The following is a 57,671-nucleotide window of genomic DNA, read 5'->3' on the forward strand; positions in this document are numbered from 1 at the left end:
AACTCGGACGTGAAACGCATCAGCGGCGAACCTACTGGCAGGGCGACCTGCTGGCAACCTAGCTCGGTGCCAGGCCCACCACCCTAACCCAATCAAGAGGAACCCAATCAATAGGGGGGTTGGCTTCCGTCAAGCCTCTCTACCTGAAAGCTGACACCATTGGGTGAAGGCAAGCTAGTGAGGTAACAGTTTTGTCGACCATTAGCTTGCCATGTTACCTGCTCTACACCAGTTGGCTCGTTCTGCAAGAGCGGTCTTCGTGTACGGCATGGGAGAGGGGGGGATGTAATCCAACTTCACGATCCCTATTCGTAGTTACTCTTGGCATCTATCGACATCTAGCAGCAGCAGTGAGCTTGCAGTCGGGGTTACGAGGGATCCTCAGCCCACAGGTGATCGACGAACCGAGGGGAGTGGGAGAATCCCTGGCGGACACGGAGGCTTTGATCCAGGTTTGGCATGGACGCGGGGAGGGGCAAATTTACATCTGGGTCAGGTTCCATGCTCCTTATTCTGGCCATCCTGAGAGTTTTGTCCAGGGATCCGCTCTAGCCCAAAGGTATGGAGTGGGGCTGCACACCCACTTGGCGGAAACTCGCCGGGGATCAGACCTTGGCCGCCCACTGTGTGCATGTGGGGGCTGAAGAAATCGAATCGAGGAGATGCGGTTGGCGGTGTTTCTGCAGCGGTTGGGATCGGGGGATGGAGCTGCTCTGCCGGCGCAACAGGCTTTGTGGATGGCTACACAAGGCAGTGCCGCCTGTCTGGGTCTGGAAGGGGAAATCGGCAGCTTGGAGGTGGGCAAAAAAGCGGATTTGATCTTGCTGGATTTGCGCGTGGGCACCGCTAACCGCTATGCCAAAAAGCTCGTCACCTGCTTGTGAGAACCTGTGGGCTGCATTTTGACCGTGACTCTATTGCACAGCTCAAAGCGGCCCTCGTCGGGCATATGCTCGAAGAATGTGTTAGGCGTCAGAGGAGCAGCGACAGCCTGGATCACAGATATAACCCCTGGTCATTCGTCAGTGGTGCGGAGCGCATTGGGGGCATCCTAACCCCGCCAGCGGGCTTTTGGAGCATCCTGTGAATAGCTCTCAGGGTGCTTGCACGGGCGGTGGGTTGTTGCGCAAAAACGGCTGTACGGCTACAAATCCCAACCCAAATGATCCAATGACTAAGACGACTGCAGCGGCCATCCAAAGTACGGCAGAGCCCTGGGATCCGTGATGTTGCTCCCGTACCCGCTGATAAATGCCGGTGGAATAGGCTGAGGAGTCTGCCTCGCCGAGATAGGGATCCGGGCCGCCCCTATCCTGCATCAACTCGTCCAGGGAAGAAACCTGGTAGCCAGTGCGGGGGTAGGGCTCGGCAGAGGTGTGGGTGGAAGGGTGGCGAAGGGAATCAAAGGAGGACGGGGCAAAGCCGTTGGATGAGAAGGAGGGGGTCTCGTTGCGGGCTTGTCGGCGCTTGAGGCGATTCAAAAAATCGTAGCTGGGAGGGGCTTCCGGTTGGCCGGGATTGGCAGTCGGGCTGTTCTGTTGGAAAGAGGCTTCAGGAGCTGCAGCAACTTGGGCAGCCTGGCCATTTGCGTCAGCAAGCCGTAGGCTGATTTGCTGCAGGCGCTTCAGGGTGTGGCCCAATTGCCCCTGGAACTCTCGGGTGATGGCAGCGAGCTCTCCAGACAACTGCTGATGCAGAGCGCGCAGGTGCTGGTTTTCCGAGGAAAGCAGGCTTACCTGCTGACGGGCAGACTCCAACTCTTCGGCCACTTGTTGATACACCTGAATCGGCACCACCCCTGGCCCCGTCTCCATTGCGGCAGGGGAGCGAAAGCCACTGGGGTTACTGTTGCTGTTGCGAGCGCCAGAGGGGCTAGAACCCCGAAAACCGTATTGCATAAATTGGGATCGACTCGGAAGGACAGGGGGCTGGGACAGCTTGACACAGAGGGATCCAAGATATCAGGGATCTCCAAGGATAGTGCTGAACACCGGCAATCTAAAGGCGTGCAGCTCTAGCGTTAGTGTAAGCCGCAATTACTACCCCAAGCATACCGCTAAGCCTTTGGAATGGGCGATCTCTTCACAGTAATTTTTCCGGCCCACAAGCGCCACTTCTCCGCTGCTCCCAGGTTGCGCTGTCGTTCCCACGTCATGAATACTCTCCCACCAAGTCTGGAGAACCAGGAGATTCGGAATTTGAGGCAGAGGAGTCCTGCAGCAGCCGCTCCAGATCCCGTCGCAGCGGTGGTTCCAACTGTTCCAGCTCATTGACAAAGTCTTTTATACCCTGAAACTGGCGATAAACGGAGGCAAAGCGCACGTAGGCCACCTCACTTAGGTGTTGCAGGCGCTCCAGCACCATCTCGCCGATGCGCAGGCTGGTTACCTCTTGGGCATCTTCCAATTGCAGTTTTTCTTCGATCTCATTGACCAGCTCTTCCATCTGTCTGACGGTGACGGGGGTTTTTTGGCAGGCACGCATCACCCCTTGCAGGATCTTGTTGCGGTTGAAACTTTCGCGGGATCCATCCCGTTTAATGACCATGATGGGCATGAACTCGATGCGCTCATAGGTGGTGAAGCGGTAGCCACAGGACATGCATTCTCGCCGCCGCCGCACACTCTGGCCACCTTCTGCCGAACGAGATTCCAAAACTCGGATTTCTTGTTTGCTGCAGCGGGGACATTTCATGGCTTGCAGTCCTTACAAAGCGACAGGTGGGTAGGAGGGTGCCTCAATTTTACCGGATGCTTAATCTTCTGGTGCTTAGACAGATTGCAAATGAGATGGACTCTGTTCGTCGAGTGCAGATTGCAAGGGATCCCACCAAGCAGCGGCTTGCGCCTGGATCTGGGCCTTCAGCTCCGGTTCCATGCGATCCAAATGGATCAATACCCATTTCATTCTGCCCAAGGGGGCTAAGAGGGATCGCTGACGCAACAGGAAGTCCCAATACAACGTATTGATGGGGCAGGCTTGTTTGCCAACCTTTTCGCTGGGATTGTAGCGGCAATGGCGGCAGTAGTCACTCATTTTGCGGATGTACTGAGCAGAGGCGGCATAGGGTTTGGTGGAGAGCATGCCCCCATCGGCAAAAAGGCCCATGCCGATGACGTTGGGCTGCATCACCCAGTCGTAGCTGTCGATAAACACATCCTGAAACCACGCTTCCACTGCCTGGGGCTGAATGCCACTGATGAGGGCGAAATTGCTGAGCACCATCAGCCGCTGGATATGGTGGGCATAACCATGACGGCGAATTTGATCCAGGGTGTGCTGCAGACAGGCCATGTCGGTTTTGCCCGTCCAAAAAAACTCTGGCAGGGGTCGCTGGTGGCCAAAAAAGTTGTTCTGGGCATAGCCGTTGGGCATTTGGTATTCGTAGAAGCCGCGCATGTACTCTCGCCAGCCCAGGATCTGGCGGATGAAGCCTTCGGCGGAGGGCAGGGGGATCCCACCCTGATAGTAAGCCCGTTCGGCGGCGGCAATGACTTCGTGGGGGGTGAGCAGGCCCAGATTAAGGTAAGGGGAAAGCAGGGAGTGGTAGAGAAAGTCTTCCCCAGTTTGCATGGCGTCTTGCCAAGGGCCGAAGTGGGGCAGGCGCTCGTGGATGAAGTGATCAAGCACTTGCAGGGCTTGGGCGCGGGTGACGGCCCAGCCAAATCCTTCTAGGGATCCGAAGTGATGGCCGTAGTGTTGCCTAACTTTTGTGATCACGGCCTGGGTGATGGCGTCGGGGGGGAAGGTGAGGGGCTGGGGGTAGCGCATTCCGGGTTTGGGGGGATGGCGGTTTTCCCGGTCGTAGTTCCAGCGCCCCCCCAGGGGCTTGGGGCCATCCATGAGAATGCGAAAGCGTTTGCGCCCTTCGCGGTAAAAGTCTTCCAGGAGCAGGCGCTTGCGACCTGAGGCCCAGTCGATAAATTGACGAGTACTCCAGAGGAAGTGGTTGTTTTCCACAACCAAGAGGGGGCAGGGGAGGGTGGATCTCAGATTTTCCACCTCCTCCCGGATGGGAATATCAGCTGGCTGCATGAGGCGGATCTGCTGCAGTTGATGTTGCTTGGCCCAGGTTTGCAGGGGCTCGGCATAGCTGTCGGCTTCCACGTAGGTGACCGGGTAGCCCCGCTGTTGCAGTTCTTGGGCAAAGTGGCGCATGGCCGACCAGACCAGCACCAATTTCTGCTGATGGTGGTTGCGGGAGCTGGCCCACCGGTGAGATTCGATGAGAATGACGGGAACTCGGTCTGGGGATAGGGTCGAGAGGGAAGCGAGGGCGGATTGCTGTGGGTGGAGTTGATCCGCAAGGATCCAAACCCCTTCTGGGCCGGCAGATGGAGCGATCATGGGATGCTGAAGCTCTCGGTCTATGGGAGGAGCGCTGAGAATGACACAGGTTGAGTTTAGCTCTGGGGGGCAAGGCCAGGTGGCAGTTGCAAGGGATCCCAATGTCTGCTGAATCTCTGCGGATTGTTTTCAAAGCATGAACGGTACAGACGAGGAGAGAGAGACATTGCCGGAGAGACCCCACAGGCCGGGGATCCCTTTCCTACGGTGGTGGGCCGGGCTGGGGATGGTGGCCCTGCTGCTGCTGGTGATCTGGAATTGGACGGATCCCTTGCCGCCAGCCTGGGATGAGGCGCAGCATTTGTTGCAGGCGCAGGCGTTTGGGCTTCACCTGGGACGGTTTCGCTGGGATGGGCTGTGGGGGCAGCAGTTTTTGCATTTGAACCAGCGCTACCCCCCTTTGGCCTATTGGCTGGGGATCCCCTTGGCAGTTCTACATCCGTTCAGCCGGGCGGACGGGCAGTTGCTCAACTTGGTGTTGCTGGGGGTTCTGGTTCTGGCAACCCAGCGGCTGGGACAGCGGGTCTATCGCTCTGGGGAAGTGGGCTGGCTGGCGGCGGCGTTGGTGCTCCTCTATCCGGGGATCACGGCTTTGGCCCACGTGTACATGTTGGAGTTGCCGCTGGTGGTGGCGGTGACGCTGGCGTTTTGGGCGCTGTGGGCCTATGGGGAGAAGCCTTCCTGGTGGGGGGCGGTGGGGGTGGGGGCGGGGGTGGCGGCGGTGCTGCTCACCAAGTGGACAGGGGTGCTGTTTTTGCTGTTGCCTTTGCTGGGGATCCCGCTGTTGCCGGGCAAGAGGATCCCTTGGTTGGTGCGGCTGGCCCATCTGACCTTGGGCATGGGCGTGGCGCTGCTTTTGTGCTGGCCTTGGTACAGGGCCAATTGGCTGTTTGTGCTCAGCAATGGCTGGGCTTACGCCGAGACTGCCCACTACTACATCACTTGCCCAGCGGGATCCCTGTGCTGGTGGACTGCCTACTTGCGCCTTTTGCCCCTGCAGATGAGCCCTTTTTTGTGTGGGTTGCCGCTGCTGAGCGGGTGGGGATCCCTGGACAGGCGAGAGGCAGTTTTGTGGGCCACCTACGGTTCGGGCTACCTTCTCTACACCCTGGTGGACATCAAAGATGTGCGCTTCACCCTACCCCTGCTGCCTCTCTTGGCCGTGTTATCAGCAGGCGGGATCCAAAAGGCTTGCCGGTGGTTGGGGAAGCGGAGGGATCCTTGGGGCTGGAGAGGGGGAGGCTGGGTAGGCGTAGGTCTGGGATCCCTGGCCTTACTCAGCCTAGGCCAGCCCCTTACCCCAGGCGTGGCTCCTCTGTGGAAGGGGATCCAAATGCATTGGCAGGGGCAGCACCCCACACAGGAGCTGACGCAGTGGATCCAATCCTTGATCCAGCCAGGCTTGACCACCACGTTGGGAGTTCTCCCCAATACAGAGCTGATCTCTTCCGAAACCCTCACCTACTTAGCAGCTCTCCAGCGCTGGCCGGTTACATTCCGCGCTGCCGGGCAAACCCCCTGGCCGGAGTTGGAGCTCTCCTTGCTGGATGGGTTTGTGGATGCGGAAGGGGAACAGGGGATTATCGGCCCCTATGGCCCGACTAAGGAGCAGATCCGGCAGCACCTGCGCAGCAGCCCAGACTGGCGACAAGATCCGGCGGTGGAGTTGCCTACCTTGGGTCGGCTGCACACCTACTTCCCTCGCATGCCAAGAGTGACGGTGCAGAAGTGGCCTCTGGAAGCTGGGGAGGTGGAGCTGGTGGAGGTTGAGACGCTGTCGGAGCTGGGGATCCCGGCCTGGAAGTTGCGCTGGCAAGGCCCAGCTCAGAACTTGGCCCAGACGCTGGTTTGGGCGCGGCTGGAAGATGGGCAAGGACGGGTTTTGGAGAAGCGGGCCTGGGTGCTGGGGCAGAATCGCCTGCAGCTCAACTTAACGGGCGGCTGGCTGGTGGAAGAGATCTTGACGCTGCCCACAACCGACTTCCCAAGAGGTGGCCTTCTCCACCTGGAATGGCAGTCGCCCAAAGGGATCCGCCATTCCCTACACCAATCCTGGAGAGGATCCCTGTCGAGCTTCCCGAAGGAGGGATCCCCCCTTGTAACGGATCCCTTGTTTCCTCTCCGCGAGGCGGCCAGAGCTGCTGCCGCTGGGGATCTGCAGGCCCTCTCCCTTTACCTCAATGCCTGGACAACCCTGCAATACCCGACTTTTTTGACGGATCCAGATCGCATCCTGGTACGGCAACTGCTGGAGGGGGAACGGCAACAGGCTGCTGCCCAAGGCCAACCGAGCCAGCAAATCCAAAGCCACTACCAACTGGGCTTGCTGTTGGCGGTGCTGCTGCAACCGGAAGCAGCTCAGTTGCACTTTCAACAAATCGTCGAGCTGGATCCAGAGGACGCGTGGGCGCGGGCTTACCTGGGGTTTTTGCGAGTATTGTTCACTCACGACTTTGAGGGGATCCGGGGGTTGCGACAAGAGCTCTCGGCTGTGCTTCAGCCTCTTTGCCGGAAAGCGGATTTGGATTGGGATTTGAATTGGATTTGTGCTGCTCTTTAGCCACAAAGTCCAGCTCCATTTGAGAAACCTGGGAAAGAAGAAAGTCGGCAAAAGCTTTGGCCACCACCGAAAGACGTTTAGAGCGCAAATAGACCAAATGCCAGAACCCCCGAATGGGAAACTCTTCCACATCCAAAATAGCCAGATGATGCTGCCACCCCCCCAAGGCCAACACATGCTGAGACAAAACCGAAATGCCCAATCCACCCACAATGCCCTGGCGAATGGCTTCGCTGCTGCCTATCTCCATGCGGATGTTGAGTTTCAGGTTATGCTTGTCGAAGAGCCGCTCTACAGCCATGCGGGTGCCGGAGCCGGGTTCACGGGCTAAAAAAGGTTCTTGGGCAATGCGCGCCAGAGGGATCCCCTTTTGGCCCACCAGCGGATGATGAATAGAGGCCATCACCACCAAAGGATTTTCCAGAAAAGGTTGTGCCACCACGTCCAGATCTTCTGGCGGCATCCCCATCACGTAGAGATCGTCCATGTTGTTGCTCATCCGCTCCAAAACCTGCTGGCGGTTGAGCACCTTAAGAGCTACGTCAATGCCGGGATACTGCTGACAAAATGGCCCCAGAAGACGGGGAATAAAGTATTTGGCAGTGGTGACCACTCCAATGCTCAGCCGTCCCTGCTTTAACCCCTTCAGGTCGGCAAGGGTCATCTCAAATTGATTCAATTGTTCAAAAATCTTCTCGCAGGTTTGGTGTAAAGCTCGCCCCGCTTCGGTGAGATACAGCCGCTTGCCCACCTGTTCAAACAGCGGTAACCCCACGGCTTTGCTCAATTGCTTGATCTGCATGGAAATCGTGGGCTGGGTCAGGTAGAGCTCTTCGGCAGCGCGGGTAAAGCTCAAGTGACGAGCGGCAACCTCGAAGATTTGCAGTTGATGCAGGGTAATGGCCTTCATGGACAATCAAGAAAAGCTAAAGGTTTACTACTAAATCATAAGCGCTAATCTATGCCTTTTGGCGAGATCCCTAGGAGAACCTGGCTAACGGTCACAGTGGCGAAAGGGGCAAAACCGAAGAGCAAACCCCTGCCACTGGGATCGGAGGTCTAGTCATTCTAAACAGGAATGAAACATTTCTGTTGCACTACTCCCCAACTCCCCTCTCCCCGATGGAGAGGGATTAGAGGTGGCTGTAGAAGCGGCGCAGAGCGCTGAGAAGGTGTCTCAATCTAGATTGAAATAACTATAGAGATTGGCCAAGGGATTGCGCCGGTGTGGGCACGGGCGGCTGTTTTTTTCAATAGCCGCTCTCTGGGCAGGAGAAGAGTACGATCGCAGACATTCTCGTGGAGCATGCCTCTAACCCCCAAAACCCTGAACTTTGCTGAATTTACTGAGCTTTAGGCGGTTTGGCAAAAGTCATTGAGAGGGATATAGTAGACCAAGTTTCCCCCTGATCCTTGAGTCCACCGCAACGGTTGCCGGGAAGTGAAGGGGGAAAGCGCTCGGGGGGTATTCCTCAGGGCTTTGCGGGATACCGCCTTCCTGCTCAGAGATAGGCAGGATGCGATCGCTTCTTTCCTGAACCATGTTCAGGAGAGTTCAGCGTGAATGTATCAGTGCTAAGACTGCCAAAAAACAAAGGGAGCCGCTGGCTTGCGGGTGTGCTGGGCGCGCTGATGTTGCTGGGATCCGGAATCACGGCCCAGGCTCAGTTCTTGTGGCCCGGCCATTCCCTTTTCCCCAGCTCTGGTTCCGTAGACAGTGCGGAACAGAGGGGATCCCACTTGGCTGCTCGGCTCGACGCCTACTGCCGACAGCCGCCCGAGGAGGTAGCGCGCAAGGCTCAACTGCGCCAGCAGGCTGCCCAGTCGAATGCTGCTTGGGCCGAGTACACCCAAGTTTTGGCCGAACATGGCGCTGCCTTGATCGCCTGCCGCAGCCAACGCTGGCCCCAGATCCAGGCCATCTGGGTACGTCTGCATCCCTGTGATGCCAATCCGGGCGTGTTGGATCAGGTGTTCGACCAAGTGGTAAACCTGGGCTACAACCGCGTTTTTATCGAGACCTTTTACGATGGCCGCTCTATTTTGCCGGATGGCGCAGGAGGGATCTGGCCCAGCCTACAGCCCAACGCCGACTTGTTGGATCTGGCTCTGAAGGCGGCGCGACGCCGCGGTTTGTCTGCTTATGCTTGGGTGTTTTCCCTCAATTTCGGCTACAGCTACGGACAACGGCCCGATCGACAGGTGGCCCTGGCCCGCAACGGTCGCGGCATCACCACCGTCTTGGATCCCGCTACAGCCCTTTCGGAAGACCTGGGCAGTCCTGGCGAGGTATTTGTGGATCCCTTTCATCCCCTGGCACGGCGGGATTTTGCCGAGTTGGTCCGCCGCATTCTACAGCGACAGCCAGATGGGATCCTTTTCGACTACATTCGCTATCCGCGTGGCTCAGGGGGATCCAGCGTGGCAGCCACCGTCCGAGACTTGTGGATTCATGGAGAGGCCGCCCGGAAAGCCTACCTCAATTTGGCAGAAAACCCGGCGGGTCGGGCATTGCTGGAGCGCTACCTAAGCCAGGGCTACATTGCAGTGGCAGATGTTCTCCATCTGGATGCCACCTATGCCGAAGAGCCCAGGTGGCGGCAGCCAGGGGATCCCTGGCCCAGCCCGACCGAGAAATGGGCGCTTTCCCCAGAGTTACTGGACTGGGCTGCCCAAGACATGGCCAGCAGGAATTGGCAGGGGGATCAGCTTTCCTCTGCAAAAGATTTACCAGAGAGTCTGGAGAAACCGGCGGATTCCAGTTCTGAGGCATCAGCACCAACTCCTGCCCCTTCCCCCACCCCCAGCGCCGCCGTTCGCCAAGAACGTTGGCAGCAGCAGCTTTGGCAGCTGAGCGTCGAGTTTGCCCGCTACGGCGTTCTCGATTATCTACAGCAGGCCGCCCAACCCGCCCAGAGGCTGGGGATCCCGGTGGGGGCTGTCTTCTTCCCAGAAGGCAACCAAGCAGTAGGAGAAGGGTTTGACGCTCGTCTGCAACCCTGGGACCGCTTTGATCCGGGTATGGAATGGCACCCAATGGCCTATGCCAAGTGCGAGGATAGCTCCTGTGTGGCGCAGCAGGTGGAGCAGGTCCTGGCTGTGGCCTCTCCCCAAACCTTTGTCTGCCCGGCCATTGCCGGTCTATGGGGACAAGCCCAGCGGCAACGCCCCAGCCTGGAAACCCAAACAGCAGAGCTGGCCCGCCGCTTCCCGCAGTTGCCCTGTGTGAGTCACTTCGCCCTCTCCTGGATCGAGCCGGAGCTGGAGCGCAGCCGTCGCACCTGTCAACTCTAACGCCCATCCCAATCTGAAAGTTAGGAATTCTGAACTTATGAGCCCTGAGCAATTTGATCTGATTAACCGCCTGTTTCAACTGACCTTTCAGATCGGGGATCGCTTGGGCTGTGAATCCTCAGATCCTGCTCAATTGTTGCTGACCAACCGGCCCAGCCTGGAATCCAGTTGCACATTCTTTCCTTCCGATTTCACCTACGAAGCCTTGGATCCCCAAGTGTGGGCCGACTACATGGCGGAAGTTCCGGCCTTAGCGCAGATGGCGAATATTTTGCAACCTTATCCTTTCACCTGTGGCATTTATCGCCAAGACGAGGTTTCGTGGTGGATTTGCGCCTTTTGGGCAGCCCAAGAGGACTTGGGAACCAACTTGCTCTTGCGCGCCCACAGAGTCGAAACTTAGGCGCTTGAGCCCTATCTCCTCTCCCTCATCGAGACGGGGATCGGCGTTACCGGAATCAAAGGGGCTGATAGCAGTCGTGGTTTTTATTACCATCTATTTCAACTGATCGCGCTAGCGGGCCAGAGGCCTTAGCAGGAAGCAACCGGTCGTTTGTTTCACCTTGACGGTGAGATAAATGACTATGCGTTGTGGAACGGTTTATTGCAATTGACCTACTCGCGACCGCTATAGCTGGCTTCCGCCCAGAGCGTGAGCTGGGGGCCTTACGGCACTCCTTCGTAAATCACATAGACTCCGGCGCGCTCAGGCCGAGAATGCCGGTGAGGACGTTAAACAAAACCTGCTGCGTGGCCTGCACCAATTGGATGCGGGCTTGGGCCAAAAGGGGATCCTCTTTCAAGAGCGGCAAAATACGGCAGGTGTCGTAAAACTTGTTAAAATCGGCAGCAATGGCTTCCGTGTAGCGGATGATCTTGTGGGGGGCGCGCTCTTCTGCGGCGGCGATCAGCTCATCCGGCAGGGCCAAAAGGCGCAGCAACAGGGTGCGTTCTTCCGGCTCTTTGTAGGGCAGTCTGTTTTGTTCATTCAAAGAGACTTTGCTGGTCAGTTGAACCTTTTCTTCTTCCTGTAGCCGCCGCAGCAGAGTACAACAGCGGGCATGGCTGTAGTGAACATACACCACCGGGTTGTCGAAGGTTTGTTTGACGGCCAGATCCAGATCGAAGTTGATGGGGCTGTCCATGCTGTTGCTAAGCAAAAACCAGCGGGTCGCATCGGCTCCCACTCCAATTTCCGGATCTTCGATCAAGTCATTTAATGAGACAAAATTGCCGGTGCGTTTGGACATGCGCACTTCGGTTTTTTCGCCGGTTTCTGGGTCAGTTTTAAACAGTTTGACGAATTGGCCAATTAAAATTTCCAGCTTGACATCCGGGCTAAAAGCTCCTACCGCTGCGTTCAAACGACCGATATAGCCGTGGTGATCCGAGCCGAGAATGTTGATCAGCCGGTGATATCCTCGCTGCACTTTATCCCGATGGTAGGCAATATCGGCGGCCAGGTAGGTAAAAGACCCATCGGCTTTTTGCACCACCCGATCCTTGTCGTCACCGAACTCTTGGGTTTTGAAATAAACGGCTTCTTCTGCCCCTGGCTTGGGATCCTCACCCCGGGGAGCCTTGGCCCTGTAGAGAAAGCCGCGTTCTTCCAGCTCCTGTAAAGTCTGTTGGATGGCGCTCAGGCCCGTCTCGGGATCCGGGGTGTGCAGGCGGCGTTCGCTGAACCAGTGATCGAACTCGGTGCGCAATTGCTGGAGAGTTTGCTTCTGCCAGGCCAGCATTTCCCCGTAGGCCAAATCAATATATTCCTCCAAGGTGGTGGGCAGAGGGCGGATCCCGGCTTTCACCTGCTCCAAGAGACGTTGGGCCATCTCGATCAAGTAGGTGCCGTGATAGGCATCTTCCGGCAAAGCGATGTCTTCCCCCTGCAGTTGCCGCACCCGCACCTCGAGGGACTGGCCCAGGAGCCGCATTTGGTTGCCGGCATCGTTGATGTAAAACTCCCGCTCCACCTGGTGCCCCGTCCAGCGCAGCAGGTTGGCCACTGTGGAGCCGACGGCAGCCCAACGCCCATGGCCCACATGCAAAGGCCCCGTCGGGTTGGCGGAGACAAACTCCAGCAGAATGCGCTCGGGATGGGGGGTGGCTGTTTTGCCGAAGTGTTCTCCCAGATGCAGCAGCTCCTGCAGGCGCTCGGCCAAAAAGGGATCCCCCAGCCGGAAGTTGATAAACCCGGCCCCCGCCACCTGGGTTTCGATGTCCGGCAGATCCAGATGGCTCTGCAGGGTTTGGGCAATCTGTGTCGGTGCCATGCGACAGGCTTTGGCCATGCCCAGGGGGGTGGGACAGGCGTAGTCCCCGTAGCGAGGGTCATTGGGGATCTGGATCACGGGGGCAATGGCTGCGGCTTGTGGGGGAGCCAGGGATCCCAGTTGGCCTGCTTCTGCTGCCTGTCGAATGGCCTCAGATACAGCACCGGCGAGAAAGCGAACCAGGGAGGTGGAAGGGGATTGGATGGCCATGGTTGAAGAGGGATACACGTGAGTTAAGAGCAATGGCGATCGGGATCCCTGCGGCAGCAGGAGCACTATCATACCGGCAACGAACCGGCCATGACCAAGGCAGAGTTCTCACCTTGGCTAAAAGGGGATCCCCCAGCAGGTAAAGGTATCCTCAAATACAGAAGTTTGACTCCGCCTTGCTAAGTTGGTTGCTTATAGTCTTCACTCCATTGTTTGCCGCATTCCCGTTTGCGGATCCCTACTGAGCCAGGTGCTGTGGAGCATATAGATATGTCCATCCCGAAATCGTCGCGTCGTCAATTCCTTCAATCTGCTGCTGCGGCTGCCTCTTGGGTTGCCGTTGGAGGGCTAAAGGCGAGGGCTCAGAGCCGCGGGCCGCTTCTGGTTTCCCAGGGACTGACGCCCCTGAAGTTTACCCTCTCTTGGTTGCCCTCTTCGATGGATACCCCCCTTGTAACGGCGATCTTGAAGGGCTACTTCGCCGAAGAGGGGCTGGAGGTCACCTACGAGCGCGGCTATGGCTCCGCCGATTCCATCACCAAGATTGCCGCTGGCCAGTACGACCTGGGGGAAGGGGATCCCTACTCCATGATCGAGTTCAATGCCAAAAATCCGGACGTGCCCTTGGTAGCGATCTATGTCCACTTCAATCGCTCTCCCTTTGGCATCTACACCTTGAAAGATAAGGGCATTGGGGAGCCGGCCCAACTGGCGGGCAAGAAGCTAGGAGCACCGGCAGGGGATGCGCCGCGTCGGCTCTGGCCGGTCTTTGCCAAGCAAGTCGGCATCGATCCGGGCTCGGTGGAGTGGGTAACTATGGAGCCACAGTTGCGCGAACCTTTCCTCATCCAAGGTCGGGTGGATGCCATCAGCGGCTTTATGACCTCAGCCATGCCCAATCTGGTGCGGGGCGGCGTCAGCTTGGAGGACATCACGGCTTTCCTTTACAACGACTACGGCCTTGAGCTGTATGGCAATGCTGTCATCACCCGTGTGCAATTGCTGCGTGAGAAGCCTGAGCAATTCAAAGCTTTCTTGCGGGCCTATGTCAAGGGTTGGCAAGACACTATTCGTGATACCGATGGCAATATGTTGGCCCTTCTGGACAAAGCCAAGGCCGACGGACAAGTGCTGGATACGGCAATTGAGAAATTGCGCCTTACCCTGGCAATGCCGCGCCTGTTTGTTACCGATGAGGTGCGACAAATTGGTTTGGGGGATGTAGTGCCTGCTCGTATGGAAACCTCGATTGCTCAGGTGGTGGATGGCTTTGGCTTGCCCACTAAGCCCTCTCTAGAGCAAGTGTTTGATGGAAGTCTGCTCCCACCCAAGTCTGAGCGGATGATTGGATAATCTGGGTTAGGCCAGCAACGATTTTGAAGCCTCTGTCTATTGGCTTGCCGGTGCAGGCCAACTTATCCTGCTTGCTGGGAGGCTATTTCTGGCTGCAGGTGCGGTCTGCGTCCTTATTGGATCCCTCATCCGCGAAGTATCCCCAAAGCTTTTCGTGGCAGGGATCCCAGGCTGCTCCTGAAAGAGGCCGACGGGAGACCTGTTCGCGTTGGTGGATGGGAGACCGGAAGCGGCATGGAGCAGTAGGGGAGTGTCTCGAACTTTGTTTAGGGTTACCCAAGAACGCCGTAAGGCCCCTGCCTTTGGGCATGGGGAGCATGTCAATGAAATCAAACCTGAGAAACAGATGTATTGGGAAGAGTAGCTTAGGGGTGCTTGAAGTCGAGATAGCTTTTCCGATCCCGAAAAAAAGCTAAATAAGTTTGTGGTGCTCAGGGATCCCTTTTAACCTGGAGGGGATCACTAGGGAGTTTAGGCCCTTGGAAACTTTTGTTCTGATTAAGCAAGTTCCCGATCAAAACGCCAAGGCCGGCATCAACAGTGACGGCACGATCGATCGCGCCAAGGCCAAGCGGATGTTAAACCCTTTTGATCGCTATGCACTGGAAGCAGCTCTGCAAACCAAACGGCAACACGGGGCGAGAGTAACGGCAATTACAATGGGGCCACCCCCGGCCATTGAGGTGCTCTACGAGGCCATTGCCCACGGGGTGGATCGGGGTATTTTGATGACCGACCGCCGCTTGGCCGCTTCCGATACCCTAGCCACTGCCTATACTCTGGCCCAGACGGTTCGCTATGCTGGCCGGCCCGATGTGATCTTCTGCGGGCTCCAGACCACCGACGGCGATACGGCCCAGGTGGGGCCGCAGTTGGCGGAGCGGTTGGGGATCCCTCAGGTCACCTATTGCGAAGCCTTCGAGATTCGGGATGGGATCCTGGTGGCGCGGCGGGCCATCGAAGGGGGATCCCAAATCGTAATGGTGCCCCTGCCGGTTTTGATTACGGTGGCCAATTCCGCTCGGCGTTTGGCCTACCCCACCCTACGGGGTGTGCAGCGGGTGCAGCGGCTAATGCGGGATGAAATGGCACGGGCCGAGGCAATCCAGATCCTCAACTTGGACGATGTGGGGGCAGACCCGGAGCGCTGCGGTCTCAAGGGATCCCCGACCATCGTGGCTGCCACCGAAAAAGTGGGGGAAATTGGCGGCAACTGTCAGGTCTTTCAGGGACAATCCGTCCCCCAACTGGTCAACCAACTGACCCAGGCCGTTGACCTCTTCCGCTACGCGGCAACTTCCTAGATCTTCTGCCTTGCATCCCTCTGGCCAATTCTTATCTCCATCACCTTTCAATCCTCATCGTCTCATCTATCGATCCCAGGGTAGCTAGCCGGCGAAAGCTCCCGGTTTTGGGCAGTGAAAAGTTAACTCAGAAAGACTCTGCTGACCTCGTCGCAATTGCAACACTCAAGATTGCCCTCGACCCGATTCAATCCCGATCTCAACTTAGGAGTCACGGTTCTATGGATCGCAAGCGGATAGTGGTCTTCGCCGAGCAGGTGAACGGGGAACTGCAGCCCATTGGCTTAGAGTTGTTGGGGGCCGGGCGGCGGCTGGCCGATAAGCTGGGAGCCACCTTGAGCGCTCTTGTGCTTGGATACAACATTGCCCACTTGCCCCCAATTCTGATCGGCCACGGGGCAGATCAAGTCTTCATCGCCGATCACCCCGAGTTGGCCGAATACCGCACCTTGCCCTACCGCCGGGTGATCACAGACTTGATCAAAAGCTGGCCCCAACCACCCCACACCATCCTGCTGGGATCCACCACCACCGGGCGAGATCTGGCCCCTCGCTTGGCCGCCCACCTGGAGACCGGCCTGACGGCAGACTGCACCGAATTGGACATCGGCCCCTTCGAGTACACCAATAGCAAAGATCCGAGCAAGTCCGGCCTCTTCCCCGACTGCCTCTACGCCATCCGGCCCAGCTTCGGCGAATCTCTCAAGGCCCGCATCCTCGGCCCGTGGAAAAACCCCCAAATGGCCACGGTGCGCCCAGGGGTGATGGTGCCTCTGCCCTGGGATGGATCCCGCCAGGGGGAAGTGATCCCGGTGCCGGTCAACTTGGATCCCGGCGATCTGCGCCTGCAGATTGTGGAAACGGTGCGCAACCTGTCCCAGGCGGTAGATCTCACCCGCGCCAAGGTAATTGTTTCCGGCGGCTACGGGCTGGGATCCCCAGAGGGATTTGAGCTGTTGAGGGAGTTGGCCGCTTGTTTCCCCAACAGCGCTGTCGGCTCCTCCCGCAAGGCCGTGGATTCTGGGTGGATCCCCTATGCCCACCAGGTGGGCCAAACCGGCAAGACCGTCCGCCCCCAGCTCTACATCGCCTGCGGCATTTCTGGGGCCATTCAACATCGCGTGGGCATGGACAAATCCCAGACGATCATTGCCATCAACAAAGACAGCGCCGCTCCTATCTTCAAATTTGCCCACTACGGCATTGTCGGGGATCTCTACCAGGTGGTGCCGGAGCTGATCCGGCAACTGCGACAGAGACAGGAGGAGCTCCGAGAAGGCGCCGAGGGCCAGCCTTTCCAGAGCCTCGGCGAGCGGATCCCAATTTTGCAGAGTCGATGAGAGATGGTTGGCAAAAACGCTCTCAGTGCAGGGCCATTGTCAGCAGCCCCTGCTGCCCCAGCAACACCTCCCGCAACAGGGTAACCAGGCCCACCCAAACCACAGGGGCCATGTCCACACCTCCCAGAGGCGGGATCAGGCGACGGGTCGGGCGCAACAGAAACTCCGTCAGGCCGACCACCAACGAGTAGGGCAACCGAGAAGTATCCAGTTGCGGATACCACGACAGAAAGATGCGCAGCACAAACAGGAGGGTGTAGAGCGCCAACAGTGGGCCAAGCACCCAAGAGGTGAGAATTGGCAGCATAGGTTACTCAAAGAACAGGTTTACTGGTGGCAGTTCTCTCCATTGTGCTCTAATTGGGAGGGTCTGCTGGAGTCCAGAGATACCTCGGGGAATGCAGGCGCTCGGCCCAAGTCAAACCCCAACTTTTTTAAACTTTAATTTAACCCTCTTCCCGAAAATGGCCTTACCGGCGGGGCAGCAACAGTTAAAGACTAGCGTCATAATAGACGTATCTTGCTGGACTGCAGGCAGGGATCCCATGCAAGGAAAACTACAAGAGATCGATATCCGCAGCATCCTTCAGCTCATCGAGCTGGGCCAGCGCACCGGTGAGCTTTTTGTAGAGGCCAGCCCCTCTGTCTACTGGTTTGTCTTCTTCCTGAATGGGCGGATTATCTACGCCTCTGAAACGGAAGGGAACATTGCCCGCCTCAGAGACTATCTGCACCGCTTCAAGCTGGAAGCCGCCCTGGAGGAAATTCAAATTCCCCACAAAGCCGCGGTCAACGCCCCCGAATACAACCGCCTCTGGTCTTTGCTGGAAAGCCACAAGCTCAACCCCAACCAGGGCAAGCAAATCCTGCTGGGCATGGTGCGGGAAGTCCTCTTCGACTTGCTCAGCCTCCACCAGGGTTCCTTCATTTTTGAGGCCGGATCCCCCCTGGCCCCCCAATTGACCACCTTCCCCGTTACCCCCCTGCTCACCGAGATCGTAGCCCAAGTGCAGGAGTGGAAAAAGCTGCACCCCTACATCCAAGCTCCCAACCAAGCTCCCACCATCGTCAACCCCCTGCCGCTCCAGCAAAACCTGCCCGCCCCCGTCTTCAAAGCCCTGAGCGAGTGGTCAGACGGCAAAACCAGCATTCGCCAGATGGGTCGCTACCTGGGTCGAGACACCCTGGCGGTGGCCAAGGCCATCTATCCCTACGTCCGCCAAGGGGCCATTCAACTGTCCGAGCCCGTCTTGATCGCGGAGCCCAAGCCCAGCCGTCCCCTCAAACCCAGCGATAAGCCCAGCCACATCCTTTGCATCGACGACTCCATGGCCATCCAAAAAACCGTAGAGTTCATCCTGCAAAACGAGGGCTACCAGGTTACCACCATCGGCAATCCTCTCAAAGCGCTGGGACAGGTGTTTCTTCTCAACCCCGACATGATTCTCTGCGATGTGGCCATGCCCAAGTTGGATGGGTATGAGCTGTGCGCCATGTTGCGCAAATCCAGCCAGTTCCGCGAAACCCCCATGATTATGCTGACCGGCAAGGATGGTTTTACCGACCGGATTAAGGCCCGCATGGCCGGAGCGAACGAATTTTTGAGCAAACCCTTTGCGGAAAAGGAGTTGTTGACCATTGTCGAATCCTACGTGGGCCCTCCCCCCAAACGGGGCGGTGGCGAATAGGCGTTGGGGTAGCCAAAATGTTGGCACAGAAGACTATAGGCGAAGTACTGGACAGAAGAGTGGCCTCACCGAAACAATAGGGGTAGCATGGCCGGCCCGGAGCCAGGGAGCCAGGTGAGGTTACAAGAGCAAACCTCAGTCAAAGCAGCCCGACGGTTGCGCGGGAGTGCAAAAGGAGCAAGACGGCGATGAGCAAAGTGCTGGTGGTGGATGACAACCGTACCTACCTGGAGACCATTTCCAGCTTGCTTTCCGAGAACGGTTTGGAAGTCTCCACAGCAACAGACGGCGTAGAGGCAATGGAGTGCATTCGCCAGCAGAAGCCTGATGTGGTGGTGCTGGATATTGTCATGCCGCGCATGAACGGCTACGAGGTATGCCGGGAAGTGAAGGGGGATGAAAGTACCAAACACATTCGCATCGTCATGTGTTCCACCAAAGACCAGACCTTTGATATCGAGTGGGCCAGGCGCAACCAGGCGGATGCCTATGTAACCAAGCCCTTTAAGCCCCAAGAGCTCCTGGCGACCATCAAACATCAATTGCGGGAGATGAATCGGAAATGAGTCGCGTTTTGGTGGTGGAAGATAGCCAATCCCAGCGGGAGATGATCAGCAAGCTGCTGCAGGAAAACGGCTTCGAGGTGATGACTGTGGAAGACGGGGTGGAGGCCGTAGAGGCGGTGAAGCAAAACAAACCCGACCTGATCGTGCTGGACATCGTCATGCCGCGCATGAACGGCTATGAGGTGTGCCGTCTTCTCAAGGCCGACCCTCTCACCCAAAAAACGCCCATCGTCATGTGTTCTTCCAAGGGCGAAGAATTTGACCGCTACTGGGGGATCCGCCAGGGAGCGGATGCCTACATTGCCAAGCCTTTCCAGCCCCAGGAACTGGTGGGTACGATCAAGCAATTACTGAGAGGCTGAGAGCTGCCCCTTCTGCTTCCACGCCTTTCGGCAGGTCCTGAGAACGACTCTGCGTTTTAAGCAGGGAGGGGGGCGGGATCAACAGTCCACAAGACTATCCATGCGGGGGAGCATCATGCTGGGGGATCTGGATTTATTGATGGGGGATGAGACCCAAGAGTTGCGGGAGATGGAGGCTCCCGAAGGTGAGCTATTCCTAAAGTTCAAGATTGCCACCGGGGAGGAATTTGCGCTGCCAGCGGTATCGGTTGTGGAGGTGGTGAGCATTGGCCCAGAGAAAATCACCCCCATGCCCAATGTGGCCCCAGTTTTGCTGGGCACGCTGAATTTGCGGGGCGAGATCATCTGGGTTGCAGACCTGGGGCAATTTTTGGGGATCAGCCCGCCCCTGAACATCGACCGAGCCGAGATTCCTGTGGTGGCCGTGATGGATCAACAGGATTTGCTCATGGGCTTGGCTGTGGATTTAATTGTAGGCATGGAGTGGCTGAAGACTGAATTGGTGCGGCCTGCCCTCACGGCTCCTGAGTCCATGGCTCCTTTTTTGCGAGGGGAATGGGTGGTGCCCGGAACGGGATCGCGCTTGCCATTGCTGGATCAGTCGGCCATCCTGCGATCCAATCGTTGGGGTTGACAGACGACCCCCTGGGAGCTCAGCGGGAGGAAAGTGTATAGTTCCTATCAAAGATCCAAGCTAACTCCAGCCACAATGGGGAAAGTTGGACCAAATCTATCCCCTACCGATGCGTGTCGAGGCTGTTGAGGGTAAGCCCTGAGACGGCGGCAGAAAGGCCCACTCTTGCTTGACTGAATGTGGAAAAGGGGGGATAGCCTGCATCCATGGGGTTTTGAGGTGTTGGGGGCGTTCCGTTTGCATCTGTGTTGACGCGTGAACAGAGGTAGGCAAGCAGTGAAGGGAGGATCCATGGTTCCGAGCGCGAACAGTCAGAGAGACTACACCGATGCGATGGCCGCCTTTTGGCAGGGAGACTACGTCCGGGCGGTGCGGTTGTTCAACCAAGTGGCCGCTGCTGAACCGCAAGATACTGCTGTCAAGCTGCTGCTGGCTTTGGCACAAAAACAAGCTGGGCAGTTGTTGGAAGCTCGCCAAACCTACAACACCATTTTACAAACAGCCAGTGATCCCGATGAGCTGGAGTCGGCCCGGAAGGGTCTAGAAGAGCTGTTGCAAATGGCACCGGAGCTGGCGGATCTTCCCGATTCCCCAGAAGCGGACGAGTTTCGCTCTCCAGATGAGTTTGCCCGTGGGTCGGATGCCTTTTCGGAAGAGGCTTTCTCTGCTCCCGATCCCTTCTTGCAGTTCGAGGAGATGGGGGAAGAGGAGGCGGATCCCTTTGCTCAGAATCCCTTTCCACTGGAGGCAGACAGCCTTGGCAGCGATTTCATGGGGGAAGAGAGATTCAGGGATCCCTTGGAGACCGGCCTGCAAATGCCGGGAGCTGATCCATTGGGTTCATCTTACCAGATGCCAACCCATTCTCGGGTAACACCACCGGCCACCTCGCGACGGGTAGGCTCGGAAGAGGGCGGGCCTCAAACCGATCCGGTGGTCGAAGATGACTTTGCCTTCCTCAACGAGTTCGATCGAGAGCATCTGGAAGCCCTAGAAGGCGACTCCGACTCCATTACGCAGTTGGCCGGCGATGCCGATTTTCCCGATGAGATGGGCTTCTCCCTGCCCGGTCTTGAGGAAGAGGAAGGGGGATCCCTGGAAGAAAGCCTGCCGACCGAATTGGCTGCCCCCATGAGTGAGCCGATCCCTGCTCCCGACGAAGATACTGCCAGTCCCAGCCCTGGTCTTTTCGATCTTGACGAGCTAGACAGCTTGGATGGTGAACTTGCCGGCATGGATGGCGGCGAGCCGGTGGGGGCCTTCCACCCAAACGAGGGGGCGATTGGGGGGATGAGCCCAATGGCGGAGACCGGCAGCGGAGCGGCCCAAGTTCTGCTGCCCACGGCCTCCCTCCCTATTCCCAGTGTAGGTGAACAAGGGGAAAGAACCTCTGCTGGGATCGCCAACCGACCGATTGGGGATCGGCAATTGGCCATAGCGCTTATCCAAGGAGCTGTGAGTTTGGCTGCCGGCTTGGCGATTGGCCTTGGGATCCCGGCCAATGGGGGAGCTCGCTTGATTGCCGGGGTGATTGGAGGCGGGCTGATCGGCACAGGAGCAGGGGTTATCCTCGGGGCCAGCAGTGCCAAACAAATTCGCTCCACCGCCCAAGAGCTGGCCGGCCACTTTGCCGCCTTGGCCCAGGGGAATTATTCAGTACGAGCCACAGCCAACACCCACGATGAGCTGGGGCGCTTGGCCGACAGCTTTAACCAGATGGCGGCTGCCCTTGAAGCCAACTTCGCCGAACTGAGCCAGCGGGCTGCCGAGCAAGGGCAAGCTAAGGAAGACCTACAGCGCCAGGTGATTCGCCTGCTGGACGACGTGGAAGGGGCTGCCCGTGGAGACCTGACGGTGCGGGCAGAGGTGACTGCCGACGTGCTGGGGGCTGTGGCCGACTCCTTTAACCTGACCATTCGCAGTCTGCGAGACATTGTCAGCCAGGTGAAGCGGGCCGCCGCCGCCGTGAACGATGCCGCCTTGCAGAACGAGGACTTTGCCCGCAGCCTCTCTGCCGACGCCTTGCGCCAGGCGGAGGAGATTTCCAACTCCCTCAACTCCATTCAGGAGATGACGGACTCCATTCAAGAGGTGGCCAGCAACGCCCGCGAAGCGGCCAACGTGACTGCCCAAGCCACAGAAGCAGCCGCTCGGGGTGGAGAAGCTGTGGATCGCACGGTAAGTGGCATCCTGGAAATTCGCGAAACCGTGGCAGAAACCACCCGCAAAGTGAAGCGATTGGCGGAATCCTCGCAGGAAATTTCCAAAATTGTGGCTTTGATCTCTCAAATTGCCTCGCGCACCAACCTGCTTGCCCTCAACGCCAGCATCGAGGCGGCCCGAGCCGGGGAATCGGGACGGGGCTTTGCCATCGTGGCCGATGAGGTGCGACAACTGGCCGACCGAGCTGCCAAAGCCTCGAAGGAGATCGAGCAGATCGTGTTGCAGATTCAATCGGAAACCGGCAACGTGATGACGGCTATGGAAGAAGGCACCCAACTGGTGATCGAGGGGACGCGGCGGGCCGAGCAGGCCAAGAACAGCCTGGACGAGATTATCGAGGTCAGTCGCCGGATCGACGAGTTGGTGCGGGCGATCTCTCAGGCCACCGTGCAACAAACGGAAACCTCTCGCTCTGTGGCGCAGGTGATGCAATCGGTGGAGTTGACCGCCAACGAGACCTCTAAGGAGGCGCAGAAGGTGGCAGCTTCGCTCCAACAGTTGGTGAGCATCGCCCGCGAGTTGCAAACTTCTGTCGGTCGCTTCCGGGTTGGGGATGAATGAGCAAATCTGCTGTTTTGAGGGCATTCTAGGGACAAGGATCCCCATGCAGGAGACGTTATCGATCCTTAGCAAATGGCACCGGGATCCCCCTGTTCCGACTTTTGGCCGGACTCTTCGCTCAGGCGAGCCTCAATCTGTCCGGTCTGCTATTACTGATGCATACCTGTGGGCTGTAGGAAGGGCCTCCTGCCATGAATGAAGAAGCACAAAAGCGGATCCTCAGTTATTTCATCGAAGAAGCCCGCGACCACTTGGCAACGATTGAACAAGTGCTCCTCAGCTTGCGGGACAGCATGAGCGATCCCGAGCTGATCAACGAGCTGTTTCGAGCTGCTCACTCCATCAAGGGGGGAGCTGCCATGCTGGGCCTCACCAGCATCCAACGGACGGCCCACCGCATGGAAGATTTTTTCAACATCTTTCGCTCCCGTCCAGGCGGAGTGCCTGTCGACCAGCACCTGGAAACCCTGCTGCTGCGGGCTTTTGATGGGCTTTCGATGTTGTTGGAGGAGCTGCAGAGCCCCCGCGGCCTCACCCAAGAAGTCAGCAACACCACCCTGGCGGAATTGGAGCCGGTTTTTCAAGAGACCGAAAGGCACATTCAAAATCTTCTTGGCGAGGGCCCTGTCTCAGCTCCCGTCTCGCCGCCGGCGGTTCGCACCCTGCAGCAGGACATGGCGGAGGTGGTGCCGCAGCAGTTGCACCAGATGCTGGAGCTGTTTAAACAACGGGATCAGCCAGATGTCCGAGAGCGCTTGGCAGCGGCGAATGCCGTTCTCAAGGAGATCGGACAAGTTCATCATCTGGCGGGCTGGCAACAGTTGACGGAAACCTTCGAGCAAGCCCTGGGCAACCCCGATGCCGACCTGCGAACTTTGGCTTTGGTTGCCTTGCGGGATTTGAAGCAGGGACAGCAGCTCATCCTAGACGGCAAGGCCGAACAGGTTGCCCCTTCTTCAGAACTGCAACAATTGGCTCGCCCTGCCGCTCCCCCTGCCCCACCGGATCCTCTTGAGGTGGTGGTGCATCAGCAGATCCCGGCCCTGCTGCGCCAGATGCTGGAGCTGTTCAAACGTCCTGACGACCCGGCCACTCGACCGGCTCTGCAAGCTCTGGCCCAATCTTTGCAGGATTTGGGGCAATCTTCGGCTCTGGAACTGGGAGGCTGGACAGACTTGACCCGCTTGGTGGGCGAGATTTTGGCGGATCCCGGCCAGGATTTGCGGCAGTTGGCCCTGCCGGTGCTGCGAGATCTGAAGCAAGCCCACCAGGCTCTGGCCAATGGAGCGGCAAACACCATTCAGCCCTCGGCTGAGCTGCTGGCTTTCCGCCCTGTTCCGGCAGCCCCTGAAGAGCCAGAAGTCCCTGAGCCCTTCGACCTTGGCCTTGCTTGGGGGTCTGAGGCAGAGCCGTCATTCCCAGAACCTGGGGGTGCCCCAGAGGATTGGGCTGCGGCTGCTGGGATCCCTGCGGAGGAAGGCGCTACCCCCGATCTGAGCTGGGAAGCGGTAACCCTCGCTGAGACATCCTTTCAAGAGGATGAGCCCGGAGCTGCCCTGTCGCCGGAGCAGGAGAGCGCAGAGGCAAGCGGAGATCTGGCGGCGGAACAGCTCTCATCCCTATGGGAAGTGGGCACTGCTGAGGACTCCGTCCCGCTGGCGGGAACAGATTCAGAGCACCGATCTGCTCCCGCGGAAGAGGGGGATCTGGATCTGAGTTGGCCAGGGATCCGAGCCGAAGCGGCTTGGGAGGAAGACTGGAGGACAGCTGCCGTGCCGGCAGAAAGCCCAGAAGAGGACGGGCAGGGAGCTGACTTGGCCTCTGTTGCGGACGACTTCGGTCGCGTTAGCGGAGCGGAGCTCTATGCCACTCCCTTGGATCTGGAGGAAGAAGCCACCTCGGCCTTTGACGAGCTGTTCGCCAACGCAGAAGCGCTATCCGATATTGAAGAATTCCCAACGGAGCTGATCCCTCCTTCTCCTGAGCCCCTCTCCCAGACCTTTGAGGATCTGAGCCCAAGGTTGGACGAGGAGAGAGCCGAGGCAGATCTAGCGGAGCTGTTTGCCGAAGTGGTGAGTGAAGAGACAGAGGGGTTTGTCTCTGCTGAGCTCGCCTGGGATGCTGGACAGGAGCCGACTGACCGGAGCGCTGCTGCGGACATGAGCGAGGGATCCGGCTTTGTCCCAGACGCAGCCGCAAGTGCTGGGGTAGAGGCGCTATTCGAGATTGAGGAACTTCCCGTAGAGAGCGCCTCCCGGCAAGAAGGGTCTCAGCTTCCGGACTTGGAGGCCGTTCCCGCTGGTGAGCCGGAGGCCGATCCTTGGGCGGCTGAGCCGTCTCCACCCCTTCAAGAGACCCTTGAGGACAGGGAAATCGCAGCAGATCTCTGGGCTGAATTTCCCGCAGACATCCAGCCGGAGGATTTTTCCATCCCAGCAGATTATCTGGCAGAGTCGGGATCCGACGAGGTGGGATCCTCAGAGTTCGCCGACTCTGCTGCCTTTGATACTGCCGAAGACAGCCTGGAGAGCTTTTTTTCCACCCCTGCGGCAGAAGCCGATCCGGCTTGGTCGATGCCGGAAGCAAGTGAACCTTCCGTATTTTTGGATCCCTCTTTTGGCCCATCCCTGGACATCGCTGAGGCTGATGCTGCCGAAGCTGAGCAACTGGGGGATCTCTTTATCGGCGAACCCTTCCCCACGTCGCCCGACATGGCCAACGAGCCGAGGGAATCGCCAATTCCAGACTTCGGAGCCGAGCTGAGCCTAGGGGATCTCTTCGCCGGCGAGACCCTCGAGGAGGCGTCCGATGGGGACTCCATCCCCCTGACCCAATCAGCAGCTGGGGACACAGCAGAAGCCCAGGAGTGGGCGCTTCTGGAGGAGCTGTTCCCGGTCCAGGAGGAGTCTTTCGCAGACCTGCAACCCACGGCTGAGGAGGCAGTCGCCCCTTCCCCCGAGCTCTCCTTCGACCGTCTCGATGCCCTATTCACCCAGGAATCCGACCCAGAAGAACTGAGCCTGGGGGCCAGGGGATCCCTCTCGGCCATGGATAGCGACAGCCAGGTGGATCTGGATGAGTTGAGCCAGTTCTTTGCAGAAGGGGAAGCGCTCCAGGAAGAGACCCCCTTGGATTTTGCCACCTTCCTGGAGGACACAGAAGCTTTGCAAGCGAGCAGCCTGGCGGAAGTGCCCGTGTCTGAGCCAGAGCCGCCGGTTGCCGCACTGGAGGAAGAAAATGCCCTCCAGCCTGCGGAGGACGATCTGGAAAGCCAGTTGGCCAGCCTGTTTGCAGAGGATGAATCCTTAGCCGTTCCTGTTGGCGAGGCCGAGACCCCAGAGGAAGAGGCGCTGGAAGCTGCTCCGGCTCCCCGTTTGGACGATTTGGCCGCCCTCTTCGACGCTGCCGAGCCGGCGGTAACCCCTGAGCTAGAAAAGGCTATCGCCCCCCTTGTGGGATCCCCTGCAGCCGCGAGCGGCGAGGCTGCTGACGACTTTGCAGCCCAGCTGGAATCGCTCCTGGGCGATCTCGAGGTTCCTGCCCAAGCACCTGCTGCGGCGCCAGCACCTTCGCCGCCAATTGCCGCTGCTGCTCCAGCAACCCCCACCCCAGCAGCAGCTGCCCCGGCGGCAACTGGGCCGACTTCACGGCGAACTGCTGCCCTCAGCAACCCTGTGATGCGGGTGGAGGTGCGCCACCTCGACTCCATCAACAACCTGGTGGGAGAGTTGGTGGTCATCCGCAACAGCATGGAGCAAAACCAAACCCGTCTGCGCCAGTTTCTGGATGGCCTGTTGGGCCGTGTGCAACAGCTAGGGGATCTGGGCCAGCGCATGCGGGATCAGTATGACCGCTCCTTGCTGGAATCGGCTTTGTTCTCCAGCCGCAGCAGCTCAGCCTATGGCGGCACGGTGACGGTGGGCTTCGGTCGAAATGGGGAGGGATCCACCCGAGGCAGGCGCGGCCATTCCTCCGGCCAAGAGTTCGACAAGCTGGAGATGGACCAGTTTACGGCCTTCCACGCTCTGGCCCAGGAGATCATTGAGCTCATCGTGCGGGTGCGCGAGTCCTCCTCCGACATCGAGTTTGCCGTGGATGAGGCAGAGCAGATTACCCGCCAATTCCGGCAGGTAACCACCCAACTGCAAGAGGGCCTGAACCGGGCGCGCATGGTGCCCTTCTCGCAAGTTGCCGATCGGTTGCCCCGCGCCATTCGGGATCTCTCCATCAAAACGGGCAAGCAGGCCAGCCTGGTGGTGGAAGGCCGTGACACGCTCATCGACAAGGCCATCCTGGAGGAGCTCTATGACCCCATGACCCACCTGGTGAACAACGCCCTGGTACATGGGATCGAGACCCCTGAGGAGCGGCGGCGGGCGGGCAAGCCCCCTGAGGGCAAGATCACCGTCAAGGCCTTCTATCAGGGCAACCAAACCATCATCATCGTCTCGGACGATGGCGCCGGGATCCCGGTGGAGAAGGTCAAGGCCAAGGCCCAAAGGCTGGGGCTGCTGTCGGAGCAAGCCGACGAAGACGAAGTGTTCAACGTTCTCTTCCACCCTGGCTTCAGCGTTCGCGAGGCCAGCGAGGTGGACGATCTGGCCGGGCGGGGGGTTGGCTTGGATGTGGTGCGCCGCAACATCACCGATCTGCGCGGCAGCATTCAAGTGGATTCTGCGCGGGGCAAAGGAACCACCTTTACCATCCGCCTCCCCCTCACCCTGAGCATTTCCAAGGCCATGGTGTGTGTCAGCGACAAAGCCCTGATCGCCTTCCCCCTGGATGGCGTGGAGGAGATGCTGGATGTTCCTGCCGACGAAGTTCAGCCGGATGAGCAGGGGCGGCCCTCGATTCTCTGGCGGGATCAGCGTCTTCACTTCCAGCCCCTCTCAAATCTGCTGGCCTACAGCCGCAGCCACAGCCGCAGCCGTTCCGAGGTGTACAGCATCACCCAGGATGAGGGCATTATTCCCATTGTCATCCTGCAAAGTGCCGGCCAGTATGTTGCCCTGCAGGTGGACAGCTTCGTGGAAGAGCAGGAAATCGTGATCAAGCAACTGCGCGGGCCTGTGCCCAAGCCACTGGGCATTTCTGGGGCAACGGTGTTGGGGAACGGGCGGGTCCTGCCGATTGCCGACATCATCGAGCTGGTGGACATAGCCCACGGTCGCCGTCGGGATCTCAACCGCTTCTGGCTGGATCACCGGGATGAGGAGCCAACCCCAGAAGAGGTGCGCCAGACCACCGTGTTGATCGTGGACGACTCGATCACCGTTCGGGAGCTGCTCTCGATGTCTTTCCAGAAGGTGGGCTACCGGGTGGAACAGGCGCGGGATGGCCAGGATGCCTGGGAAAAGCTGCGCGGCGGCCTGCCCTGCGACCTCATCTTCTGCGACATCGAGATGCCGCGGATGGACGGCCTAGAACTGCTCACCCGCCTGCGGGAAGACAGCAACTTCAAGCATCTCCCGGTTGCCATGCTCACCTCGCGGGGGGCAGAACGGCACCGGCAAACAGCACGGGAGCTGGGAGCAACTGCCTACTTCACCAAGCCCTATCTGGAAGAGGAGCTGCTCAGCGCTGCTGCCCGCATGTTGAGGGGGGAACAGTTGTTGGCGCCCAACCCAACTTCCTAATCGCGACAGCGGTGCGGTTCCCGTTCAGTGTGGCGCAGCAACATAGGGTGCTGTAGGCATGGCACTGATACATTTACGCTGAACACTGCTGAACATCACTGTTCAACTATGCAGCGATAGCATTCTGTTTGTTTCCAAACAGAATGGCGGTATCCCGCAAAGCTTTGAGTAGAATACCCAAAGCGCAGTTTCCGTGTCGTCTTACTACCAATTTTCTGCTTTGCTTTGGCTACCATGTTGGCAGACTCGAAAGTAAACAGAAAGATCAACTGGTAGTAATCCGTACTGAACATATTATACATTATTTTCAGTATAGTTGAGCTTATCATTGACTAGAGTCATGCTCTCCCATCAGCGGGTGCCGAACAGGCGATCCCCTGCATCTCCTAGGCCGGGGAGGATGTAGCCGTGCTCGTCTAGGCCATCGTCTACAGCAGCGGTATAGATTGGCACATCTGGGTTCTGTTCGTGGAAATACCGGATCCCTTCTGGGGCGGCCACCAGGCAGATGAAGCGGATCGACTGGGGTCGGGTTTGGCGTAGGCGCGCTACAGCCGCTGCTGCCGAATGGCCGGTGGCCAACATTGGATCCACCACCAGCACCTCACGATCTTCGATATCGGTGGGCACCTTGAAGTAGTACTCGATGGGGATCAGGGTATGGGGATCCCGATATAGGCCGATATGCCCCACCCGTGCTGATGGGATCAGCTCCAGCATGCCGTCGAGGAGCCCTTGGCCGGCCCGCAGGATGGAGACAAGCACCAACTTTTTCTCTGCCGCCAACATCGGCGCCAACATTGGGGCCATCGGGGTTTGAATGGGCTGTAGCTTGAGGGGCAGATCGCGGGTCACCTCGTAGGCCATCAAGAGGCTGATCTCCCGCATCAGCGCTCGGAAGTCGGCGGTTGTAGTTTCAACACGGCGCATGAGGCTGAGCTTGTGCTGCACCAGAGGGTGATCGATGGTAATCACCTGGGCCACCATGCTGTGCTCCTGAGATAATCGGGATCCCGTGATGGATGCCAGAATAGCAGAAGCGCTTGTCCCCCCGGTGGGCCGAAGGCTCTATCTGCTTGCTGTTGTCAAGGGGAGTAATCCGTGCAGATCCGCTTTGCTGTGGTGAGCGATCCCCACGTCGCCCTCCCTTCCACCCTTTGGGATCACCCCAGCCGATTTCACCTGGTAGAGGTGAGCATCCCGGCTCTGGAACAGGTTTTGCAGCATCTGGTGCAGTTGCCTCTGGATTTTCTGCTGTTGCCGGGGGATCTGACCCAGCATGGGGAGCCGGAAAACCATGCATGGCTGGCAGAGCGGCTGGCTCGACTGCCCTTTCCGGCTTTTGTGGTGCCCGGCAACCACGATGTGCCCCAGCCCGAGGCCAGCGGGCGCTCCATTGGTTTGGCGGATTTTCCCCGCTACTACCGAGCTTTTGGCTACGAGGATGGGCAGTCTTTGGATTACAGCCGGGTTCTGCGGCCAGGGATCCGTTTGATCGGCCTCAATTCCAACCATTTTGATGCTCAGGGTCAATTGGTGGGGTGTCTAACCCCAGAACAACTGACCTGGCTGGAGAAAGAATTGGCGGCAGCCGAGGAAGAGCTGGTGCTGCTGATGGTGCACCATAATGTGGTCGAGCATCTGCGCGGCCAGTCTCTCCATCCCTGGGGGCGTCGCTACATGCTGGAGAATGCCTCTCAGTTGCGGCGGCTGCTGCAAGCTTATGGGGTGCAACTGGTGTTCACCGGACATCTGCACATCCAGCACATCGCCCGACGAGGGGGGGTTTACGACATTACCACCGGCTCTTTGGTCAGCTTTCCTCACCCCTACCGCCTTGTCGAGATCCGGTCGGATCGAGAGACCGGAATCCAAGTCCATATCCAGAGCTACCGGGTGGGATCCCTGCCCGATTGGCCCGATTTGCAAGCGTTCTCCCGGGAGTGGATGGCCCAGCGCAGCGAACCAGCGGTGGTTAAGTTTTTAACCTCCGCACCGCTGAATTTGCCTTTGGAACAGGCACAAGCCTTGGCCCCACAATTGCGCTACTTTTGGGCAGCGGTGGCTGCCGGGGATCCAGACCTCACTTTCCCAGACTTTCCCCAGCCAGCAGGCCGATTTCTGGAGCGTTTCAGCCGTTGCTTTCGCTGCCCGCCTGATAACCAGGCCCAGCTTCAGTTCGCTTCCAATTTCTTTTCCAATTTCTTTTCCAATTTCTAGGGATCCCCCCGAAGAGGGAACTGAACGGCGTCCTGCGCCGGGGAGGCACGTACAAGAAGTTTCCAATTTCTAGGGATCCCCCCGAAGGGGGAACCTGGCCACAGCGCTTCTCCGGGCTGTCTGGGATCCCGTGGGGTTTCCAATTTCTAGGGATCCCCCCGAAGGGGGAACGCGGATCCGTGTATACAGCTCGGTGCTTTTGGGTTACCACACAGTTTCCAATTTCTAGGGATCCCCCCGAAGGGGGAACCCCCAGAACATCGAGATCGAGGCAGAAAGCCCCTTCACGTTTCCAATTTCTAGGGATCCCCCCGAAGGGGGAACACTACATAGTGACCGTCGGTTCCGCAGAGTTTGATGGGGTTTCCAATTTCTAGGGATCCCCCCGAAGGGGGAACCTCGAAGAACCTCAGTGACTTAGACGCCAAGTATACGTTTCCAATTTCTAGGGATCCCCCCGAAGGGGGAACGAGAAGATCTTGGGCTGCAATAGTCGCCACTAATCTCGTTTCCAATTTCTAGGGATCCCCCCGAAGGGGGAACTTCTACGGGCCACCTCGCTTGGTGGTCAAAGAAATTGGGTTTCCAATTTCTAGGGATCCCCCCGAAGGGGGAACTGCATGACTTCCTAGTCATCCGTTTGTACCAAGATCAAGTTTCCAATTTCTAGGGATCCCCCCGAAGGGGGAACACTCGCCACTGCAACTACAGTGTTGTCCAATATACCCAGGTTTCCAATTTCTAGGGATCCCCCCGAAGGGGGAACCAGAGACGGGCTAGCCATATAGGTATAGCCTAGATGTTTCCAATTTCTAGGGATCCCCCCGAAGGGGGAACTCCAGGGTTTAAGGCGAAGATTCAGGTCTATTACCACGGTGTTTCCAATTTCTAGGGATCCCCCCGAAGGGGGAACACATCCCTTCATGGGCAGTAGCAGGTAGCACCATCTAGTCCGTTTCCAATTTCTAGGGATCCCCCCGAAGGGGGAACTTCAAGTTATCGTGACGGAAGATCTCAAGGTCGACGTTTCCAATTTCTAGGGATCCCCCCGAAGGGGGAACCTCTTTGGTATATTTCGCCATGTGTACCTCCCTTTACGGTTTCCAATTTCTAGGGATCCCCCCGAAGGGGGAACTTACATTACTCTTCTGTATAGAAGAGATCGTCTTCCACGTTTCCAATTTCTAGGGATCCCCCCGAAGGGGGAACGGTCTTGCCTTCCAGCTCAAAGCTATCGGGAATGGTAGAGTTTCCAATTTCTAGGGATCCCCCCGAAGGGGGAACCCGGAGCACCGACTCCCGAATGGCCGCTTTCACGACCTCTGTTTCCAATTTCTAGGGATCCCCCCGAAGGGGGAACACATCCCCTGAATCTCTCTATAAACCGGAAGACGATACTGTTTCCAATTTCTAGGGATCCCCCCGAAGGGGGAACGCCATTTATGGGCTCGTGACAGCTCGGAAAAAGACTGTTTCCAATTTCTAGGGATCCCCCCGAAGGGGGAACCCCGTGCTCGTCGCGATGGTGGCGTACAACTTTCCTGTTTCCAATTTCTAGGGATCCCCCCGAAGGGGGAACCGTGGAACGATACAGTACTGTTATCTACCACACTACAAAGTTTCCAATTTCTAGGGATCCCCCCGAAGGGGGAACGGGCTAAGTCCTGTGCAATAAACTAACCTGATTCCAACAGTTTCCAATTTCTAGGGATCCCCCCGAAGGGGGAACTTTGAAAATGTCCCATGCCCATCCTGGGCAGTGGCCTGCGTTGTTTCCAATTTCTAGGGATCCCCCCGAAGGGGGAACTGCAAGACGTACAATCGAACGGTGCCAATAAGGCACGTTTCCAATTTCTAGGGATCCCCCCGAAGGGGGAACGCCAAAGTATGGCACTTGGATCGTTGAGGAAAAGCTGGTTTCCAATTTCTAGGGATCCCCCCGAAGGGGGAACTTTACTCACATCCAAAGGAACTCTCAAGACGTGGGAGCACCAAGTTTCCAATTTCTAGGGATCCCCCCGAAGGGGGAACTATAAGAGGGCGCGGTTCCACCTTATATTCACAACCGTTTCCAATTTCTAGGGATCCCCCCGAAGGGGGAACCACGTACCCTACCAACAAGAGTTGTTGGTAGCAGAGGGGTACTGTTTCCAATTTCTAGGGATCCCCCCGAAGGGGGAACATTTCTATTTTCACTGACTAACGAAAAGCCGGACTGGTTTCCAATTTCTAGGGATCCCCCCGAAGGGGGAACACCAGTAATCAGCTTTACCTAGGTCAACGCTAAATCGACAGTTTCCAATTTCTAGGGATCCCCCCGAAGGGGGAACAAGACTTCACAGCCGCTGGTTGGACCGAGAAGGAGATCAAGTGTTTCCAATTTCTAGGGATCCCCCCGAAGGGGGAACCCCCCTTTTGGACATACGTGTCCCTTGTTTGCGTTCTTGTTTCCAATTTCTAGGGATCCCCCCGAAGGGGGAACTCCACCCCTATTAAAGCCAAGCAGGGCAAGGGATGCAAGACCCGTTTGCGAGGGATCCGGAAAAAAGGGGGCAAAAAGAGTTTCGGCGAGGGGGTTTTGGGGCCGGAAAGCCTTGTGGCACAAGGCGTCGAGGGATCCGACGAAAGAATGGGCTTTTCCGAGATTTTGAGGGACGCTCGCAGAGGCGTTGATACCGTTTTGGTGTTCTTTTGGAAACATCAGGATCCCTAAGGTTTGGCTAGGCTATCTGTTGGCAGGTGGCGAGCTCCTGCTAGGGTTGCTCGATATGGGAGCGAGGCTCCAGGTGGATGAGGATCCGCGCCGGCCCGTAGCGCCCTTGCAGGAGGTGTTCGACTTCCTCAGTGAGGCGGTGGGCGGACTCAATGTCCTGTGGCTCCACCACCAGGTGCATCTCGATAAAGACCATTTCCCCTGGGATCCCGCGGGAAGTGATGTCATGGCAGTCGAGCACGCCTGGCACGCTCAGGATCAGATCCCGCAGGGCCTCAGAGGGGATCGCCACCCGGTCGGTGAGGTAGGGAAGATACTCCTGCAGCACTTCCCAGCCGCTTCGGAGCACCAGCAGCGCCACCGGCAAAGCCAGGGCTTGATCCAACCAAGGGATCCCCCAATAATGCATGCCGGCCAACCCCAGCAACACTGTCAGCGTCACCCCAACGTCGCTGAGGGTATGGCGCGCATCGGCCAACAGCAGCGAGCTGGACAGAGCTTTGCCCCAGCGGTGCTCGTAGAGGGTGACAAAGACGTTAATGCCCAACACCCCCACCATCACCCCCAAGGTTAGCTCGTCAATCTGCAGGTGGGGCTGGGGCTCCCAAAACCGCTCCACGGCTGTGCGCAAGATTTCCAGGCTGGCCATCCCCAAAAAGGCAGCGATCCCCAGCGCTCCAATGGCTTCAAACTTGCGATGGCCGTAGGGATGGTCGTCATCGGGCTCTGGCGAAGAAAAGCGCACGGCCACCAAGCCCAAAATGTTGCTGGCGCTGTCGGTGGAGCTGTGCAGGGCATCGGCAATTAGGCTTAGGGATCCCGTCGTCAGCCCCAGGACTAACTTGATCAGAAACACCAGGACATTTAGCCCTAGCGTGACGTACAGCACCCTCTGCACTTGGCGCTGACGGCGGCTGGCTATGGCAGCAGAATCCAGAAAGCTCACTGCAGCTCGGGCGGGGATCCGCAGATGTCCTGCTTTATTCTGCCACCGACCTCAATGGGGGTAAGGGAGGGTACCCTAAAAGCAAGCTGCTAAGGCTTAGTCAAGTGGCCGCCGATTGGGGAGCGAACTCTGAGTATGCACGTTGCTGTGGTAGGCGCTGGCTATGTGGGCCTGGTAACAGGGGCTTGCCTGGCTCACCTAGGAAATAGCGTTATCTGTGTGGACAACAACTCCGCCAAGATTGAAGGGCTGCAGCGGGGTCGCCTGCCCATCTACGAGCCCGGCCTGGAAGAGCTGGTGCGGGAGGGAACTGCGGCGGGTCGGCTGCACTTTAGCACCGATCTGGGCCTTGGGATCCAGGCCAGCGAGGTGGTGTTTATTGCCGTGGGCACCCCGGCCCTGCCCAGCGGGGATCCCGATCTGCGCTACGTGGAAGCAGTGGCGCGGGAAATTGGCCAGCATCTGGACGAGCACTATCGAGTCATTGTCAACAAATCCACTGTGCCCATTGGCTCTGGGGACTGGGTGCGCATGCTCATTTTGGACGGGGCCGCCGAAGCCGCCAAGCAGCGGCTGAGCAGCCGGGAAGTGGGGAGGGATCCTGAGGCCAGATCTCTCACCTTAGAGCTCTCCCCTTGGACGCCGCAGTTTGACGTGGTGAGCAACCCCGAGTTCCTACGGGAGGGCAGTGCCATCCAAGATACCTTCTACCCGGATCGCATTGTGATTGGCTCCAACAGCCCCCGCGCCATTGAAATCATGCGGCAGCTTTACAAACCCATCCTCAACCGCCAGCAGGGCCTGCAAGGGGATCCCGTGCCTTTGCTGGTGACCGACCTGGCTTCTGCCGAAATGATCAAGTATGCCGCCAACGCCTTCCTGGCCACCAAGATTAGCTTTATCAACGAAATGGCCAACATCTGCGAGCGCACCGGTGCCGACATCACCCAGGTGGCGGAAGGGATCGGCCTAGATAGGCGCATTGGCCGCGCCTTTCTCAACGCCGGCATAGGGTGGGGCGGAAGCTGCTTCCCCAAAGATCTGGCGGCTCTTATCCAAACCGCTGCTGACTACGGCTATGAGGCCAAGCTGTTGCAGGCCACGGTGGAGGTTAACCGAGAACAGCGGCAGCGCCTGGTGGAAAAGCTGCAGCAGGCCCTCAAGGTGCTCAAGGGTAAAACCGTTGGCCTTTTGGGCCTCACGTTTAAACCCCACACCGACGACCTGCGGGATGCCCCTTCCCTGACTTTGATCGAACAACTCCACCGTCTGGGGGCCAAGGTCAAGGCATATGATCCAATTGTATCCGCTTCGGGGATGCGGGAGGGGCTAGCCCATGTGGTGGTGGAAACGGATGTGTTTCGCCTGGCCCAAGATTGCGATGCCCTGGTGTTGGTGACGGAGTGGCCGGAGTTTTTGTCGCTGGATTACCGACGGATTGCAGAGCTGATGCGGCGGCCCTTGCTCATCGATGGCCGTAACTGTCTGGATCGGGAGGCGGTGCGGCAGGCGGGCATAACCCTCATTGGAGTGGGCTGGTAGGTGCTGGGGAAATCAGGGGAAATCATGAAGATCCTGGTTACGGGTGGCCTGGGATTTATCGGATCCCACTTGGTAACCCGCCTTCTGCAAGAAGGCCACTGGGTCATTTGCCTGGACAATGGCTCCACAGGCCGGCAGCTCAATGTCCAGGCCCATCTGGACAACCCCGCCTTTCAGCTCATCTGGCACGACGTGGCGGATCCCTTGCCGCCCGCTTTGGAAGAGGCCGGGATCCAGCAGATCTACCACCTGGCCTGCCCCGCTTCTCCCCCCCACTACCAAGCGGATCCCATCCGCACCATCCGCACCAGCCTCTGGGGCACCTACCACCTGCTGCAACTGGCCCAGAAAACGGGAGCGAGGTTCCTGCTGGCCTCGACTTCAGAAGTGTACGGGGATCCCCAAGTGCATCCCCAACCGGAAGACTACTGGGGCCACGTCAACCCCATCGGCCCGCGGGCCTGCTACGACGAATCCAAGCGCTTGGCGGAAACCCTCACCTTCGACTGGCAGCGGCAATACCAAACGGAGATCCGGGTGGCCCGCATCTTCAACACCTACGGCCCCGCCATGCGGGAGGACGATGGCCGCGTGGTGAGCAACTTTATCGTCCAGGCCCTGCGCGGGGATCCCCTGACGGTCTATGGGGATGGATCCCAGACCCGCAGCTTTTGCTACATCTCCGACCTGGTGGAAGGCTTGATCCGGCTGATGAACAGCCCCTACCCCGGACCCTTTAACTTGGGCAACCCAGAGGAGTTCACGATCCTGGAGCTGGCCCAGCAGGTGCTCGCCCTCACCGGCAGCCCTTCTCCCATCGTTTACCGGCCTCTGCCGACGGACGATCCCAAGCAGCGGCGGCCCGACATTCGCAAAGCCCGTGCCCTCTTGGGTTGGGAGCCTCGGATCCCGCTGCAAGTTGGGCTGCAACAGACCATCCCTTACTTTCGTCGGCGGCTGGGGCTGGACTAATCATCGGGTGCTCCCGACAACCCCAACCCGTTTGAGAACCCTTTCCGCCTCAGCTCGGTTGACCTGGGTGAATGGCTGCCAGCGGCTCCAGTTGGCGGGCTTGCTGTTGTAGCCGACTCACCAACTGCCGACATACCATTTCAAACAGCTCAAAGCACATGGGATCCGCAATTTGGTAATAAACACTCACCCCCTTGGGCTGACGGCTGACGATCCCTGCCTGGGTCAGGATCTTGAGGTGCTTGGAAACATTGGCCTGGCCCATACCCGTAGCTTCCAAGACTTGGGTGACGTTCTTGGGCCCCGAGCGCAACTGACACAGGATCTGCAGGCGGTTGGGTTCCGCCAAAACCTTGAAGTACTCTGCCACGCTGTCGAGAACCTGCGGCGTCAGGATTGTGCGACACTCATTCACATCCGCTCTGCTCACCGGCTTTCTCCCATCAACAAACCTGCTTGCGCCGTTCGTCAACTTGATTTTAACACTAGATAGTTATATAGTGTTCCTAGAAAGTCCAAGTTCACGTCGGACTTTCGATACCAGACAGGAGGGCACTATGCTATTTCGCCAACTGTTCGACGCAGAAACAAGCACCTACACCTATTTAATCGCGGATCCGGCAACTCGCGAGGCCGCCCTGGTGGATCCGGTACTGGAGCAGGTGGAGCGGGATTTGAAGTTGATTCGGGAATTGGGTCTAACCTTGAAGTACTGCCTGGAAACCCACGTTCACGCGGATCACATCACGGGAACCGGGAAGCTGCGGGAACTGACCGGTTGCCAAGGGGTGGTGCCAGTACAGGCCAAGGCTCAATGTGCAGATCGTTTCATCGGTCATGGGGAAACGCTGCAAGTGGGATCCGTCGTCATTGAAGCCATCGCTACCCTGGGCCACACCGACAGCCACATGACCTACCGCGTGAATGGGGATCGCGTCCTTACCGGAGATGCCCTGCTGATCCGCGGCTGTGGGCGCACGGATTTCCAAAGCGGGGATCCCGGCCTGATGTACGACCATGTTACCCAGCACTTGTTTACGCTGCCCGATGAGACGCTGGTCTATCCTGGCCACGACTATCGCGGGCACACCGTCTCCACCATTGGCGAGGAGAAGCGCTGGAACCCGCGCTTTGTGGATCCGGAAACGGGCAACCTGCGTTCCCGTGAGAGCTTCATTGCCCTGATGAACAGCCTCAACCTGCCCCAGCCCAAGAAGATCCAGGAAGCGGTGCCGGCCAACGAGCAGTGCGGCCAAGTGGCAGCAGCGGTTTAATTCCTTCTGGGCAGTGAGGTGCAGGGTAAGCCCCCGCCGGCTGGGGAGCCCATGTGAAACTCCGATGGTGAGGGCCCGCTGCTCTGGGTAACCTTCTCTCAATTGGCTTGCCAGAAATGGAGAGTTTGAGCGTGGATCGAGAAAGTCTCTATGAGAGCGATTTCTACGCTTGGATCCAGCAACAAGCTCAATTTCTGCGGGATCGGGCCTGGGAGAAGCTGGATCTGCCCAATTTAGTCGAGGAGATTGAATCGTTGGGCAGACAACAGCGGCAGGAACTGCGAAACCGACTTGCAGTTTTGGTTGGGCATCTCCTCAAGTGGGAGTACCAGCCAGAGGGGAGATCCGCAAGCTGGCTCCTCACCCTCCAGCTGCAGCGGCAGGAAGTTCTGGAGCTTCTTGAAGAAAGCCCAAGTCTCAAGCCCTATTTGCCAGAGGCCATCTCCAAGTCTTACTTGGGAGCGCTGAAGCTGGCCCTGGAGGAGACCAAGCTGCCCAGAAAGATTTTCCCCAAAACCTGCCCTTATTCCTCAGAGCAAATCCTGGATAGCCGGTTTTACCCCGGTGAGCCCAGTCATTTGCTTGAGGAGGGGGATTAATCCCAAAAATCGCTGCATTTTGCATTTTAGACAACGCTAGAAGCAAGGAGACAACCATGACCGTAACCCAGCAAAACCCCACGCCTTCTCAGGAACGGGATCCCCGTCTCAAGGAGATCGATGCCCTGACCTTAAAACAGTGGCTGGATCAGGGGCGAGTCCAGCTCATTGATGTGCGGGAGCCGGGAGAATATGCCGATGAGCGGATCCCGGGGGCCATCAACATGCCCCTATCTACCTTTGACCCGGCCAAAGTGCCCGCCTCTACGCCAGAAAAGCCGGTGGTGTTGCACTGCCGCATGGGCAGCCGCTCCATCCGCGCCGGTTGTCAGTTGCTAGACCGCGGCTGGCCGGAGGTGATTAGCCTCAAGGGCGGGATCGAGGCTTGGAAAGCGGCCAAGCTGCCCGTTACCCGCACCCAAAATGCGCCCATCTCCATCATGCGGCAGGTGCAGATTGCAGCGGGATCCCTGGTGCTCACCGGAACCCTTCTGGGGGCCTTTGTCAACCCCTGGTGGCTGCTGCTGAGTGGCTTCGTGGGCGCCGGGCTGGTGTTTGCCGGGATCACCAACACCTGTGGCATGGCTCTGTTGCTGGCTCGCATGCCCTGGAACCGAGGTCAGGCGCTATGAGTGGGATCCCTTCTACTTCCTCTGGGGGGCAAGGGATCCTGGCGCGGTACCTGCCCTTTGCTAAGGAGTCCCTTTGGGTCTTCCACTATCAGCGATCAGATTTGCCGGGAGATCTGATCGCCGGCCTTGTGGTGGCTATTCTGCTGGTGCCTCAGAGCATGGCCTATGCCCTGTTGGCCGGGTTGCCCCCCCAAGTGGGCCTGTACGCCAGTATTTTGCCGGTGATCGTCTATGGACTACTGGGATCCAGCCGCGCCTTGGCGGTAGGGCCAGTGGCCATCATCTCCCTGTTGGTGGCGGCAGGGTTAGAGCCCCTGGCCGGTCGCGTCAGCGGGACGGAGTCCTTGCCGGGCAGCCCGGAGTATGGACAGTTGGCTTTGGGGCTGGCCTTGGAGGTGGGTCTGGTCCAGGGGGCCATGGGGTTGTTGCGGCTGGGGTTTTTGGCCAATTTCTTAAGCCACACGGTGGTGACTGCCTTTGGCAGCGCGGCGGCCTTGATCATCGGCTTCAGCCAGCTCCGCCACCTCCTGGGGGTCAAGATCGCCAATACGGAGTCCTTCTTGCTGTTGGTGCAGCGGCTGTGGCAAAGCCTGGACAAGGTGAACTGGGCAACCTTTGGCCTAGGGCTGCTGGCCGTATCCCTGCTGGTGTACGCTCAGCGAAAGTTGCCCCACCAACTGCGGCGTTGGGGTGTGCCTCCAGGTTGGGCCTTGATTTTGACCAAGGGGGCACCGCTAGCGGCTGTGCTCGTGACCAGCCTGTTGGTCTGGGGCCTAAACCTCTCGGAGAGGGCAGGGGTATCCGTTGTTGGCTCCATTCCTCCCGGGCTGCCCCCTTTGAGCTTCCCCCAGTTGAGCTGGGAGCAGTGGACAGCGCTTCTGCCCACAGCCTTGGCCATCAGCTTGGTGGGCTTCACGGAGAGCTATGCCGTGGGGCAGTCCTTGGCCAGCCAGCGGCGGCAGAAGGTGGATCCCAACCAAGATCTGGTGGCTTTGGGGGCAGCCAACTTGGCAGCAGCCTGCAGTGGCGGCTATCCGGTAACGGGCGGCATTAGCCGGTCGGTGGTGAACTTTCAAGCGGGAGCCAACAGCGGCCTGGCTTCCCTGATCACCGGCCTGTTGGTGGCTTTGACGGTCATCTGGCTGATGCCCCTGTTCACCTTCTTGCCCCAGACCACCCTGGCGGCCATCGTTCTGGTAGCAGTGCTGGCACTGGTGGATTTTCACCCCCTGCTGCAAAGCTGGCGCTACGACCGCGGCGATGCCCTGGTTTGGTTGGTAACCTTTGCCAGTGTGCTGGGGATCGGAGTGGAGCAGGGGATCGGAATAGGGGTGTTAGTCTCCATCCTGCTCTTTCTTTGGCGGGCTAGCCGTCCTCACATTGCCATCGTGGGTCAGGTGCCCGGTACGGAGCACTACCGCAACGTGCAGCGCCATGAGGTGATTACCGATCCCCGTATCTTGGCAGTGCGGGTGGATGAAAGCTTGTTTTTTGCCAACGCAGCCTACTTGCAGGAGTATCTGCTGCGAGAGGTGGCGGCGCGACCCACAGTGGAGCAGGTGCTGCTCGTTGCCAGCGCCATCAACTTCATCGACGGCAGCGCTTTGGAAGTGCTGACCCAGTTGGTGGAACGTTTGCAGCAGGCAGGGGTGGGCTTTGCCATGGCCGAGGTGAAGGGGCCGGTAATGGATCGCCTCCAAAAGGCTGGGTTTGTGGAGAAAGTGGGCGCTGAGCGCTTCTTCCTCTCCACTCACCAGGCGATGCAAGCCCTCGGATCCCAGCAGAGCCTCAGTCAGGTGTCATCTTCCTGATCAGCACAAGGGGGGTTTGTTCAGCGGCATTGCCGGCGGGGTTCTTGCCCAGGGCTTGCTCCACCAGCTCCCGCTCTACGCCGGGGCTGGCTGCCAGGATCTTGACCTGCCCCAGATCGTTGGCATCCACGATGGCCACTTCGTAGCCCGTCTGCCGATGCAGATCCCCCACCAACTTGGCCGGATCCCGCGGCCCCAGCACGATGAACTGGTCATAGGGAGGCAGGGTGCCAGTAACGTCGTCGATGAGATCGGCCTGCTCCCCCGCCAGGGCATAAAAGACCCCCGGGATCCCCAGCAGTTTGGCCAGGGATCCCACCACAAAAGCCCACACCACCCGCCAGGCCCCGGAGCAGTCGATCAAAGTCTGCATCCCGTAGCAGCTTGAAAGACTGGTCTTGGAGGGGAAGAAGTAGCACAGGGTGCGTGCCAGCCAGCCGGGTTGGACTTGGAGAGGATGGCGAAAGTTGCCCTGCACAATGGCCACGGCACTCTCGGAAATAGCCACCACATCCCCAGGCTGGACGTGAGGGCTCACGTACCGCTGCAGCACCTCGGCCAAGTCATCGCTGGGGGTCAGCAGATGGGTGGGAACGGCGGCCCAAAGGAGGGATCCCTGCTGCTGCCAGTTCAGCTCCGGCAAGGGATCCACCTCTTGCAACGGCAGGATGAGATGGCTGGTCTTGAGGGTGCGCCGCTGCCGCCCGTACTGGATGTAGTCCAGCTGGAGCCAGGCCGAGCGCAGATCCGCTAGCCCTTTCCCCTTCAGCTCGATCTCGACTTCTAGGCCAGTCTGGCTCTGGGGGGTGAGGATATAAGCCTGCCAGTAGTTGTCTTGCCGGGGGGGAAGATCCGGATGGCGAGAGCGCAGGCGTAGGCGGGTGTCAATGCCTTCTAGGGATCCGGCGCTGAGCAAATGCAGTCGCGGCTGCACCTGGGCCAAGGTGACCTCAAAGAGGGGGTTGAGGTTGCGGGCCACGAACTCCGCCTGGATAACCCAGTGCTCCAAGGTGTTGCGGCCTATGCCCCAGCCCTTGGGTTCCACCACCAGCTGGTCAGCGGGGCGGGTTTTCAGCCAGTACAGCAACGTTCCCAAGCTGAGCAGCAGCCCGGCCACCACCTGGCTCCAAGCCGAGGGATCCCACAGCCAACGCCAAGCCCCCCATAGGCTGAGTCCTACCCCGGCCAGCACTGTGGCCAACACGCCACGATTCACCATGCTGCTACTTGTTGCCATCGGGATCCCACTCCTCCAAGTCCTTAAACCCTGCTAAAGTCTGCCCCTTTGTCCACCACAACACCCTAGACTACAGGTACGCTCTAGCTCTTCTCCTGAACCCTAGCCATCCTACCGGGAAACCGAAGCAGGCCGTAGCGGGATCCCTACCTAATTTTTAGTCTCAAACAGTTAGCTTACAAATAGATTTCATTTCAGGCTTTTCAGAACACTCTGGGAGTTTCCTATGGCGCACAAACAGCAATTCAAAAGTTTTGCCGACATGATTCAGGGATCCAAAACCCCGATCCTGGTGGATTTTTATGCTTCCTGGTGCGGCCCTTGTCAGGTTATGGCGCAAGTGTTGGAGCAGGTAAAACCTCAGGTGGGGGATGCGGTTACTTTTGTGAAGGTTGACACCGAAAAGTACCCAACCATCGCTGCTCGCTGGGGCATTCAAGCGGTGCCAACGCTGATCCTCTTCAAAGATGGGAAGCCGATTGACCGCATTGAGGGGCTGTTGCAGCCGCGGGCCCTGTTGGAGCGGTTGCGGGCGCAGGTTAACTAAACCTGTAAGCTAGGTGAACTTTTCTGGATCCCCCGTGCAACTGCCGCTTCTGCAGGTTCACCTGCCGGGTGAAGTGCCCTACCGCACTGCCTGGGCTTGGCAGCAGGCAAGACTGGCCCATATGATCCGGGATCCCCAGTTGCCGGACGGATTACTGCTGCTCACCCATCCTGCGGTTTACACCTTGGGGGCAGGAGCCGATCCCAAGTTCCTCAAGAGCTTGGCTGGACAGATAGGATCCCCAGCTGCCCGCCCAGAATTCCTCTCTGGACAAGGGCCAGAAATCCTGCGGGTAGAGCGCGGCGGCGAAGTCACTTACCACGGGCCAGGCCAGTGGGTTGGTTATGCGATCCTCAACCTCAGGCGCCACCGTCTGGATCTCCACTGGTACCTGCGCCAACTGGAGCAGGTGCTTATTGAAACTGTGGCCCACTTTGGCCTGCGGGGGGAGCGGATCCCTGGCCTCACAGGGGTTTGGGTGGAGGGGCGCAAAGTGGCGGCCATCGGCATCAAGGTCTCCCGCTGGGTGACCTACCACGGCTTTGCCCTCAACGTCTGCCCGGATCTAGCTGCCTTCGAGGCCATCGTGCCCTGTGGGATCCCTGATCGCCCGGTGGGATCCCTGGTGCACTTTTGTCCAGAGGTAACGATGGCTGCCGTAGCTCCGGTGCTGGTGGAGTCGTTCTGTCAGGTCTTTGGGCTGCAGGCTCAGGCAGTTTCCCTGGCCGAGTGGTTGGGAGAGCCTCGGCTTTCTGACAAGTTGCTGGGAGAATCAACCGCTCAGACGCCTAAGCGCAAGTGAGGGGAAAGACCAGACAGGTTACCCAACTTCGAGGTGGCCCTAGGTTTAATCCAAGGGCGGCTACTCCACCCCCAACTGGCGCAGCAGTTGCTGCAGGATGGCCTGGTTGGCAAAGTTGCCGCTCTTGGAAAAGAGAGCCAAGGCCTGGCGAAAGTCGGCCATCGCCGCTTCTCGATCCCCCAACTGAAGATAGGCCACCCCGCGGCTAAAGTAGGCTTCTGGGATCCCTGCATTCAACTGAATGGCCCGCTCCGCATCGGCCAGAGCTTCTTCCGGCTGGCGCAACTGGTTGTAGACGTAGCTGCGGTTCACATAGGCCGGCGCATAGGTGGGATCCAACTGCACCGCCCGATCCAGATCCGCCAGGGCAGCCACGGGATCCCCGCGCAGCAACTTGAGGGATCCCTGCCAGTTGAACTCGGAAGCGGTGTTTGGGGCCGAGGTCTTCTCAGGAGGAGGTGGGAAGGCAGGCAAAGAGATGGCAGGGGCAGGAGCGAGGAATGCTGCCAAGAAACCTATCAGAGCTATCCTTCCCCATCGACACTTGATTGTGCTCCGCACCGCTAATGACGTCCTGATACATTCACGCTGAACTCTCCTGAACATGGTTCAGGAAAGAAGCGATCGCATCCTGCCTATCTCTGAGCAGGAAGGCGGTATCCCGCAAAGCCCTGAGGAATACCCCCCGAGCGCTTTCCCCCTTCACTTCCCGGCAACCGTTGCGGTGGACTCAAGGATCAGGGGGAAACTTGGTCTACTATATCCCTCTCAATGACTTTTGCCAAACCGCCTAAAGCTCAGTAAATTCAGCAAAGTTCAGGGTTTTGGGGGTTAGAGGCATGCTCTTCGGATCCCGAACTAGTTCAATATAGACTGTCGGCGAGAGGGGCAACCCCCTGCACTTAACTTGCAAGGGGTGCGGGGAGCTACAAGTTCCGCGCTCTGGCGAGAAAGTCAGGGTCGAGATACCGACTCCTCTGCCAAGTCGTTCTGTGACGCGGGGCAGGAATGCCCAATGGCAAGGTTGGGAGGCCCAAGCTCTATTGGCTAGAGTGAGGGCGGGGGGATGTTACAAGGAAAGCTTCTGGAATAGATGAGCCACCGGCAGGGCAAATCCTGGAATAACCTCTTCACCTTCTAGAAGATCAACCGATTTCAGGAGGCGGTCAGGCTCTTGAGAGCTGCGATACACCAGGACGTAGTGCTCGCTGGGGTGAACCAGCCAAACCAGGCGGCTGCCATTTTCAAAGTACTCCACCAGCTTGTCATGAATTTCTTCAACCGTATTGCGGGGGGAAAGCACTTCAACAGCCAGATCTGGAGCGCCTTCCAAAAATCCTGTGGGCAGTTCAGCCATGCCCTGCAAGCGTTCTTTAGCAAAAAAAGAGATGTCAGGGGAGCGCCAATTTCCACTCTTCATCTTAAAAGCAGTGCTGGAATCTAAAACGATCCCCAGCTTGTTGGACAAAACGTAGGGGGTCAAAGCTGCCAATAGGAGGCTGCAGACATAACCATGGAGTGCCCCCGCGCTTCCCATATCAATTGGCTTCCCATCAACAATCTCGTAGCGATGTCCCTCCCTGGACAACGCCATGAATTCTTCGGCTGTCCAAGCTCTTTTTCCCTGAGTTGGCACAGCTCCGACGGTCATCTGCAAACTCCTTGCTGCTCCTTGGACACCGCAAGCCAAGCCCGCAGGGATCCCCCAGCGGCTTTTCCTCGAGGGGGGACGCCAAAGGCTAAAATAGCCTAGCTCATCCTACTGTACCGACGGAAAAGGCACCTTGATCGAGCGCTACACTCTGCCCGAAATGGGCCAGATTTGGTCCACTGCCCACAAGCTCCAGACCTGGCTGCAGGTGGAGCTGGCTGTCTGTGAAGCGCAAGCGGAGCTGGGGCGGATCCCGCAAGAAGCCCTGCAGGAGATCAGAGCCAAAGCCGCCTTTGACCCGGCGCGGGTTTTGGAAATTGAGGCGGAAGTGAAGCACGATGTTATTGCCTTCTTAACCAACCTCAACGAGCACGTGGGCGAGGCAGGGCGCTACATCCACCTGGGCCTGACCAGCTCGGACGTGTTGGATACCGCTCTGGCCGTGCGGCTTGTGGCCTCGGTGGAGATCTTGCAAGCTCGCCTGGCCGACCTCATCGCTGCTATCCGCGACCAAGCTCGGCAGCACCGCTACACCCTCATGATCGGCCGCACCCACGGTGTTCACGCCGAGCCGATTACCTTTGGCTTTAAGCTGGCAGGGTGGCTGGCCGAGTGCCTGCGCCACCAAGAGCGCCTAGCTCGCCTGCGGGAAGTGGTGGCGGTGGGCAAGATCTCTGGCGCCGTGGGCACCTACGCCAACGTGCCTCCCCAGGTGGAGCAGTTGGCCTGCGCTCGCCTGGGCCTGAAGCCCGATACAGCCTCGACACAGGTAATCTCGCGGGATCGCCACGCTGAATACGTGCAAACCTTGGCTTTGATTGGCTCTTCCCTAGAGCGCTTTGCTACTGAAATCCGCAATCTGCAGCGGACGGACGTGCTGGAGGTGGAAGAATACTTTGCCCCCGGCCAAAAGGGATCCTCTGCTATGCCCCACAAGCGCAACCCCATCAAGGCGGAACAACTGACGGGGCTGGCCCGTCTCCTGCGCGGGTATGCCGTCTCGGCCCTAGAAAACATCCCCCTTTGGCATGAGCGGGACATCTCCCACAGCTCGGTGGAGCGGGTTATCCTGCCCGATGCCTCCATTCTCTGCCACTACCTGCTGGTGAACATGGCCGACCTGGTGCGCCACCTGCAGGTTCACACCGGCAACATGGAGCGCAATCTCAACCTCTACGGCGGCGTCATCTTCAGCCAGCAGGTGCTTCTAGCCTTGGTGGAGAAGGGCCTTAGCCGCGAGGAAGCTTACCGCCTGGTGCAGGAAAATGCTCACCGCGCCTGGAACCAGCCGCAGGGGGACTTTCGCGCCAATCTGCTGGCGGATCCCCGGGTGATGGCTCACCTCAGCGAGGCGGAACTGCAGGACTGCTTTGATCCGCGGCGCCACCTAACCCATTTGGACGAGATCTTTGCCCGCCTGGGCATTTGAGGATCCCCTATGGTTTGGCAGCGGCAGCACGTCTTGGGCTTGGCGGATTTTACTCCCGAAGAATACCAGATGGTTTTGCAGACCAGCGCCAGTTTCCAGGAGGTGTTGACGCGGCGGTTGCCCAAGGTGCCCACCCTGCAGGGGAAGGTGGTGGTGACGCTGTTCTTCGAGCCTTCCACCCGCACTCGTTCCAGTTTTGAGCTGGCGGCCAAGCGCCTTTCGGCCGATGTGCTCAACTTTTCCCCAGGCACCTCTTCCTTGAGCAAAGGGGAGACGCTCTTGGATACGGCCCGCACCTTTCTGGCCATGGGATCCGATCTCTTAGTCGTTCGCCATGCCCAGGCAGGAGTGCCCCAACAGTTGGCTGCCGAGATCGACCGCCGTGGATCCCCTGTGGGCGTTCTCAATGCTGGGGATGGCCTGCACGAACATCCCACTCAAGGCCTGCTGGACTTGTTTACCCTCTGCAGCCATCTGGATCCCCGGCGTCCCCGTCTGGAGTTGCTGCAAGGGATCAAAATCGCCATTGTCGGCGATATTCTCCACTCGCGAGTGGCCCGCTCCGATATCTATGCCTTGGTGGCTGCCGGAGCTGAGGTTCACTTAGCCGGCCCTCCCACCCTGTTGCCCAAGGATTTTGCCCATTTTGTGCCCGGCCACACGCTCCCTGTCCATTGGCAGCTAGAGCCTGCCCTCGAAGGGGCGCGTTTTGTTATCACCCTACGCCTGCAACAGGAGCGCATGGGCGAGTTCCTTCTCCCCAGCTTGCAGGAGTACCATCACTTCTTCGGCCTCACGCGGCAACGACTGCGCCTGTGCCACCCGGATGTCAAGCTTCTGCACCCCGGCCCGGTCAATCGCGGTGTGGAACTCAGCTCCGAGGTGATGGAGGATCCCGGCTTGAACCTGATTGAGCAGCAGGTCACCCACGGCGTGGCGGTGCGCATGGCCCTGCTGTACCTCATGGGGGGCGGGCGGATCCCAGCCTAGAGCCCAGATCTTTCTCTGCTCGGGGAACATGTAGAGCTGCCCCACGTCTGGAGTGTTGAAGTCCATCTCCTAGCTAATTCTCTCTGTCAAAAGTCGGAAGAAGCTCTGGCCAGAGCTTTTCCCGCCCTGCTGAAATCATGTCCAAGCTTGCCGAGAGGGGAGCAACATCTTTGTCTCAAATTTTACACATCTTGGATCTGGATCGAGTTTTTTTGCAGCCGTCCCAGCTTAGCTCTTATTCAAGTTGTGTCCGTTTGATTGGTTTTCAAATGAGATAGAAGTTCAGCAGCTAGACCTTTTCGCGGATCCTGGGCTCCAGGATCCTGATTTTGCTGAAATCCAAACTGGCCAAAACCACCAGATGGAAAATCGAGGTTTGGAAACGAGCCAGCACACTCAAAAAATATCGATTTTTCTCTTGACTTAACCCAAAGTTAACCTTTAGATATCCCTCTGTTAACTTTGAGGTTATAGGGTTGAAAATGTTGATTCGCCACAGATATTACCTATGCGAACCCTGCTTTCTGCTTTCTCCCTCACCGCTCTAACAGTAGGATTTCTAACAGCGACCTCGGCTCAAGCCCAAACCGTGCAAATCTCCGGGGCGGGCGCGACCTTTGCGGCTCCTTTGCTGCAACGTTGGTTTGACGCCTACAACCGCACCGTAGACCCCACTGTGCAAGTCAGCTATCAGTCTGTCGGTAGTGGTGCTGGCCTAGAGCAGGTGATCAATGGCACTGTGGACTTCGGCGCTTCCGAGGCGCCTTTCTCCGGTGCTCGCCTGGAAAGCTTCCGAGCTAAATACGGCTATGAGCCCCTACAGTTGCCTCTGGCGGGAGGGGCCATCGAGTTTGCCTATAACCTGCCCGGCATTGAAGACGGAGAGCTCATCCTGAAGCGGAAAACCTACTGCGGCATCGTGACCGGCGAGATCACTCGCTGGGACGACATTCGCATCAAGGCCGAGAACCCAGGTATAGCAAACAAGCTGCCACCCCTGGACATCACCTGGGTACACCGCTCTGATGGTTCTGGGACTACCTTTGTGTTCACCAACCACATCAGAACTGTTTGCCCTAATTGGACAGCCGGTGCTGGTACTTCTGTCGAGTGGCCTGTTGGCATTGGAGCCCAAGGGAATGAGGGCGTAGCCGCCACCATCAAGCAGGAGCCAGGGGCGATTGGCTACGTGAACCAGTCCTATGCCAAGCTGGAAAAGATGGCCACTGCTCGCTTGGAAAACAAAGCGGGCAACATTGTTAAGTTCTCGACTGAGGCAGCTACCTCGGCGCTTGATGCTCCCATTCCTGATGACTTTGCGCTGTTGGTGCCCGACCCTGAAGGGCCAAATGACTACCCAATCGTGGGCTTGTTCTGGGTGATGCTGTACCGCGAGTATCCCGACCAGGAGAAATTGACCAAGCTGGTGGAGGCTCTGAAGTGGACCCAGGGGCCGGAAGGTCAGGCCATTACCCGCGAGCTGGACTACATCCCCATGCCTGAGGCGGCTATCCAACGGATCTTTGCCGAGCTGGATGCCATCACCGTTAACCCCAATGCGGTGCGATGACCGGGGTGCAGCCTGAACTCCACTAGAGTGGAGCTGGTGGCCGGCTGAGGAGACAGATGAGGCTTTCTCGGTCGGCTGCTGGGCTTACCTTGCACGGTGGGATTTTTAGGAAAGTTTTGAACCGAAGATGATCATGGGAGAGAGGCTATGACTTCAGCGGCTACGGGTTATGGTTCACCACCAAACCCGGATATCGATGTTGACATTGAGAAAAAGGCAAGCCCGTCCCGGGCTGTTGATGTGGGTTTTGTCCGCCTGACGCTGGCCTTGGCGGGGTTTGCCGGCATTATCCTCATCTGGGTGATTCTTCAAACCACCGAAGCGGCTCTGCCGGCGATCCAGCAGTTTGGCTTGGGCTTCCTGGTTACTGCCCGCTGGAACCCGGTGGAAAACATCTACGGGGTGCTACCACAGATTTATGGCAGTTTGGTAACCTCTCTGGTGGCTTTGATTTTTGCCATCCCTCTGGGCATTGGCACTGCCATTTTTTTGACGGAAGGTTTTGCCCCCAAGTGGGTAACGGCGCCGATTGGCTTTGCCATTGAGCTGATCGTGGCCATTCCCAGTGTGGTGCTGGGGCTGTGGGGGATCTTTGTGCTGATTCCAGCAGTGCGGCCCATCTTTCGAGCCATTAACCAGACGCTGGGTTGGATCCCTTTCTTGGGTGGCCCGGCTCCGCGGGGGCCCAGCTTGTTGATAGTGGCTATGGTGCTGGGGATCATGATCTCTCCCATCATCATCTCCATTACCCGCAGTACCTTTGAATCTCTGCCACGCAGCCTAAAAGAGGGGGCTTTGGCTCTGGGGGCAACCCGCTGGGAGACCATCTTAACGGTGATGATCCCTGCCGGCCTGTCGGGTATCGTCAGCTCGATCATGCTGGCGCTGGGACGGGCTTTGGGAGAGACCATGGTAGCGGCCATGCTTTCTGGCAACGCCAACCGCATCAATATCTCCCTAATGCAGCCGGGATCCACCATTACCGCCTTGATTGCTTCTCAGTTTGGGGAGGCAGGACGCTTGCAGGTTTCGGCTCTCATGTATGCCGGCGTGGTGCTGATGGTGCTGACGTTATTGGTCAACATCGTTGCCGAGATCATCATCCGCAAGTTTCAAAACTTGGAGCAGTAACTTGGGAAGCAGAAAGAAGATGAAGGAGCACTGTTATCATGTCCGACTCAGCACAGCTTGCCCCTGAGAAGGTTGACATCGACATTACTCGTGCCGCCATTGCCCCTGTCCGCAATTACACAGGCATTGTCCTAACCCTGCTGAGTGGCCTCTTTGTGGCGGTGATCATAGCTTCCCTATCTTGGGTGCTGTGGGATGTGGGCAAGGAAGGCATCCAGCGGATAAATTGGGATGTCCTCACCCAGACCCGCTACCCTGCCCCTGGCCTGGCGGAAGGGGGCTTTGGTCACGCAATTGTCGGCAGTTTAATGGTGCTGGCTACGGGGGCGGCTTTGAGCTTTCCCTTCGGCATCTTGGCGGCAGTGTACTTGTCCGAATTTGGTCGCGGCACCCGCTTGGCTTATCTGGTTAAGTTTTCCTGCAATGTGCTCACGGGGGTACCGGCCATTCTCTGCGGCCTGTTTGCCTATGCTGTGGTGGTGAGGGGATCCGGCTTTTCGGCTTTCTCGGGAGGGGTGGCTTTTGGCGTGCTGATGCTGCCGATTGTCATCCGCTCCACCGAGGAGGCGTTGCTGCTGGTTTCGCCCGACATGCGCTTGGCTTCCCTTGGCCTGGGCTCAAATCGCTTTCAGACCACAATGCGCGTTGTTTTGCCGGCAGCGGCACCGGCCATCGTAACCGGGCTAATCCTGGCTTTGGCCCGAGCGGCAGGCGAGGCTGCACCTCTGCTCTTTACCGCCTTCAACAACAATTTCTGGTCTACTGATCTCTTTGGCCCGGTGGCTACCTTGCCGGTGATGGTCTACTTTTTCTCCATCATTCCCTACAGGGTGCAGCAGCAGCTGGCTTGGGCGGGCGCTTTGGTTTTGTTAGCCATTGTTTTGGCGGCCAGCTTGACCGCTCGCTTTTTGGTGTACAAGACCAGGAAATAGCCTGAGGATTCTCAACAAAGTCTTGAATCGAACTCTTCGTCGAACTCTAGCTCTTTTTGTGAGTGCTGCCATGCAAACTCAATCTCTTAACCAGACCTCTTACGTTTTCAGGACCGAGAACCTGAATGTCTACTATGGCTCCAATCTGGCGGTAAAAAATGTTACTCTGGACATCCCAGCCCGACAGATTACTGCGTTTATCGGCCCTTCCGGCTGTGGCAAAAGCACGATCCTACGTTGCTTCAACCGCACCAACGATTTGATCCCCGGTGCTCGTGTAGAGGGCAAGCTCACCTACCACGGCAAGGATCTCTACGCCAAAGAGGTCGATCCGGTGGCGGTGCGGCGGCGTATCGGCATGGTCTTCCAAAAACCCAATCCCTTCCCCAAAAGCATTTACGACAACGTGGCCTACGGCCCGCGGGTGCTGGGGATGAAGGTGGACTTGGACGAGGTGGTGGAAACCTCGCTGAAACGGGCTGCCCTCTGGGATGAAGTCAAAGACAAGTTGAAAGAAAATGGTCAGTCGCTGTCGGGAGGGCAGCAGCAGCGCCTGTGTATTGCCCGGGCTCTAGCGGTGAAGCCGGATGTGATTTTGATGGATGAGCCCTGTTCGGCGTTGGATCCCATTTCCACCCGCCGCATTGAGGAGCTGATGAAGGAGCTGGAGGAGGAATATACCATCATCATTGTCACCCACAACATGCAGCAGGCCGGCCGCGTCTCGGATATGACGGCTTTCTTCAGCGTGGAGGTGTCGGGATCCAACCGTGTGGGCGAGCTGATTGAATTTGACAGAACTGAAGTCATCTTCAACAGCCCCACCAAGCAAGCCACAAGAGATTATGTGGAGGGCCGCTTCGGCTAATCGACCTGGCCGGACAGGGATCCTTCCCATACTGTTCTCGGCAAACCCTTTTGCAGGCAATTTCTGCCGATGATGGAGTCTGAAGAACCGTTGCACCCAAATACGGATACCTATGATCGTTGCCGCTCCTGACAAGCTGCAGGCTTTGCGTTCTGACTTAGAGGGTATTGAGATCATCACTGATCCGGCTCAGGTGGCCAAGTTGTCGTTGGATTTTTACCACTACAGCCCCGTGCTGAGCCGACAACTGAGCGACAAGCGGGGAGATGTGGTGGTGCGCCCCGCCGATGAGGCCGAGGTGATGCGGGTGGCGGCGGCCTGTGCCAAGCTGCGGATCCCGGTTACGGTGCGCGGTGCCGGTACCGGTAATTACGGCCAATGTATCCCGCTGGCCGGGGGTGTGATCCTGGACATGGGCAAGCTCAACCAGGTGCTTTGGGCAAAGCCGGGCTTGGCGCGGGTGCAGGCGGGGGCCAAGTTGATGGCCATCGACAAACACACCCGGGAGATGGGCTGGGAGATCCGCATGGCTCCTTCCACCTATCGCACGGCCACCATCGGGGGGTTCATTGCCGGCGGCAGCGGCGGCATTGGCTCTGTGACCTACGGCCAACTGCGGGATCGCGGCAACATCTTGGGTTTGCGGGTGGTCACCCTGGAGGAAGAGCCGCGGGTGCTGGAGCTGCGGGGAGACGAGGTGTTCCAAGTGAGCCATGCCTGGGGCCTGAATGGGATCATCACCGAAGTGGAGATCCCGCTGGCGCCTGCTTATCCTTGGGCGGAGCTGGTGGTGGCCTTTCCCCCTGAAGTGGGCTTTATGCCCTGTGCCCATTTTGGCCAAGCCCTGGGAGATGCCGATGGGATCCTCAAGAAATTGGTCAGCCTGCACGCTTGGCCGATCCCCAGCTACTTTGCACCGCTGCGGGGTCATTTGCCAGAAGGATCCGCTGTGGCCCTGTTGATGGTGGCCGAATGCAGCCTGGAGCCGCTGTTGGAGCTTGTCCGGGAACATGGGGGCCAAGTGGTTTACAACAAAACGGCCCAGGAGGCCAGCAAGGGGATCTCGCTGGGGGAATTTTCTTGGAATCACACCACCTTGCACTGCCGCAGCGTGGATCCCAGCCTGACTTATTTACAATCGGCTTTTCCCGCCGATCGGGAGCTGAAGCTGGTGCAGCACATGTACGAGTATTTTGGCGACGAAGTGCTGATGCACCTGGAGTGGATTCGCATCAACGGGCAAGCTACCCCCGTCGGCCTGCAAATTGTCCGCTTTACCACCGAAGAGCGTCTAAACGAGATCATGCGCTACCACGAAGAGCAGGGAGTATTTATTGCCAACCCCCACACTTTCATCATCGAAGACGGCGGGCGCAAAGTGATGGATCCCCGCCAGATTCGTTTTAAAGAAGAAGTGGATCCCTATGGCCTGCTCAATCCGGGCAAGATGCGCACCTGGCAGAAGCAAGCCTCTGCTTGAGGAAGCGCGGCAATTGGCCTCAGTCTATCTATGTTGTCGGTATTTAATGCATAATCGACTGCCTGTGTGAGGCAAGACCAGGCCAGAACTGTGGGGTCGGTGCTGTGGGAAATGCTGTCCACTGTTAAATGCTTTGTGGTGTCGACTGTCAAACTTCCGGCAGCCAGTCCTCTGCCAGCACCAACTCTGGAGAGTAGGGACAGACATCTGGAAATGTCGAGATTTCTATCCCCGTTTGCCTGGCTGCTTGGCGGCGCGCCCGTTGATAACTCTCTTCAAGTTGCTCTACCAGATAACCTTTTAGGCTAGGGCTATCTTCTATGGCCAATCCGATTTGGGTTCGCGCATCTGTAATGGAATCTAGCCAGCTATCTGAACGGCGCTGAGGTTGATATTGCCACTTGAGTAGATGCAGCAGAAGGCGAGTTAATTGACTGGTAATCCCTCGTCGTTCGCTCTTACCCAAATTCTCAACCTCTTCAATTAAGTGTGTTAGGTCAATTTCATGCCAGCGCCTTTCCCGCAATAGCCGGGTTGTTCGGTCAATCCACAAGTTAAAGTCTGTCGAGTATAGATTGCTCATAGCTTTGTCCTGCTGAAAAATAGGGTCGCGATAATTATGAAATCCAGACTACGTCCTTCTTGAGTTTACTACAATAAAACCTGTAACACCTGAGTTCTCAACCGTCTGGGAGCAGAGTCCTCTGGTGACAAACCTTATCCAGGCAACTCTTTCTATAGTCATTTCGATTTAAAGCAGGACACTGCACCCACACTTAAAGTGCACCGAGCCGGAAGGCTTTTCAAGGACTCCGTCCCGCTGGCGCGATCAGGAGCCCAGGCATCTTACCCTAAACTGAAGCAACTATATTTGACGAATATTTGACGGAGAGTGGATGGAGAGGGTGTCACTGTGGAGAAAGGTTCAAACAAATGCTTTAACTGCCATAGTAGTTGATGGCTAAAGCTCCCACCAGAGTAAGCTGAAAGACCAAGATCACGAAGTAGAAAATGGCGCGGGGCTTGAACAGAGTGAGCATCAAGCCTATGGCTTTCAAGTCTACTATCGGCCCAAACACCATAAAAGCCAACAGGGATCCCGGCGTGAAGGTGGCGGCAAAGGAGAGGGCGAAAAAGGCATCCACCGTCGAGCAGATGGAGATGATCCCGGCCAGGGCCATCATGATCAGGATTGAGAGCAATGCATCTTGGCCATAATCCAGCACAAACGAACGCGGGATCACCGTTTGAATCAGGGCCGCCATCGCCGAGCCCAAGATGAGCACGGATCCCAATTCGCGGATCTCCCTGGCCCAGGTCTGCAGCAGGAGAACTCCTTTTTGTCCCCTGGAGGGAGAAGGCGCAGCGGCCAGAGCAGAGCGATACACATCTTCAGCCGTTTGTAAAGTGGCCAGGGATCCGCCAGAGGCCCCTTGAGCAGGGCTCTGGGATCCAATCCAGAAGGTGCCCCCCTGCAACAACGGCGAGCGGGAGATGTTCTTCGGATCAGCTTCTTGGGAGCAATTGCGCTGCAGCTCCCGCCAGACTGACGGCTGCAATAGAGGCTGGAAATCCTTTTGCAGGCTGAAGATCAAGCCGACGACAACCGCAATGCCGAAGGAAAAGAGAACTCGGTAGATCACCAGCTCCGGCATGGAGCGAAAGGCAATCCAAGTGGAAAAGATCACCACCGGGTTAAACACCGGCGCCGCCAATAAAAAAGCCACCGCCACGTGGGGTGGGATCCCTTTGATCACCAGTTGACGGGCCACCGGCAGGTTGCCGCACTCGCACACCGGGAAAAAGAATCCTAAAGCGCCACCGGCCACCGCGCTGCCGATTTTGCCTTTGGGCAGGAAACGGGCCAACTGGGATCCCTCCACAAACACCGCCAGCAGCCCCGATAGAAACACCCCCAGCAGCAAAAATGGCATTGCCTGCACCACAATGCTCAGAAACAGGGTGAACCCGTCTCGCCAAAGGGGAGAGTCTAAAAGGCTCAACACACCGCCTCACGCACAATTTGGGCCTTACTGAGTTTGGATCCCGGCCCAGCGCCCTGTCAAACGGCTCTCAACCCCGCTCTTCTATAGGGATGTAGCGTTGCTGGCGTTCACCTGTGTACACCTGGGTGGGTCGGAAAAGCCGATTATCGGACAACTGCTCCCGCCAATGGGCCAGCCAACCCGCCGCTCGGGCAATGGCAAACACCGGTGTAAACAAATCTTCTGGGATCCCCAGCTTGGCGTAGACCAACCCTGAGTAGAAGTCCACATTCGGGTAGATCCCCTTCGGCCCTAGCAACTCCTCACACACCCGCTCCACCTCCAGGGCAATGTCGTAGTACTTGTCGTGGCCGTAGCGCTCAAATAGCTCTTCGGCCAGCCGCTGCAGGATAGTGGCCCGCGGATCCTTCACCTTGTAGACTCGGTGCCCCATGCCCATGATGCGCTGTTTTTTGGCCAGTTTCTCCTCGATAAACGAGCGCACATTTTCCACCGAGCCAATTTGCCGCAGCAGCATCATCACCTGTTGGTTGGCCCCCCCGTGCAACAGCCCCGAAAGGGTACCCACCGCCGTGGCCAGGCTGCTGTAGGGGTTAGCCAGCGTGGAAGCGCTCACCAGAAGGGCAAACGTAGAGGCATTGACCGTGTGCTCGGCGTGCAGGATCAGGCAGATGTCAAAAATGCGGGCCAACCAGGGATCCGGCTTCTTGCCCGAGAGCATGTACAGAAAGTTGGAAGCGTGATCCAGACTATCGTCCGGGGGAATGGGATCGTTGCCCTGTCGCATCTGGTGGAACATGGCCACCATGGTCGGCAGCTTGGAGAGCAAGCGGGTGACGGTGCCGAACACATAGTCGGGATCCATCTCCCGCAGCGGGTAAAACAGCCCCAAGCCCGCCACACAGGTTTGCAGAGCATCCATCGGGTGGCCCGACTCCGGAAACGACTTGATCATGTCGCGGATGCGGTATTTCACCCGTCGATGACTGCGGATCGCCTGGTCAAAATTGTCCAGCTCCGACTGGGTCGGCAGCTTGCCAAAGATCAGCAAGTAGGCTGTCTCCAGAAAGGTACTGTGGGCGGTTAATTCCTCGATGGGGATGCCCCGATATTCCAGGATCCCCGCCTGGCCATCCACAAAACTAATGTTGGAGCGTGTGGCCGGAACGCCTTCCAAGCCTGGTCTGTATTCGCCATCCGCCATGGTCGGATCCTTAGAGCAAGTATTTCCTAGATAATGATGAATCAATAATGATGAATCAAGGGTTGCCAAAGGTGCCTGGAACCCAACCCCTTGCTCCCCTCGGGCAGTACTGACCCCGCTTCGCTACAGTAAAGCAAAGTTTGGATCCCTTTAGCCAAATGCTGCCCCTGTCATCCTTCACAGAGAGCTGGGCTGGGATCCGCCTTCTATCTTGCAACAGCTCCCGCTGCCCGATGCAAAAATTGTTGCTATGGTGAGAACTGCGCCCGGCTTGAGGGATCTTGGCGCTTGCCGGAGCCGTGAAAGTTCGCTCCCCCGCTTGGAGATCGGCATCGATGTCGGATACTGCTCAAACTCACCTTGGCTCCAGCCCAGTGCAAGGACTGGAGTACGTGGTGCTGGGAGTGGCCACTTGCTTCCAGCAGGATCAGGAAGGTCGCCTGGTAGAGGTTTTGGTGGCCGAGCCGGTGCCTGCTGCCGATTTGGACTGCCTAGCCCAAGAACGCCGCAGCACTTCCTATGTTCTCCTCTACGCCACAACCTACGCCGAGATCGTGAACAACGGGATCCCAACTTTGCCTGCCGATGTTTTCCCGCCAGGGGTGTTGTTGGGAGAAGACTTCGTGGAACGGGTGCAGGCAGCGGCCCGCACCTATCGCAGCAAGCCCCAGTTTCGCCATATCCCCCTGCACCAAACCTGCACTCCAGAGCGGGGGGTGTTTAAGCTCAATCACAGCGTTGAGCCCCGGCGGATCCTCAACGCG

Annotated in this window: 45 protein-coding genes, 1 pseudogene and 1 CRISPR repeat array (1 of these 47 running past the window's edge); of the genes and pseudogenes, 31 read left to right on the forward strand and 15 right to left on the reverse strand. The window is 58.1% G+C overall.

The annotated features are described in order from the left end of the window. Positions 1 to 350 precede the first annotated feature (350 nt). Both ACVW0B_RS04465 and ACVW0B_RS04470 read left to right on the forward strand, forming a co-directional pair. Positions 351 to 644 (forward strand): hypothetical protein, encoded by a 294-nt coding sequence (locus ACVW0B_RS04465; RefSeq protein WP_457482303.1) that lies wholly within the window; start codon positions 351 to 353, stop codon positions 642 to 644. Positions 645 to 662: 18 nt separating this feature from the next. Next, entirely contained in the window at positions 663 to 884 is a 222-nt protein-coding gene (locus ACVW0B_RS04470; protein ID WP_414407026.1) for an amidohydrolase family protein, read from the forward strand. 210 nt (positions 885 to 1,094) lie between these two features. Here ACVW0B_RS04470 and ACVW0B_RS04475 read toward each other — a convergent pair whose 3' ends face one another. From ACVW0B_RS04475 to ACVW0B_RS04485, 3 genes are all read right to left on the reverse strand, one after another. Beyond that, entirely contained in the window at positions 1,095 to 1,898 is an 804-nt protein-coding gene (locus tag ACVW0B_RS04475) for a hypothetical protein (RefSeq protein WP_457491048.1), read from the reverse strand. Between the two features lie 253 nt (positions 1,899 to 2,151). Then, positions 2,152 to 2,694 carry a transcriptional regulator NrdR gene (gene nrdR / locus ACVW0B_RS04480; protein ID WP_414328718.1) on the reverse strand — a complete coding sequence of 181 codons (543 nt, stop codon included), beginning with the start codon at positions 2,692 to 2,694 and terminating at the stop codon, positions 2,152 to 2,154. A gap of 75 nt (positions 2,695 to 2,769) precedes the next feature. Next, on the reverse strand, positions 2,770 to 4,347 hold the full coding sequence (locus ACVW0B_RS04485) for a cryptochrome/photolyase family protein (protein WP_457491049.1): 1,578 nt from the start codon (positions 4,345 to 4,347) through the stop codon (positions 2,770 to 2,772). 136 nt (positions 4,348 to 4,483) lie between these two features. Here ACVW0B_RS04485 and ACVW0B_RS04490 point away from each other — a divergent pair, with 136 nt between their 5' ends. Next, positions 4,484 to 6,907 carry an ArnT family glycosyltransferase gene (locus tag ACVW0B_RS04490; protein ID WP_457491050.1) on the forward strand — a complete coding sequence of 808 codons (2,424 nt, stop codon included), beginning with the start codon at positions 4,484 to 4,486 and terminating at the stop codon, positions 6,905 to 6,907. On the opposite strand, the gene ACVW0B_RS04495 is transcribed toward ACVW0B_RS04490, so the two are convergent. Continuing rightward, a complete protein-coding gene (locus ACVW0B_RS04495; RefSeq protein WP_457491051.1) occupies positions 6,789 to 7,817 on the reverse strand; it encodes a LysR substrate-binding domain-containing protein in 1,029 nt (342 codons plus the stop codon). The two genes, ACVW0B_RS04490 and ACVW0B_RS04495, sit on opposite strands and share 119 nt — an antisense overlap. 707 nt (positions 7,818 to 8,524) lie before the next feature. Between ACVW0B_RS04495 and ACVW0B_RS04500 the strand changes: the two genes are divergently transcribed. Together ACVW0B_RS04500 and ACVW0B_RS04505 are read left to right on the forward strand one after the other, a co-directional pair. After that, positions 8,525 to 10,201, forward strand: a complete 1,677-nt coding sequence (locus tag ACVW0B_RS04500) for a hypothetical protein (RefSeq protein WP_457491052.1) — start codon at positions 8,525 to 8,527, stop codon at positions 10,199 to 10,201. 37 nt (positions 10,202 to 10,238) lie between these two features. Then, on the forward strand, positions 10,239 to 10,604 hold the full coding sequence (locus tag ACVW0B_RS04505; protein WP_011433539.1) for a hypothetical protein: 366 nt from the start codon (positions 10,239 to 10,241) through the stop codon (positions 10,602 to 10,604). Positions 10,605 to 10,887: 283 nt separating this feature from the next. On the opposite strand, the gene argS is transcribed toward ACVW0B_RS04505, so the two are convergent. Beyond that, on the reverse strand, positions 10,888 to 12,684 hold the full coding sequence (gene argS / locus ACVW0B_RS04510) for an arginine--tRNA ligase (RefSeq protein WP_457491092.1): 1,797 nt from the start codon (positions 12,682 to 12,684) through the stop codon (positions 10,888 to 10,890). 270 nt (positions 12,685 to 12,954) lie between these two features. Between argS and ACVW0B_RS04515 the strand changes: the two genes are divergently transcribed. The 3 genes from ACVW0B_RS04515 (at position 12,955) to ACVW0B_RS04525 (ending at position 16,681) form a co-directional block, all read left to right on the forward strand. Then, positions 12,955 to 14,037 carry an ABC transporter substrate-binding protein gene (locus tag ACVW0B_RS04515; RefSeq protein ID WP_457491053.1) on the forward strand — a complete coding sequence of 361 codons (1,083 nt, stop codon included), beginning with the start codon at positions 12,955 to 12,957 and terminating at the stop codon, positions 14,035 to 14,037. 479 nt (positions 14,038 to 14,516) lie between these two features. Further along, entirely contained in the window at positions 14,517 to 15,341 is an 825-nt protein-coding gene (locus ACVW0B_RS04520; RefSeq protein WP_414416737.1) for an electron transfer flavoprotein subunit beta/FixA family protein, read from the forward strand. A gap of 221 nt (positions 15,342 to 15,562) precedes the next feature. Beyond that, positions 15,563 to 16,681, forward strand: a complete 1,119-nt coding sequence (locus ACVW0B_RS04525) for an electron transfer flavoprotein subunit alpha/FixB family protein (protein WP_414416738.1) — start codon at positions 15,563 to 15,565, stop codon at positions 16,679 to 16,681. Positions 16,682 to 16,703: 22 nt separating this feature from the next. Here the strand turns inward: ACVW0B_RS04525 and ACVW0B_RS04530 are convergent, their stop codons facing one another. Further along, the gene (locus ACVW0B_RS04530) at positions 16,704 to 16,988 is read right to left on the reverse strand and encodes a YggT family protein (protein WP_011433534.1); all 285 of its coding nucleotides are present in this window, start codon (positions 16,986 to 16,988) and stop codon (positions 16,704 to 16,706) included. Positions 16,989 to 17,226: 238 nt separating this feature from the next. Here ACVW0B_RS04530 and ACVW0B_RS04535 point away from each other — a divergent pair, with 238 nt between their 5' ends. The 6 genes from ACVW0B_RS04535 (at position 17,227) to ACVW0B_RS04560 (ending at position 28,351) form a co-directional block, all read left to right on the forward strand. Continuing rightward, positions 17,227 to 18,369, forward strand: coding sequence for a response regulator (locus ACVW0B_RS04535; RefSeq protein WP_414350115.1), 1,143 nt, complete (start codon positions 17,227 to 17,229; stop codon positions 18,367 to 18,369). Positions 18,370 to 18,557: 188 nt separating this feature from the next. Beyond that, positions 18,558 to 18,935, forward strand: coding sequence for a response regulator (locus ACVW0B_RS04540; protein ID WP_414328794.1), 378 nt, complete (start codon positions 18,558 to 18,560; stop codon positions 18,933 to 18,935). Beyond that, positions 18,932 to 19,297, forward strand: coding sequence for a response regulator transcription factor (locus ACVW0B_RS04545; RefSeq protein WP_011433531.1), 366 nt, complete (start codon positions 18,932 to 18,934; stop codon positions 19,295 to 19,297). The genes ACVW0B_RS04540 and ACVW0B_RS04545 overlap by 4 nt, the downstream gene beginning before the upstream one ends. Positions 19,298 to 19,412: 115 nt before the next feature. Then, complete coding sequence (locus tag ACVW0B_RS04550; protein WP_457440606.1) at positions 19,413 to 19,931, forward strand: CheW domain-containing protein; 519 nt, start codon at positions 19,413 to 19,415, stop codon at positions 19,929 to 19,931. A 291-nt stretch (positions 19,932 to 20,222) separates the two neighbouring features. Next, on the forward strand, positions 20,223 to 22,715 hold the full coding sequence (locus tag ACVW0B_RS04555) for a methyl-accepting chemotaxis protein (RefSeq protein WP_457491054.1): 2,493 nt from the start codon (positions 20,223 to 20,225) through the stop codon (positions 22,713 to 22,715). Positions 22,716 to 22,906: 191 nt separating this feature from the next. Continuing rightward, complete coding sequence (locus tag ACVW0B_RS04560) at positions 22,907 to 28,351, forward strand: response regulator (RefSeq protein WP_457491055.1); 5,445 nt, start codon at positions 22,907 to 22,909, stop codon at positions 28,349 to 28,351. A 351-nt stretch (positions 28,352 to 28,702) separates the two neighbouring features. On the opposite strand, the gene upp is transcribed toward ACVW0B_RS04560, so the two are convergent. After that, a complete protein-coding gene (gene upp, locus ACVW0B_RS04565) occupies positions 28,703 to 29,338 on the reverse strand; it encodes a uracil phosphoribosyltransferase (RefSeq protein WP_414329961.1) in 636 nt (211 codons plus the stop codon). A 114-nt stretch (positions 29,339 to 29,452) separates the two neighbouring features. Here upp and ACVW0B_RS04570 point away from each other — a divergent pair. Then, positions 29,453 to 30,487: pseudogene (locus ACVW0B_RS04570) on the forward strand (metallophosphoesterase family protein); the annotation flags it as partial. 69 nt (positions 30,488 to 30,556) lie between these two features. Then, a CRISPR array of direct repeats spans positions 30,557 to 33,053; the repeat unit is 36 nt; unit sequence GTTTCCAATTTCTAGGGATCCCCCCGAAGGGGGAAC. A gap of 271 nt (positions 33,054 to 33,324) precedes the next feature. Here the strand turns inward: ACVW0B_RS04570 and ACVW0B_RS04575 are convergent. Next, the gene (locus ACVW0B_RS04575; protein ID WP_457491056.1) at positions 33,325 to 34,230 is read right to left on the reverse strand and encodes a cation diffusion facilitator family transporter; all 906 of its coding nucleotides are present in this window, start codon (positions 34,228 to 34,230) and stop codon (positions 33,325 to 33,327) included. A 135-nt stretch (positions 34,231 to 34,365) separates the two neighbouring features. Here ACVW0B_RS04575 and ACVW0B_RS04580 point away from each other — a divergent pair, with 135 nt between their 5' ends. Both ACVW0B_RS04580 and ACVW0B_RS04585 read left to right on the forward strand, forming a co-directional pair. Then, positions 34,366 to 35,772: a UDP-glucose dehydrogenase family protein gene (locus ACVW0B_RS04580; protein WP_457491057.1), complete on the forward strand. Its 1,407-nt coding sequence runs from the start codon at positions 34,366 to 34,368 to the stop codon at positions 35,770 to 35,772. Positions 35,773 to 35,796: 24 nt separating this feature from the next. Then, on the forward strand, positions 35,797 to 36,744 hold the full coding sequence (locus ACVW0B_RS04585) for a UDP-glucuronic acid decarboxylase family protein (protein ID WP_457491058.1): 948 nt from the start codon (positions 35,797 to 35,799) through the stop codon (positions 36,742 to 36,744). Between the two features lie 49 nt (positions 36,745 to 36,793). Here ACVW0B_RS04585 and ACVW0B_RS04590 read toward each other — a convergent pair whose 3' ends face one another. Then, complete coding sequence (locus tag ACVW0B_RS04590; protein ID WP_457491059.1) at positions 36,794 to 37,174, reverse strand: ArsR/SmtB family transcription factor; 381 nt, start codon at positions 37,172 to 37,174, stop codon at positions 36,794 to 36,796. A 127-nt stretch (positions 37,175 to 37,301) separates the two neighbouring features. Between ACVW0B_RS04590 and ACVW0B_RS04595 the strand changes: the two genes are divergently transcribed. The 4 genes from ACVW0B_RS04595 to ACVW0B_RS04610 all read left to right on the forward strand — a co-directional run bounded on the left by ACVW0B_RS04595 (position 37,302) and on the right by ACVW0B_RS04610 (position 41,060). After that, the gene (locus tag ACVW0B_RS04595) at positions 37,302 to 38,018 is read left to right on the forward strand and encodes an MBL fold metallo-hydrolase (RefSeq protein ID WP_011433521.1); all 717 of its coding nucleotides are present in this window, start codon (positions 37,302 to 37,304) and stop codon (positions 38,016 to 38,018) included. Between the two features lie 116 nt (positions 38,019 to 38,134). Then, on the forward strand, positions 38,135 to 38,617 hold the full coding sequence (locus ACVW0B_RS04600; protein WP_414352140.1) for a DUF29 domain-containing protein: 483 nt from the start codon (positions 38,135 to 38,137) through the stop codon (positions 38,615 to 38,617). Positions 38,618 to 38,673: 56 nt separating this feature from the next. Next, on the forward strand, positions 38,674 to 39,249 hold the full coding sequence (locus ACVW0B_RS04605) for a rhodanese-like domain-containing protein (RefSeq protein WP_457491060.1): 576 nt from the start codon (positions 38,674 to 38,676) through the stop codon (positions 39,247 to 39,249). Further along, positions 39,246 to 41,060 carry a SulP family inorganic anion transporter gene (locus ACVW0B_RS04610; RefSeq protein ID WP_457491061.1) on the forward strand — a complete coding sequence of 605 codons (1,815 nt, stop codon included), beginning with the start codon at positions 39,246 to 39,248 and terminating at the stop codon, positions 41,058 to 41,060. Before ACVW0B_RS04605 ends, ACVW0B_RS04610 begins: the two co-directional genes overlap by 4 nt. On the opposite strand, the gene ACVW0B_RS04615 is transcribed toward ACVW0B_RS04610, so the two are convergent. Next, positions 41,038 to 42,297 carry a hypothetical protein gene (locus tag ACVW0B_RS04615; protein ID WP_457491062.1) on the reverse strand — a complete coding sequence of 420 codons (1,260 nt, stop codon included), beginning with the start codon at positions 42,295 to 42,297 and terminating at the stop codon, positions 41,038 to 41,040. The two genes, ACVW0B_RS04610 and ACVW0B_RS04615, sit on opposite strands and share 23 nt — an antisense overlap. 226 nt (positions 42,298 to 42,523) lie before the next feature. On the opposite strand from ACVW0B_RS04615, the gene trxA reads away from it, so the two are divergent. Further along, positions 42,524 to 42,844 (forward strand): thioredoxin, encoded by a 321-nt coding sequence (gene trxA / locus ACVW0B_RS04620; protein ID WP_011433516.1) that lies wholly within the window; start codon positions 42,524 to 42,526, stop codon positions 42,842 to 42,844. Between the two features lie 13 nt (positions 42,845 to 42,857). Continuing rightward, positions 42,858 to 43,646 carry a lipoyl(octanoyl) transferase LipB gene (lipB, locus tag ACVW0B_RS04625; RefSeq protein WP_457491063.1) on the forward strand — a complete coding sequence of 263 codons (789 nt, stop codon included), beginning with the start codon at positions 42,858 to 42,860 and terminating at the stop codon, positions 43,644 to 43,646. A 60-nt stretch (positions 43,647 to 43,706) separates the two neighbouring features. Here lipB and ACVW0B_RS04630 read toward each other — a convergent pair whose 3' ends face one another. Both ACVW0B_RS04630 and ACVW0B_RS04635 read right to left on the reverse strand, forming a co-directional pair. After that, positions 43,707 to 44,156 carry a tetratricopeptide repeat protein gene (locus ACVW0B_RS04630; protein ID WP_457491064.1) on the reverse strand — a complete coding sequence of 150 codons (450 nt, stop codon included), beginning with the start codon at positions 44,154 to 44,156 and terminating at the stop codon, positions 43,707 to 43,709. Between the two features lie 559 nt (positions 44,157 to 44,715). Beyond that, positions 44,716 to 45,297, reverse strand: coding sequence for a Uma2 family endonuclease (locus ACVW0B_RS04635; protein ID WP_011430559.1), 582 nt, complete (start codon positions 45,295 to 45,297; stop codon positions 44,716 to 44,718). Positions 45,298 to 45,430: 133 nt separating this feature from the next. Between ACVW0B_RS04635 and purB the strand changes: the two genes are divergently transcribed. The 7 genes from purB (at position 45,431) to ACVW0B_RS04670 (ending at position 53,697) form a co-directional block, all read left to right on the forward strand. After that, complete coding sequence (gene purB / locus ACVW0B_RS04640; RefSeq protein ID WP_457491065.1) at positions 45,431 to 46,726, forward strand: adenylosuccinate lyase; 1,296 nt, start codon at positions 45,431 to 45,433, stop codon at positions 46,724 to 46,726. Positions 46,727 to 46,735: 9 nt separating this feature from the next. Then, positions 46,736 to 47,716 (forward strand): aspartate carbamoyltransferase catalytic subunit, encoded by a 981-nt coding sequence (locus ACVW0B_RS04645; RefSeq protein WP_457491066.1) that lies wholly within the window; start codon positions 46,736 to 46,738, stop codon positions 47,714 to 47,716. Positions 47,717 to 48,224: 508 nt separating this feature from the next. Beyond that, positions 48,225 to 49,286 carry a phosphate ABC transporter substrate-binding protein PstS gene (pstS, locus tag ACVW0B_RS04650; RefSeq protein WP_457491067.1) on the forward strand — a complete coding sequence of 354 codons (1,062 nt, stop codon included), beginning with the start codon at positions 48,225 to 48,227 and terminating at the stop codon, positions 49,284 to 49,286. A gap of 147 nt (positions 49,287 to 49,433) precedes the next feature. Beyond that, entirely contained in the window at positions 49,434 to 50,417 is a 984-nt protein-coding gene (gene pstC / locus ACVW0B_RS04655; protein WP_457491068.1) for a phosphate ABC transporter permease subunit PstC, read from the forward strand. Positions 50,418 to 50,455: 38 nt separating this feature from the next. Continuing rightward, entirely contained in the window at positions 50,456 to 51,349 is an 894-nt protein-coding gene (gene pstA / locus ACVW0B_RS04660; protein WP_099813137.1) for a phosphate ABC transporter permease PstA, read from the forward strand. Between the two features lie 70 nt (positions 51,350 to 51,419). After that, the gene (gene pstB / locus ACVW0B_RS04665; RefSeq protein ID WP_457491069.1) at positions 51,420 to 52,217 is read left to right on the forward strand and encodes a phosphate ABC transporter ATP-binding protein PstB; all 798 of its coding nucleotides are present in this window, start codon (positions 51,420 to 51,422) and stop codon (positions 52,215 to 52,217) included. 112 nt (positions 52,218 to 52,329) lie between these two features. After that, entirely contained in the window at positions 52,330 to 53,697 is a 1,368-nt protein-coding gene (locus tag ACVW0B_RS04670) for an FAD-binding oxidoreductase (RefSeq protein WP_457491070.1), read from the forward strand. A 148-nt stretch (positions 53,698 to 53,845) separates the two neighbouring features. Here ACVW0B_RS04670 and ACVW0B_RS04675 read toward each other — a convergent pair whose 3' ends face one another. The 3 genes from ACVW0B_RS04675 to ACVW0B_RS04685 form a co-directional block, all read right to left on the reverse strand. Further along, positions 53,846 to 54,280, reverse strand: coding sequence for a DUF29 domain-containing protein (locus ACVW0B_RS04675; RefSeq protein WP_011433505.1), 435 nt, complete (start codon positions 54,278 to 54,280; stop codon positions 53,846 to 53,848). A 355-nt stretch (positions 54,281 to 54,635) separates the two neighbouring features. Next, on the reverse strand, positions 54,636 to 55,703 hold the full coding sequence (locus ACVW0B_RS04680) for a permease (protein WP_457394337.1): 1,068 nt from the start codon (positions 55,701 to 55,703) through the stop codon (positions 54,636 to 54,638). Positions 55,704 to 55,770: 67 nt separating this feature from the next. Next, complete coding sequence (locus ACVW0B_RS04685; protein ID WP_414330694.1) at positions 55,771 to 56,907, reverse strand: citrate synthase; 1,137 nt, start codon at positions 56,905 to 56,907, stop codon at positions 55,771 to 55,773. 335 nt (positions 56,908 to 57,242) lie between these two features. Here ACVW0B_RS04685 and ACVW0B_RS04690 point away from each other — a divergent pair, with 335 nt between their 5' ends. Beyond that, positions 57,243 to 57,671: the 5' portion of a hypothetical protein gene (locus tag ACVW0B_RS04690; protein ID WP_414341729.1), read on the forward strand. It continues 63 nt past the right edge of the window; only the first 429 of its 492 coding nucleotides appear in the window; it begins with the start codon at positions 57,243 to 57,245; the stop codon falls past the right edge of the window.

The organism is Thermostichus sp. MS-CIW-23, assembly GCF_054059455.1.

Excerpts from the sequence above, each read along its gene's own strand:
- ACVW0B_RS04470 (WP_414407026.1), top strand. The coding sequence starts at position 663 with ATGCGGTTGGCGGTGTTTCTGCAGCGGTTGGGATCGGGGGATGGAGCT.
- ACVW0B_RS04475 (WP_457491048.1), bottom strand. The coding sequence starts at position 1,898 with ATGCAATACGGTTTTCGGGGTTCTAGCCCCTCTGGCGCTCGCAACAGC.
- nrdR (WP_414328718.1), bottom strand. The coding sequence starts at position 2,694 with ATGAAATGTCCCCGCTGCAGCAAACAAGAAATCCGAGTTTTGGAATCT.
- ACVW0B_RS04485 (WP_457491049.1), bottom strand. The coding sequence starts at position 4,347 with ATGATCGCTCCATCTGCCGGCCCAGAAGGGGTTTGGATCCTTGCGGAT.
- ACVW0B_RS04490 (WP_457491050.1), top strand. The coding sequence starts at position 4,484 with ATGAACGGTACAGACGAGGAGAGAGAGACATTGCCGGAGAGACCCCAC.
- ACVW0B_RS04495 (WP_457491051.1), bottom strand. The coding sequence starts at position 7,817 with ATGAAGGCCATTACCCTGCATCAACTGCAAATCTTCGAGGTTGCCGCT.
- ACVW0B_RS04505 (WP_011433539.1), top strand. The coding sequence starts at position 10,239 with ATGAGCCCTGAGCAATTTGATCTGATTAACCGCCTGTTTCAACTGACC.
- argS (WP_457491092.1), bottom strand. The coding sequence starts at position 12,684 with ATGGCCATCCAATCCCCTTCCACCTCCCTGGTTCGCTTTCTCGCCGGT.
- ACVW0B_RS04515 (WP_457491053.1), top strand. The coding sequence starts at position 12,955 with ATGTCCATCCCGAAATCGTCGCGTCGTCAATTCCTTCAATCTGCTGCT.
- ACVW0B_RS04525 (WP_414416738.1), top strand. The coding sequence starts at position 15,563 with ATGGATCGCAAGCGGATAGTGGTCTTCGCCGAGCAGGTGAACGGGGAA.
- ACVW0B_RS04530 (WP_011433534.1), bottom strand. The coding sequence starts at position 16,988 with ATGCTGCCAATTCTCACCTCTTGGGTGCTTGGCCCACTGTTGGCGCTC.
- ACVW0B_RS04535 (WP_414350115.1), top strand. The coding sequence starts at position 17,227 with ATGCAAGGAAAACTACAAGAGATCGATATCCGCAGCATCCTTCAGCTC.
- ACVW0B_RS04540 (WP_414328794.1), top strand. The coding sequence starts at position 18,558 with ATGAGCAAAGTGCTGGTGGTGGATGACAACCGTACCTACCTGGAGACC.
- ACVW0B_RS04545 (WP_011433531.1), top strand. The coding sequence starts at position 18,932 with ATGAGTCGCGTTTTGGTGGTGGAAGATAGCCAATCCCAGCGGGAGATG.
- ACVW0B_RS04550 (WP_457440606.1), top strand. The coding sequence starts at position 19,413 with ATGCTGGGGGATCTGGATTTATTGATGGGGGATGAGACCCAAGAGTTG.
- ACVW0B_RS04555 (WP_457491054.1), top strand. The coding sequence starts at position 20,223 with ATGGTTCCGAGCGCGAACAGTCAGAGAGACTACACCGATGCGATGGCC.
- ACVW0B_RS04560 (WP_457491055.1), top strand. The coding sequence starts at position 22,907 with ATGAATGAAGAAGCACAAAAGCGGATCCTCAGTTATTTCATCGAAGAA.
- upp (WP_414329961.1), bottom strand. The coding sequence starts at position 29,338 with ATGGTGGCCCAGGTGATTACCATCGATCACCCTCTGGTGCAGCACAAG.
- ACVW0B_RS04580 (WP_457491057.1), top strand. The coding sequence starts at position 34,366 with ATGCACGTTGCTGTGGTAGGCGCTGGCTATGTGGGCCTGGTAACAGGG.
- ACVW0B_RS04585 (WP_457491058.1), top strand. The coding sequence starts at position 35,797 with ATGAAGATCCTGGTTACGGGTGGCCTGGGATTTATCGGATCCCACTTG.
- ACVW0B_RS04595 (WP_011433521.1), top strand. The coding sequence starts at position 37,302 with ATGCTATTTCGCCAACTGTTCGACGCAGAAACAAGCACCTACACCTAT.
- ACVW0B_RS04600 (WP_414352140.1), top strand. The coding sequence starts at position 38,135 with ATGGAGAGTTTGAGCGTGGATCGAGAAAGTCTCTATGAGAGCGATTTC.
- ACVW0B_RS04605 (WP_457491060.1), top strand. The coding sequence starts at position 38,674 with ATGACCGTAACCCAGCAAAACCCCACGCCTTCTCAGGAACGGGATCCC.
- ACVW0B_RS04610 (WP_457491061.1), top strand. The coding sequence starts at position 39,246 with ATGAGTGGGATCCCTTCTACTTCCTCTGGGGGGCAAGGGATCCTGGCG.
- ACVW0B_RS04615 (WP_457491062.1), bottom strand. The coding sequence starts at position 42,297 with ATGGCAACAAGTAGCAGCATGGTGAATCGTGGCGTGTTGGCCACAGTG.
- trxA (WP_011433516.1), top strand. The coding sequence starts at position 42,524 with ATGGCGCACAAACAGCAATTCAAAAGTTTTGCCGACATGATTCAGGGA.
- ACVW0B_RS04635 (WP_011430559.1), bottom strand. The coding sequence starts at position 45,297 with ATGACCGTCGGAGCTGTGCCAACTCAGGGAAAAAGAGCTTGGACAGCC.
- ACVW0B_RS04645 (WP_457491066.1), top strand. The coding sequence starts at position 46,736 with ATGGTTTGGCAGCGGCAGCACGTCTTGGGCTTGGCGGATTTTACTCCC.
- pstS (WP_457491067.1), top strand. The coding sequence starts at position 48,225 with ATGCGAACCCTGCTTTCTGCTTTCTCCCTCACCGCTCTAACAGTAGGA.
- pstC (WP_457491068.1), top strand. The coding sequence starts at position 49,434 with ATGACTTCAGCGGCTACGGGTTATGGTTCACCACCAAACCCGGATATC.
- pstA (WP_099813137.1), top strand. The coding sequence starts at position 50,456 with ATGTCCGACTCAGCACAGCTTGCCCCTGAGAAGGTTGACATCGACATT.
- pstB (WP_457491069.1), top strand. The coding sequence starts at position 51,420 with ATGCAAACTCAATCTCTTAACCAGACCTCTTACGTTTTCAGGACCGAG.
- ACVW0B_RS04670 (WP_457491070.1), top strand. The coding sequence starts at position 52,330 with ATGATCGTTGCCGCTCCTGACAAGCTGCAGGCTTTGCGTTCTGACTTA.
- ACVW0B_RS04675 (WP_011433505.1), bottom strand. The coding sequence starts at position 54,280 with ATGAGCAATCTATACTCGACAGACTTTAACTTGTGGATTGACCGAACA.
- ACVW0B_RS04685 (WP_414330694.1), bottom strand. The coding sequence starts at position 56,907 with ATGGCGGATGGCGAATACAGACCAGGCTTGGAAGGCGTTCCGGCCACA.